Genomic DNA, 46952 nt, shown 5'->3' on the forward strand with positions numbered 1-46952 from the left:
TCCCGAACAGAGTAGTTAAGCCCGCCTGCGCAGATGGTACTGCAGTTATGTGGGAGAGTATGTCGTCGCCTTTCTTTAATCTGAACTCGTTTCAGATTCTATAAATCCTCATCATGAATTTGATGAGGATTTTTTTTGTTGAATAGTTTTTTTATTCCTCACAACTTTTAGAATTGATCCCTTCCCTCTGTAATTAAATTCTAATATTTGTAAACTTACGGTCTTGTATTTTATTGAAATGTTTTATAGGTGTGGCATAAAGAAATACATGATTTCCACGGATAAAAAAATCTTGATGCCTCATCAATAAATTCTTTTAAACCTTAATTTCGGGTTTTTAAATTCTTCTTTGGGGATAGAATTGATGTCTTTTAGTAAAGAGATAAAACATATAATTCTTTTGGGAGAAGTTAATTCAAAACTATTATCTCGGATAATGATAATCTGGTAAACATGCTATTATAATCTTGTAGTTTTACACTAATTGAGAATGTACAGATCTTTTTTAAGTTGTTTCAAAAATTTTAGTTTTGATATTATTTACAACTTTGGTTTTATTATTATTATTATTATTATTATATGAAGATTGTTAATTATTTATTAATTTATTATTTGCTTAACCAAAATAAAGCTATACTTTTATTATTCTTTATTAAGTCTGGGAATCAATATTATTAACTACAAAATTTATTCTATGAAAAATAAATTACTTTTGTTTTTATTGCTTCATCTATTATTGGGTCATAAATTAATTGCAGGAAATTTTGTGGATATTTTAAAAGTTCCTAAAATGAATTTGGAGTTGTTAATAAGGAATAATATTACTGATACAATAAAAAAGCATAAAAAGACATCAAGGCTTGCGAGGTCTATAGCTATTTTACCTCCTCCATCAACAACCGCAGGCAGTTCTTGCGGGGATGGTATTAATCCTGTACAGGTTAATGTTTATGCATATGGTGCTAATGGCTCTGATATTATTCAGTGGTTTTCAAGTCAAACATCAATTTCTCCAATATTTACTGGTTCTGTTTTCAGTCCTAGCATAAGTACTACTAAAACGTATTATGTTCAAAGTAAATCGGGTAATGACATTAGTATCCGTATTCCTGTCGTTGCATCAGTTTATTTAGCGCCACCAGCGGTTACTTTAATAGCCACACCAGCAAATGATGTAACTAACCCGCTATGTTTAGGTACGTCAGTTACCTTTACTGCTGCAGGTGGAGCCGATTTATTTGAATTTTCGGTTGATGGTGTTGTGCAACAAGCCATGTCTGTTAGTAAAACTTATACAACGAATGCCCTGACAAACGGTCAGACAGTAAGTGTACGTACAAGGTATGCTGTAAGTCTTGATGGTGCAATTAGCGAATCTGCTTGGGGAACTGCGGCAATGGAAGATAACTTTCTTTCAGCCCCCTTATCAGGAAATGCTACAACGGGATATATAAACTCTTTAAAGATAAGTCCTATAGAAGATAAGTTGGTTTTTGGTATCGCTGGAAAATTACTTAATTATAGAAAGGTTTTGTTATTTCTTGATACAAAACCTGGGGGATTCAATGTTTCAAATTATGGGGACGAAATAGGTTCTCTTCCCGCAGTAAATGGATTTAATTTTTTCAACAATAATCCTAGTATATTTGATTCCTATTTTCAAGCAGATTATTGTCTTACTATCTCGACCGATGTTGGAGAGACAGACTATTATGCTGATGTTATTGAATTGAAAACGGGAAACTCTATTAAAACCTCTTTGGGGAGTGCGGCTACTGGATCTCCTTCTGCTGTTATGGGAATCAATAAAAACAATATAGGAATCAGTGATTACAATCTAGGTTTTGAAATAGAAGTTTTAAAATCTCTTATTGGTTACACAACGGGTGATATTAAATTTTTTGCATTGACTATGCAGGACAACGATATCAGTAATTATAATGTTACCAATTCCTTTTTAAGTCCAGAAAGAAGCAGCGGTTTAGATTACGGTAGTGGTGCTATTGATTATAATTTAAAAGACCCAAATCCAGTCGTGGTTGCTGCATCGGCATTAACTCCTTGTTATTCACAAGCTAATATTACAATGGACTTTGTTTCTATTCCAACTATGGTGAGTGTGGTTCAACCAACATGCGCATTACAATCAGGAGCGATTACAATTGCTACGCAAAGTGGTGTGGAATACAGTGTTAATGGCACAATCTACCAAGCTTCAAATTCATTTACAGGCTTAGCCCCTAATGATTATACGTTGTATGTTAGAAAAATAGCGGATAACTCCTGTGTTACTTTATCATCAACAGCCATAACAATAAACTCGATTCCAACTCCACCAGTTGATCCAACAGCTTCAAGTGTGGTTCAGCCAACATGTGCAATACCTTCAGGAACTATCACGATTGCTGCACAAAGTGGTGTGGAATATAGTGTTAATGGCACAATTTACCAAACTTCGAATACATTTACTGGATTAGCCCCTAATAATTATACGTTATATGTCAGAAATATAGCAGATAACACCTGTACCTCTTCATCATCGACAGCCATAACAATAAACGCGATTCCAACGGCACCAGTTGTTCCAACCATGGCTAGTGTAGTGCAACCAACATGTGCAATCCCTTCAGGAACTATCACGATTGCCATACAAAGTGGTGTGGAATACAGTGTTAATGGCACAATTTACCAAGCTTCAAATACATTTGCAGGATTAGCTCCCAATAGTTATACGTTATATGTTAGAAACACAGCCAATATTACATGTGTTACTTCATCATCATCAGCGATAACAATAAATACTATTCCAAATCAACCAGCAGTTCCAACCACTACAAGTGTGGTTCAACCAACATGCACATTGCAATCAGGAACGATTGCGATTGCTACACAAAGTGGTGTGGAATACAGTGTCAATGGCACAATTTACCAAGCTTCAAATACATTTACTGGATTAGCTCCCAATAATTATACGTTGTATGTTAGAAACATAGCGGATAACTCCTGTGTTACTTTATCATCAACAGCCATAACAATAAACGCGATTCCAACGGCACCAGTTATTCCAACCATGGCTAGTGTAATACAACCAACATGTGCAATACCTTCAGGAACTATAACGATTGCTGTACAAAGTGGTGTGGAATACAGTGTTAATGGCACAATTTACCAAACTTCAAATGCATTTACAGGATTAGCTCCTAATAATTATATATTGTATGTTAGAAACATTGCAGATAACACCTGCGTCACTTCATCATCGGCAGCCATAACAATAAATGCGATTCCAACGGCACCAGTTGTTCCAACAGCGACTAGTGTAATCCAGCCTACATGCGGAACCCCATCGGGAAGCATTGTTATTACTACACAATCTGGAGTTGAATACAGTTTGAATGGAACAACCTATCAGTCATCGAATACCTTTACAGGATTAGCAAGGGCAGATTATACATTGTATGTAAGAAATATTGCTGACAATACATGTATTACTCCATCGGCATCAACCATAACGATTAATGCGATACCAAATCCACCTATTACTCCAACAGCGACTAGTGTAATCCAGCCTACATGCGGAACCCCATCGGGAAGCATTGTTATTACTACACAATCTGGAGTTGAATACAGTTTGAATGGAACAACCTATCAGTCATCGAATACTTTTACAGGATTAGCAACATCAGATTACACATTGTATATAAGAAATATTGCTGACAATACATGTATTACTCTATCGGCCTCAGCGATAACAATTAATCCAATACCGACTCCACCTATAATTCCAACAATGGTGAGTGCGGATCAGCCAACATGTGCTGTGCCATCCGGAACCATCGTAGTGGCTGCACAATCTGGTGTGGAGTATAGTTTGAATGGCGCAACGTATCAAACTTCAAATACATTTTCTGGCTTAGCTCCAAATAATTATATCTTATACGTAAGAAATATAGCTGACAATACTTGTTCAGCGCAAAGTGTTGCAAGTGTAACAATCGATCCACTTCCTCCATTGCCGTCAATACCAACTTTGGCACAAATTACACAGCCAACTTGTCTACAACCTATGGGTAGAATTCAGATTACTGCACAAGCGAATGTTCAATATAGTTTAGGAAATGGATATCAAGATAATCCAGAGTTTTTAAATTTAGCTCCTGGAAAATATACAATGAGTGTGCGATTTACAAATAGTATTGCGTGTATTAGTACTGGTTCTCAAATAACCATTAATCCTATTCCTCCAGAAATTCAATTCGAAATCTCAGGAGACTGTGAGTCTAGAGATTATGTTTTAACAGTTATTCCAATAGCATCCTCGTATGATTCCAGCAATGTTGATTATCAATGGAAAGATAGTACAGGTGCTCCTGTTGGGACAAACTCTAATGTTTTAAATGTATCCGATGTGATTGCATCTACCCCAGGGCAGGAGGTATTTCCTATTAAGTATAGCTTAACTGTAAAATCGATTGCTACAGGTTGTGAAACAACAGATAATGTTACAATTGAATCTATTTATTGTAATATACAAAAAGGAATATCTCCTGATGGGAATGGTTCAAATGACTATTTTGATTTAAGATTAATGGATGTAAAAAACTTGGAGATATTTGACAGATATGGTATTAAAGTTTATAGTCAGACTAATTATACAGATCAATGGAAGGGTCAGTCCGACAAAGGAGATGAACTTCCGAGTGCAACCTATTATTATGTTATAGAATTCAATAACGGACAAACAAAAACAGGTTGGATCTATCTAATCAGAGAAAAATAATAGATTAATGTATTTATGCAGGGCTTCAATAATTATGGGTCTGCAAAATAAATAAAATAAATAGATATGAATAAAATATTTTTGACTTCTCTTTTAGTTCTTATTGCCTATATGGATATGAAGGCGCAACAAGATCCACATTATACGCAATACATGTATAATATGAATGTTATAAATCCAGCTTACGCAGGATCCAAAGAGAGTATTTCTTTTGGTCTCTTATACAGAAAGCAATGGGTGAATATTCAAGATGCACCAACCTCTTTTACTTTTTCTGGTCATACTCCAACAGGTAATAATGTAGGTCTGGGTTTGTCCTTTATTTCAGATAAAATAGGGCCAGTCACAGAACAAAATGTATATGGAGATTTTTCATACACATTAAAATTAAATGATACACATAGGCTAGCATTGGGTTTAAAAGCCGGTGTGTCATTTCATAAGGTAGGGCTTAGGGATATTCAATCTAGTTTGCCGGATCCTTCAGAAGGAATTTTTGGAGAAGATATAAATGATTCATCATTAAATATGGGAGTAGGGGCTTTTTACTATACAGATAAATATTATGTTTCCTTATCAGTACCCAACATGCTAAAATCAGCGCATTTAGATTATAATGGAAGAGAATATGGTTCAGATGTATCCCACTATTTTTTAACAGCAGGATATGTATTTGATATCAATTATGAATTGAAATTCAAACCCTCCTTTATGTTGAAATCAGCATTTAATGTTTCTCCTTCTTTAGATGTTTCCGCAAACTTTTTGTATATGGAAAAATTCGAATTGGGTGCAACCTATAGATTAGAAGACAGTTTCGGAGCAATGATGAATTTTGCAATAACACCTGAATTGAGAATAGGTTATGCTTATGACCATGTTGTTTCAGATTTGAAAGTAACAGCGCCATCTTCCCATGAATTCATATTATTATATGATTTATTTGTTCCAAAAAAAGTTTCTCGTTCCCCAAGATTTTTCTAATATTTAATTTTATAATTAATGAAAAAATATACTATACTATTGTTTTTTGTTCTTGTTAGTATTTCGCTATCAGCACAAAATAAAGATACTAAGAATGCAGATAAATTATTTGACAGTTACGAATATGTTCAAGCTGTTAAGGAATATTTGTCTTTAGTTGAAAAAGGAAAAGCAGATACTTATGTGTATAAACAACTTGGAGACAGTTATTATAACATGTATAATACTATTGAATCCGAAAAATGGTATGCACAAGCTGTAAAATCTAAACAAGATGGAGAAACGTATTATCGATATGCTCAGATGCTTAAATCTAACGGTAAATATGCAGAATCTAATGCGCAAATGAAAGTATTTTCGGCTATGTTGCCTAATGATGAAAGAGCTAAGGGATTCAATGAAAATCCTGATTATCTTTCCAAACTAGTACAAAAAGAAAAACTATTTGGCTTAAAAAAAATAAATGTTAATTCTGAAAAATCTGATTTTGGAGCAATACTTTATGATAATGTACTCTATTTTGCAAGTGCAAGAAATGAAAATGGTAAAATTTATGGATGGAATAATGAACCTTTTTTGGATCTTTATCAATCGGACTATAGAGAGGAGGACGGAACTTATTCTGAGTCAACTCCTATTTCAGAATTAAATACAGTTTTCCATGAAGGTCCTTTGACGATGACTAAAGATGGAAATACAATTTACTTTTCCAGTGAAAGTTTTAATAGTAAATTATTCGAAAAAGATAAAGCCAAAAAATTAAAATACGGTCAGGTAAGTTTGTACAAAGCTGTTAAAGAAAACGGAAAATGGACTGCAATTACGCCGCTTCCATTCAATAGTAAAAATTATTCTACTGGAAATCCATCCATTGATAAAGATGGAAAGTTTCTTTACTTTGCCTCAAATATGCCTGGTTCAATTGGAGGAACTGACCTATGGAAAGTAGCCGTAAATTCAGACGGAACTTTTGGTACTCCAGAAAACTTAGGTAGTAAAATAAATACATCAGGAGATGAGAATTTTCCTTACGTAACTGATGATGCTGTTTTATATTTTTCTTCGAATGGTCTGACGGGATTTGGCGGTTTAGATGTTTTTTCTATAGATTTAAATAAAAACGATTTGCCGAATAACATTGGAAATCCAGTTAATGCAGAAAAAGATGATTTTGCTTTTACGTTTAACAAAGAAAAAAACATCGGGTATTTATCCAGTAACAGATCTGGGGTAGACCATATTTATAGTGCTGTTCCAGTTTGTAAAGGACAGATTCAAACGATAGTAAAAAATGCTAAAAATGGTAATATTTTAGCTGATTCTAGAGTAATTATTTTAGATGTAAAGAATAACATTTTAGATACTAAAATGTCTAATGAAAAAGGGGAAGTGTCATATGAAGTTGATTGTCAAAAACCATATGTTTTAGAAGTTCACAAAGATGGATTTGTTACTAAATTATTTCCTGTTTCTAAAATTGAAAAAGGAGTTGTGAGTATAGATGCTGCTATAGATCCGATTGAAGTTATAGTAACGGAAAAAGAAATTATATTGAATCCAATTTATTTCGAATACAATAAAAGCGATATAACTAAACAAGGAGCTGTAGAACTTGATAAATTAGTTTATGTGATGTCACAAAATGATAAACTGGTTATTTATGTTAAGTCTCATACTGATTCAAGAGGGAGCGATGAATATAATTTAAATCTTTCCGATAGAAGAACTAAGTCTACTATTCAATATATTATTTCAAAAGGAATTAATACCGATAAAATATCAGGAAAAGGTTTTGGAGAATCAGAACCAAAAGTTGCTTGTGGAGATATATGCACAGATGATGAACATGCCTTGAACAGACGTTCTGAGTTTATGATTATTAAATAAAAATCAATTAGAATTATAACAAAAAGAGGATGTCCTACTGAACATCCTCTTTTTGTTTATTGGAAAAAATTAGTTAATTTTTATAGTTCATTAACCATGAATGGTTTCATTTTTGCCATAATTGGTAATGATGGAAGTTTCAAATTCGATCCATGCTGCCCAGCGTTTATCCACATCAATATTGTCAGCATATTTTCTCGCAAAGCCCAAGAAAGTAGTATAATGTCCAGCTTCTGAAATCATAAGGTCTCTATAAAATGTTGCCAGTTCGGGATCTTTTATGTTTTCGGATAGTACTTTAAAGCGTTCGCAACTTCTGGCTTCAATCATGGCAGAAAATAACAATCGATCACAGAGTGCGTCTTTTCGGCTTCCGTCTTTTTTCATAAATTTAAAAAGTTCATTTACGTAATGGTCTTTTCTTTCACGTCCTAAAGTTAACCCTTTGCTTTTTATTAAATTATGAACCAATTGGAGGTGATCTAATTCTTCTTTAGCTATAATTAACATTTCAGTTACTAGTTCTTCTAATTCAGAATTGTAAGTAACTAAACTTATCGCATTTGAGGCTGCTTTTTGTTCGCACCAAGCGTGATCGGTCAAAATTTCTTCGATGTTTGATTCGACTATGTTTACCCAACGTGGGTCTGTGGCTAATTTTAATCCTAACATGATTTGGAATTTATTTAATGCAAAATTAGTCTTTTCTTACTGATTTTTCTTCGAAATGATGGGATTGCCATCAAAATAGCATTATTTTGCAAATGAAATTATAACAATTATGAATCAAGTTCAAAAGCTTTTAATTATTGGTTTTGTTTGGCCCGAACCCAATTCATCGGCAGCAGGAGGAAGGATGATGCAATTGATTTCACTTTTCAAAGAGCAAGGTTTTAGCATTACGTTTGTGAGTCCAGCTCAAGATAGTGATTTCATGGTTGATTTAGAAAAATGCGGAGTTGATAAAAAATCAATTGAGTTAAATAATTCCAGTTTTGATGTCTTTATAAAAGAACTAAATCCAACTGTAGTTTTGTTTGATCGGTTTATGATGGAAGAACAATTTGGATGGCGTGTTGCCGAAAATTGCCCTGATGCATTACGATTGTTAGATACTGAAGATTTACATTGTTTGCGGTTAGCACGCCAGAAAGCATTCAAGGAAAAGCGTCCATTTAATACAACTGATTTGTTTCTTGAAGATGTTGCCAAACGGGAAATCGCAAGTATTTTACGCTGTGATCTTTCTTTGATGATTTCTGAATTTGAAATGGAATTATTAGAATCTGTATTTAAAATCGATAAAAATTTATTATATTATTTGCCCTTTTTATTGGAGCCAATCGATATTGTTGAGATTCACGAATTACCTTCTTTTGAAGAACGAAAAAACTTTATTTTTATCGGGAATTTTCTTCATGAACCCAATTGGAATGCAGTTCAATATTTAAAAGAAACGATTTGGGCTTTAATTAAAAAACAATTACCGGAAGCTATTTTACATATTTACGGAGCTTATCCGTCGCAAAAAGTATTACAATTACATAATAACAAAGAAGGTTTTTTAATTATGGGTCGAGCGATTGATGCACAAGACGTTGTAAAAAACTCCCGTGTTGTTTTAGCTCCTTTGCGTTTTGGTGCGGGTATAAAAGGAAAATTATTGGAAGCAATGCAATGTGGTACACCAAGTGTAACAACTTTTATTGGTAGTGAATCAATGCATGATGATTTACCTTGGAATGGGTTTGTTGTTGATAGTGTTGCAGATTTTACTGATGCGGCAGTACGATTGTGTCAAGACAAAACTATTTGGCTAAAAGCCCAACAAAATGGAATAACAATTATCAATCAACGGTATTTGAAAGAATTATTCAAGGATGATTTTGCAAAAAAAGTTAAGATGTTGCAATCCGATTTACAAAAACATCGTTTGACTAACTTTATGGGAGCTATGTTGCAACATCATACGTTGAACAGTACAAAGTATATGTCGCGTTGGATAGAAGTAAAGAATAAATAAAAAATCCCGTCAAGTTATAAACCAAGACGGGATTTGTATTTTAAAGACCAAGTTATTACGCAAGCATCGTAACTGGGTTTTCTATGAATTGTTTCAAGGTTTGCAAGAACTGTGCTCCGGTTGCACCGTCAATTGTTCTGTGATCGCAAGCTAAAGATAGCATCATGGTGTTTCCTACTACAATTTGACCATTTTTCACTACCGGTTTTTCTACAATAGCACCTACTGAAAGGATTGCAGAGTTCGGTTGGTTAATGATGGAGTTGAATTCGGTGATGCCAAACATTCCAAGATTAGAAACAGTAAAAGTACTTCCTTCCATTTCTGTAGGTAATAATTTTTTGTTTTTAGCTCTTCCTGCAAGATCTCTTACGTTTCCGCCAATCTGAGATAAACTCATAGCATCTGTAAATCGTAATACCGGAACCACTAGTCCGTCTTCAACAGCTACGGCAACTCCAATATTCACATGATGGTTGATGATGATAGCATCTTCTCTCCATTGAGAATTTATTTTTGGATGTTTTTTCAAAGCTAATGCGCAGGCTTTTATCACCATGTCGTTAAAAGATACTTTTGTATCTGGAACGCTGTTAATGATAGCTCTTGATTTCATTGCGTCATCCATAGTTACTTCTATTACTAAGTTGTAATGTGGCGCTGTAAATAAAGATTCTGCTAAACGTTTAGCAATGATTTTTCGCATTTGCGAATTCTTGATTTCTTCTGTAAAAACTTCTCCTGCTGGAACAAATGGTTTTGCTGCAGCAACAGTTTCTGTTTTTGCTGGTGCAGAAGTTGGAGCTGATACAATTTGCGGTGTAAAATTTTCAATATCGCTTTTTACAATACGTCCGTTTTCACCTGAACCTTTTACTTGTGTCAATTGAATTCCTTTATCACTTGCAATTTTCTTTGCTAATGGAGATGCTAAAATTCGTTGCCCGTCAGTTGATGCTTCTTGTACAATTGGTTCTGCTGTTTTTTCAGCTGGTACTGATTTTGCTTCTTCAGTTGCAACAGGATCTTGTGGAGTTCCTCCAGTTTTATAATTTTCAGCGATACCGCTAATGTCAGTTCCTTCAGGTCCAATGATGGCTAAAAGACTGTCAACAGGTGCAGTATTTCCTTCTTGAATTCCTATGTATAATAAAGTTCCTTCGTTGAAAGATTCAAATTCCATTGTTGCTTTGTCAGTTTCGATTTCAGCAAGAATGTCCCCTTCGGAAACTTTATCGCCTACTTTTTTTAACCAAGTCGCTACAGTTCCTTCCGTCATCGTATCACTCAAACGAGGCATAGTAACTACAATCACTCCTTTTGGTAAAGAAGCTGCAATTGCAGGAGTTGTAGTTGTTTCTTCTTTTTTAACTTCGGGAGCAGTTGCTGTTTCTGCAACGGCAGGTTTAGCCTCTTCAGTAGCAGCAGTTTTTCCTGCTATTAAAGCTGAAACATCTTCGCCTTCATTTCCTATGATTGCCAGTAAAGAATCTACTGGTGCAGTTTCTCCTTCTGGGATACCTATATATAAAAGAGTTCCTTCATTGAAAGACTCAAATTCCATCGTTGCTTTGTCAGTTTCAATTTCTGCAAGGATATCACCTTCACTGATTTTGTCACCTACTTTTTTTAGCCAAGTCGCTACTGTTCCTTCCGTCATCGTATCGCTCAAACGAGGCATTGTTATTATTGTTGCCATAATTGGTTTATAGTTTATGAGGTAAAAATGGATAGTTTTCTTGATCGTACACTACGTCGTATAATTGTTGAATTTCAGGATAAGGGGATTCTTCTGAGAATTTTACGCATTCTTCCACTAAATCTTTTACTCTTTGATCAATCACTTCAATCTCTTCTTCAGTAGCATATTTTTGATCTTTAATTACATCTAAAACTTGTGTAATTGGATCAATTTTTTTGTATTCTTCTACTTCTTCTTTCGAACGGTATAACTGTGCATCAGACATGGAGTGTCCTCTGTAACGATATGTTTTCATTTCAAGGAAAGTTGGTCCGTCACCACGACGTGCTCTGTCAATGGCTTCTGTCATTGCTTCAGCAACTTTTACCGGATTCATTCCATCAACTGGTCCGCAAGGCATTTCATATCCTAAACCTAGTTTCCAAATATCAGGATGATTTGCAGTTCTTTCTACAGAAGTTCCCATAGCGTAGCCGTTGTTTTCAACGATAAATACTACTGGAAGTTTCCATAACATGGCCATGTTAAAAGATTCGTGTAGAGAGCCTTGACGAGCGGCACCGTCACCAAAATAGGTCATAGTAACACCACCGGTTTCAAAATATTTATCTGCAAAAGCCAATCCGGCTCCCACTGGAATTTGTCCACCTACAATTCCGTGACCACCATAAAAACGGTGTTCTTTTGAGAAAATGTGCATAGAACCACCCATTCCTTTGGATGTTCCGGTAACTTTTCCCATTAGCTCAGCCATTACGCGTCTTGGATCAACACCCATTCCTATTGGTTGAACGTGATTTCTATAAGCGGTAATCATTTTGTCTTTTGTCAAGTCCATGGCGTGTAATGCACCTGCCAGAACGGCTTCTTGACCATTATATAAGTGTAGAAATCCTCTAACTTTTTGTTGTATGTATAATGCTGCAAGTTTGTCCTCAAACTTTCTCCAAAGTAGCATGTCTTCATACCACTTTAAATAAACTTCTTTTGTAACTTCTTTCATCTGAATTAATTCTTTTGCTAAAGTGTTATTGTATTATCAATTGGTACCATAACGCAAAATAGTTTCCTCCCACAAATTTGCGAATCGCAAAAATAAGACATTCCAGCTAAGAAGTAAAATTTATACGCTAGTTTTTGGCTTTTTTTTACAAGAAGTTTTTATCAAATAGGAAAGGAAGCAAGTTTTTTAGGGATGCCGATTTATAAATTGCACCTGTTTCTCCCATAAAATAGATTTCAATGGGGGTATCTTGTTTTATTTCATATTCTGCTATTGATTGTCTGCAGGAACCGCAAGGAGGAATAGGGGTAGTTGTTTTGTTCGTATCTGAAGCTGCCGTTATGGCCATTTTTAAAATTTTAGCATCAGGATAAATTGCTCCTGCTTGAAAAATAGCAACACGTTCAGCACAAAGACCGGAGGGATAAGCTGCATTTTCTTGGTTTGAACCCAATACAATCTTTCCGTTATCTAAAAGAATGGCAGTGCCTACCCGAAATTTTGAGTAGGGAGCATACGCTTTTTTCCTAATAGCTACGGCTTGCTCCATTAAGCTGTATATGTCATTTGGCAAATCTTCAAGGGAATCAAAAACAGAGAATTGTGTTGTAATGGTAATTTCTTTCATTCTTTTTACAGGAAAAAAAATCCAAATTTCAACGATATGAAATTTGGATTTGTAGTTTATATTTAAAAATTTACTTTAACTAATATTCGTCATACTTGTCACCAAAATTAAAAGTAAGTGAAAATCTAAGTGTATTTTCTAAAGGGTTTTTTACTTTCGATGCCGAGAATAAATAGGATACATCCACTTTTACGATATTATATTTAAATCCTGCTCCAAGCGAGAAAAATTCTCTGGCCCCTTTTTCTGGACTTTCATGAAAATATCCTAAACGCATAGCAAATGAATCTTGGTATAAATATTCAGCACCTACTGCATAAGTAAATTCTTTTAATTCTTCACTGAAACCATCAGGGGCATCTCCAAACGATTTAAACACGCCTGAAACCCATCCGATAGAGCGATAATCCTGTTGATTTTGTGCTCTTTCTTCGCTGGTTACCGTTCCGTCTCCATTTAAATCTGGGTTTTGTGGAGTTGGTACTAATAATTTATTGAATTCCAGATTTAAGGCTACTTTATTGAAATCATCTAATATGAAATCAAATCCAGTTCCTACTTTTAAATTGGCTGGTAGAAAATTGTTGCTAAATTCATCATTATCATAACTTATTTTTGGTCCTAAATTTTGAATATTAAATCCCGCTCTCCATCTTCCGTTAAAGTCGGTATAAGCTATTTCTTCTGATTGATAGAATCCTGCTATATCCACCGCAAATGAACTTGCGGGCGATGCATCGCCATTATCAGTTGCTACTTTTAGGCTGGAGTGAATATAGCGTCCCGCAACTGCCATTGAGAATCTTTCGCTTAATTTTAAGGAATAGGAGCCGTCTAAAGTAAATTCATTTGGAGAAACTATTCTTGGTACTTCATCAGGGTTTCCAGTTTCACGTAATTCAATTTCACCCAAACCAAAATAGCGTAAGCTTCCACCAAATGCACTTCGTTCGTTAAGCTTGTTGTAATAGGTCAATTGTCCTAATGAAATGTCATTTACCAAATCAGTAAGATAAGGAGTGTAACTCACTGAAAAGCCTTGTTTATCTATTGCAAAAGCATATTTTGCCGGGTTCCATTGTTGCGAAAAAGCATCTGCAGATGATGCAACACCTATATCAGCCATACCTGCAGCTCTCGCATCGGCAGATACTAATAAAAACGGAACTCCTGTAGTTATAACTCTATCTTGCGCCTTGGCAAGTGAAATAATAAATAAACAGATAAAAACCGATGTAATTTTTTTCATTATTGTAAGAATATTGATTAAACAAATATAGTATAATATTAAAGTATTACAAGTTTTTCAAACTTTTCAGTTTTTTTATTTGTCAAGTTTGATTTTACCGTAAGTTTATAAACATAAACACCTTTTCCTATTTTACTGCCAAAATCATCTTTGCCATCCCAAGTGATTTCTTTTGATAAAAATCCTTCGGTTAAAACAATTTGGTTTTTCGTCCAAACCACTTTACCGGTTATTGTCATAACTTGAACCTGAACGTCTAATGCTTCGTAAGGTCTGTTATGTGTAAACCAAAATTCAGTATAATTAACAAATGGGTTAGGGTAGTTCAATACGTGTGTTAATGTTAACGTTTCATCACCAACTACTATAAACTGAATCTCGGTACTAATGGGATTGTTATATACGTCCCAAGCTTTGAATGAAATAGTATGTAATCCTACCGATAAATTACGCAGCGGAAACCGAAGCGTTCCATTTGTGTAATCGTCTAATTTTGTTTGGTAATAATCATTTAAAATGTAAGGATTATTCACATCGCCATCTACTATTGCAACAATGTCATGACCAATTCCACTGGCTGTATTTATACCATTTTCATCTTCAAGAAAAGCAAGCAGGAAAGGCGATTCATTGGTTGTGCCTCCCGAAACAAAAGTTTCGTCATTCATATATAACTTAACTCTTGGACTAATATTGTCTGCAACTGCATTTTCATTAATTCCGCCCACTTTTATAGTAGTATTGTAGCCCGTTTGGTTTTCTAATATTTGATTTTTTTTTGCATAAAAACTGATTCTTCCATTGGCTAATGGAATTCTAATATCTCTTGGAACAACAAAGCTAAATTCAAATTTACCATTAGTAACTGATGCATTTCCTCTAAAAATTGTTTCGCCTAAAACATTGAAATTTATTGGTGTGCTAGTTCCATCATTATTAAATGTAGTTCTTGAAATGATTTTGTCAAAAATGGTTGTGGAGACTTCTCCATTATAATTTGTAAGCGGATTGTTGTTTTCGTCCGTAATTTCTCCGGTCAATTTAATCTTAGCTAATGATTTGAAATCATCAATAGGTTGAGAAATTGAAACGTCATTTACTTTGGTAAGACTTATTTTTGGTTTTGGTATGTCTAGCATTAATGCAGGGTCACCAATATAAAAAACTACATTAGTTGCTGAGTTTGGGTTGCTGTTTTTGGAAATTCTTAGTGCTTCCGCAATAGAAGTGTATGGGTTAGACCCAAAGGATAATAAGTTTTTAGAAAGTATGTCGTTGAAATTTTCGGCACTATATTGTCCTATTGATCGTGTTGTAGTAATCATTGCAATAGCTCCTCCCTTTGGATTCCAGTAGGTATATTCGCCTGCAGTTGGTCTGGAAGGATTGTCAAAACGGGAGAACTCGCAAGTGATAGTTATGAATAATGGATATTTGTATTGATTGCTTACCTTTTGACCATCTGATTTTTCCCAAATGCGTTCGCTGGATAGTCCATCTTCTCCACCATGCCCCAAATAATTAAATACTAAAGCTCCTTTTTCGAAAGCATTAAAAAAATCTGTTCCAGCCTTAGGGTACCTAAAGCCTCCTGCTGAAGCTTCTTGAACGTAGGAATCTAATATTATTTTATTGACATTCAAAAATGGTTTCTCAGAAGCTATGATATCAGCTAAATTATTTTGTCTGGTTTGCAGACTTGCGTCAGAAGATTTATCTGAATCATCAGAAATCAAGACGAAATTATTTCTCCAACTTCCATATGATTTTAAATCATGGTATTCTATAATTTTATTGGCCATTTCATCCGCTTGCTTCGTGTCGTTTACCAGCATTCTTCCCACTGCAATATCGATTCCTCCAAAATAAGAAATAATATTTCCTTCATTAGAATCCATTAATCCATAAAAATCATCAGAAGCAAAGGAAGCTTCACCTGATGTATTGCTCCTTAAAGAATGATAGATAGGAACAATGTTGCTGTTGTTGACTATTCGGTTTTTAAAATCATAAGAGGCATCCCCAAAAAGGTTGACATATTTTATTCTTTTCTCAGGTGTTGATGCGTTTTCATAGATGTATTTGACACAATTTCTTATGGCAGAGATGTCCTGTTTTCCTGATGAGAATTCTTGGTAAATAGATTCAAGAGAAATTACTTTTACATTCAGATTAGAATTTATACGATGAAAACCGGCTAATTTCTCCGCTTGTGTAGTTAAAAAATTCGGGGCTATAATTACATAATCAACATCTTGAAACTGACTTTGAGCATTTTTAAAAAGGGTTCCTTTTAAATTCTGATTGACAATTTTTGTTTTGCTGTCTTTTAAAGGAGTAAAATAGTCTGCTGGATCAATGGCAATGTATTTTCTGAGTTCGCCCAGATTTGCTTTAAAAGTGAATGAGCTTTGGTTTGAATTTTCGATTTTGGTTACATTATACAAATCGGTTACATCCCAAACTTGAGAAATGCCATTTGCATTAGAAATGGAATAACTTACAATACCTAGACTTGAATTTGATAAATCGTATTGAAAATGAAATTGCTTTCCGTAGCCTTGAAGTTTTCTTTTGGCGATAAGCCGAATATTATCTAAATATCCTTTTGAGCCCGGAACGCCATTGTTATTGTAGGTTAATTTTATTTTTACATTTTCAGAACCGTTAAAAGAGGTGTTGCTTGGTAAAAAACCCAAATTGAATTCAATGTCAGAATTGGAATTCAATGGCTGAAAAGAAATGTTCCCTATCTCCTGACCATTTGCCGCCACTTTGAAAGAAGTTGGTGTAAAAGCGGCGGAAGCAGTTGTTGTCATAATTTTTATTGGCGTTGTTGAATCGTAGTTTGGAAAATTAAACTCAAATTCCTGTTCCTGATTGATGTCAAATGATTCTCCAAACCATTGACGGCCAAGATGAGCGATATTTACAAGATCTAATTCATGGTATTGGTGGTCATCAAATGTATTTAATGTTACCGAGCTGTTTCCGCTAGGCTGCGTCATTTCTGGAATTCTTTTTCCGTCATCTCCATGAACTGTTATGTAATAATAGGATTTTGTATCGTATAGATTATTGAAGGTTTGACTTTCTTCGTTCCAAATATCAAGCCCTTCGGCATAAAATAAAATAGCATCGTCATTGTCGAAAACACCATCGCTTTCTCCAATAATTTGTATGGGGTTTTCGGTTATATCTTGAGGATAGTAAATGCTGTTTGATAACGGCAACATTTTACCGCCGTTGCCATAAATTTTTATTTTTTTTGGGTCGATACTACTCATGTTGAGGCCTAATTGCTGCAGAAAATTTTTAGAAATTTTATAGACGCCGGATTTTTCAATGTAAAATTGATACCAATCCCCGGAAGCTAAAATAGAATTATAAACAACGTTTGTGCTTTTATTGGATTGTGAGATTTTTGAAGAGCTACTTTTTATGTTATAAGAAAATGATTTGATTCGTTTGTATCCGAAGTCATCTTTTACAATTGGTGATAAGGAAAGAAAAGCTTGTCTGATATCTCTGGAGTTTGTAATTTTTAAGGAGGCATTCGGGGTTTTTGGTATGTTTTCCAAAGCTAATTCGCCAAGTTGAGAAGTTAGAATTGATTCGTATACAATATTCGAAATTTGTAAGTCATTTTCGTTAAAAGAAGCCGATTCTGATATGCTAAGCGTGTAGAATAGTGCTTTTTTTGAAACATCGTAATAATAGTTATTCCCAGAAAATTGTGGAACATTAATTTTGAAATCACCAAAAGATATTTCTTTCTTTTCTAACCATTCAAGGAGCATATCTCCTTTAATTTGAGCAAAAGAAACAAAAGGGATTAGGGATAAATAAACCAGAAGTATTTTTCTCATTATTTTTTTAAACGGGATAGATAGTGAATTATTATTAATAAGTAAAAATAAATCATTTAGTGTGATAGTAAATAATAAATATTATAAATTTGCGTTTTTATTGTATGATTTTCTGATAAAATTTAACTGATAAAATTTATTAAAAAAGGATGTTGCAGGTTAATGGTTAATTATTTATATTGCGGAACCTAAATTATTACCTACTAAAGAGTATGAAAGTAAACAAAATTATGACCTTACGATTGATGATATCTATGATATTGATTGTGGGTTTAGCGAGTTGTAGCAAAAAGTCTAGCTCAAAAAATGCATCGCGGGCTACTGGCTGGAATGTTGATGGTAAAAAAGCTTCAGGAGCCAAAAAGCAAATAGCTGGACCAGGTTTAGTTTTTGTTGAAGGCGGAACATTTACTATGGGTAAAGTTGAAGATGATGTTATGCATGATTGGAATAATACCCCAACACAGCAACATGTTCAGTCTTTTTATATGGACGAAACCGAAGTTACGAACTTTATGTATTTAGAGTATTTGGATTATTTGAAAAAAGTGTTTCCTCCAACTGAAGAAAATTACAAAAACATATATGAAGGTGCTTCGCCTGATACCTTGGTTTGGAGAAACAGATTGGGTTATAATGAAACAATGACCAATAATTATTTAAGACATCCGTCTTATGCAAATTATCCTGTTGTTGGGGTAAATTGGATTCAAGCGGTAGAGTTTAGCAAATGGAGAACTGACCGTGTTAATGAAGCCCTTTTAGAAAAAAATGGTTACCTTAAGAAAAATGCTAAAACTGAAGACGTAACAGCCGAAAGTTCTTTTAGTACTGAAACCTATTTGAATAGTCCAACATTAACTTATGGAGGTAATGAGGAGATTGTTTTAAAAGGAGGAAAAGGTGGTAAAAAAGCACCAAAAGCTGGAAAAGACGGTAAGGTTACGGAACCAAAAAATGTATATGCACAACGTTCTTCTGGAATTATACTTCCGGAATACAGACTTCCTACCGAAGCGGAATGGGAGTATGCAGCAGCAGCTGATGTTGGTCAAAGAGAATACAACATTTATAAAGGTCAGAAAAAATATCCTTGGTCAGGTAGTTATACTCGTTCAGGAAAAAGACAAAGCAAAGGGGATCAATTGGCCAATTTCAAACAAGGAAATGGAGATTATGGTGGGATAGCAGGTTGGTCTGATGATGGGGCTGATATTACCAATGAGGTTAAAAAATATCCTGCAAACGATTTTGGACTATATGATATGGCTGGAAATGTAGCCGAGTGGGTACAAGATGTTTACAGACCAATTATTGATAATGAATCGAATGATTTTAATTATTTTAGAGGAAATCAATATACTAAAAATAAAATTGGAGCAGACGGTAAAGTTGAAATCGTTACAAAGGAGAACATGAAATATGACACTTTAAGTAATGGTAGAATAATTGCCAGAAACTTTCCAGGTCAGATTGCTCAAGTTCCAGTTGATGAACAAGAGACTTATTTGAGACAAAATTTTGATAAAAGTGATAATATCAATTATAGAGATGGTGATAAACAATCTACCAGATATTATAACTTCGGATCTTCTGAATCAGATGGTGAAAAAGATAAAGAGGAAAAAATCATGTACAATTCACCTAAACACAATGTTACTACAGACAGTTTAGGAAAAATGGTAAGAAAGTACGATAAATCAAATAAAAGAACCACTTTGATAAATGATGAGGTAAGAGTTTATAAAGGTGGATCTTGGAGAGATAGAGCGTATTGGTTAGATCCAGCACAAAGAAGATATTTTCCTCAAGATATGGCTACTGATTATATTGGATTCAGATGTGCCATGTCAAGAGTTGGTCCAAAAGCAGATAAGGGAAAATCAGCCAGAAATTAATTTTATATAAAATAGCAATAAAAGCCCTTTGATTAGGGCTTTTATTTTTTAAATCATTTTTAAATGGATATCAATTACATTCATAGTTTATTTTTAAAATGTAAATCGGTTTCAATAGATACTCGTAAAATTGAACCAAACTCATTGTTTGTTGCCATAAAAGGAGAACGTTTTGATGCGAATGCATTTGCTCAAGAAGCATTAGAGAAAGGTGCTGCTTATGTTATTATTGATAATGGGGACTATTTTATTGATCAAAGAACCATTTTAGTTGAAGATAGTTTAGTAACGCTGCAAGAATTAGCAAAGTTCCATAGAGCGTATCTAAAATTGCCCATAATTGCGCTTACCGGAAGCAATGGGAAGACAACTACAAAAGAACTGATTAATGTTGTTCTTTCAAAAAAATATAGTACTAAAGCAACAATTGGTAATTTAAACAACCACATCGGAGTACCATTAACTTTACTTTCCTTTAATTCAGAAACTGAAATTGGAATTGTAGAAATGGGAGCAAATCATAAAAAAGAAATAGATTTTCTATGTGAATTAGCCAAACCGGATTATGGTTATATAACCAATTTTGGCAAAGCGCATTTAGAAGGTTTTGGCGGTGTAGCAGGTGTTATTGAAGCAAAAAGTGAAATGTATCAGTATCTTTCTGAAAATGATAAACTGGCTTTTATAAACTTAGAAGATCCTATTCAGGTTGAAAAAGCAAAAACATTGAAATCTTATTCTTTTGGTGTAAATAAAGAAAATGCAAATGTGAATATAACGGCTGTAAAGGCGAATCCATTTGTTGAAATAAATTATTCTAATCTTACTATAAAATCGCATTTAATTGGATTATACAACGCCAATAATATAAATGCGGCTCTTACTATAGGGAAATATTTTGGTGTGGATGACATTGCGATTAAAGAAGCATTAGAGAGTTATATTCCTGAAAATAATAGGTCACAACTTTTGTCAAAAGGAACAAATCAAATTATTCTGGATGCCTATAATGCTAATCCTAGCAGCATGACGGTTGCTATTGCCAATTTTATACAATTGGACAATACAAATAAGATTATGATATTGGGTGATATGTTTGAATTGGGTCAGGAAAGTCAACAAGAGCATAAAGCAATAGTAACAATGCTTTTAATGGAAGAAAAAGTGACTTGTAACTTTATTGGAACAGCATTTTATGCCAATAGAGTTGACAAAGACAATTTTTATTTTTATGATACATTTGAGGCTTTTGCAAGTCGTTTAAAAGAAACAAAAATTGAAAATAGTACTATTTTAATAAAGGGTTCAAGAGGAATGGCTTTGGAACGGACTTTAGATTTCTTGTAATAAGAACTTCTGTTTTTTTAAATTTAAAAGCCATCATTTTAATTTATGATGGCTTTTTTAGTTCAATTAAATACTCATTAAAAAGCCAATAAGATTTTCTTTTTTATTAAGTTCTAATTTTTTTCTTAACCGATAACGTGCTAGTTCAACTCCTCCACTTGAAATATTCATGATTTCGGCAATTTCTTTCGTTGACATATTCATCAGTAAATAGGTAGATAAATCCAATTCTCGGGGGGAAATTGTAGGGTACTTTTCTTTTAATCTTTTTAGAAAATCAAAATGGACATTTTTGATGTGTTTCTCTAAATCTTTCCAGCTTTTATCGGCACTTACTTCCTTTGTAATGCTTCTGTTTAGTTTTGTAAATTGAAATTTGGTCGATTCATCGAAGGATTCTACATTGATGTCTTTTAGTTTGTATATAATGCCGTTCAGAATTTTGTTTTTCTTTACTACTTGCAAAGAATTATTAACTAGCTCCTTGTCTTTTGCTAAAATCTTAATTTGAAGTTTGTCATTTTTTAACTTTTCAATCTCTTTTTCCAGTTCATATTGTTCCTGTCTGATTTTCGATTCTTTCTCCAGATAAAGCCTTCTTTGTTCAACGGTTTCGTAGTATTTGTTTTTTCTTATTTTTATTTTTATCCTGTTCCGGATAAAAAATATTGATACAACAGCAAGTAAAATATAAAATAAATACGCTAAAAAATGTCTGTACCATGGGGGGGAAACTGTAAATGGAACAAAAGCTTCTTCTGACTGAATTCCATAGCTGTTTCTCACTTTTAATTTCATTTTATAGTTGCCTTCTCTTAAATAGGTATATTCTTTAATTGAAATTGTTGACCAATTACTCCATCGATCATCAAAGCCTTCTAATTTATACGAGAATTCAACATTTTCAAGATTTTCATATGTTGGGGATGAAAATGTAAATTTTACATGATTTGCAGTATACGGAATTAAATATTTTTCAGCGATTTTTTTCTCATTTCCAAAGATTATTGTGTCGCCGGGAAACGAAAAACTTCGAATAAAAACTTTTGGTTTAGTTACGATGTTGTTTAGTAATTGGGAATCATAATGTGCTAATCCGTCTGTTAGTCCTATAAATATGTTTTGCGGGTTAATCGTATTGACAGAAAGATAATTGGTAACTAAATTACCCGTCAAGTTTGAAAATGGGGCAACAATGTTTGTATAACTGCCATCGCTATTTTTTATCAATTCGCCTAATGATTCATTAAAAACATACCAGAGATTTCCATTGGCATCTTCGGTTAGTGTGTTGATTTTGGGAATGTTTTTAAATACAGAACTCATTTTTATATCTTCATAAAATAAGTCTTGCTCTTTTGAATATTTGTAAAAATGATTGTTTGTTTGAAAGTAAATATTGTTATTTATTTTTTGAATGCTTCCAAACCCTTTTTCGGTAGCTGATAAGTTCTGTATAATTTTTATGGATTTAAATTTTTTTAAATCATCAAATAATACCATTTGATACAAGAATTCGTCTTTTTTTAGCCATAAATAGTCGTTGTCTAGTTCGATAAATATTGAGGATTTATCAAAACCCGCAATTTGATTTTTGAATTCTAAACCATTAGATGTCTTTTCGAATATTGCAAACCCATTGTAATTTGATCCTATAACAAAATTGGGGTGGTTGGGGATTGTTTTGAATCCAAAATAGCCGTTTTTATCTAATACTTTTATTGTCTTGCCTCCTTTGATCACTAATGCTCCTATGTTATTTGCGCAAATCAATTCGTTGTTAATTACTTGGATATTCCATGCTTGGGCAGTTGTGCCTTCAACAAGAGCAAAGGCGTCTTCTTTAAATGTTCCGTTCCATGAATGATAAAATACACCTTGATTTGTAGCAACATATAAATTGCCGTCATGTATTACTGATGCATATACAGTACTAATGTCATAACTGAATCCAAAATAGGTAAATGGAGAGCTTTCGTTAATAAATGCGATTCCGTTATCTAGGCCAAGCCAAAGATTGTTTTTATTGTCAACAAAAGAGGCAAGTACAGTATTGTTTTGGAGCCCTTTTTTTCGGTTGATGTGTTGGGTTATTTTACCATTAAGGTCTGAAATAATGATGCCATTTAAAACAGAGTTTAGTACTATAAATTTGTCTTTAATAACAACACCCCCAAGCGAACTGTTTTTTTTAATGAAAATATCGGCTTCGGTATTCCAAGGCGTTATTTTTTCATTACTATATATAAAAAGGCCTTTTTCTAAAGTTGCTATAAGAAGTTTATCGTTAGGCATTTTAAACATCGCCCAAACTTCGGTGTTGTTTAATGCAGTTGTGCCTTTTAAAGGGTACAGTCGTCCGTTTTTGAATTCTAATAACCCAGCTTCGGTATCCTGAAAATAAAGAGTGTTGTTTATTTGAAATGAAAATTGAAATCGTTTTGGGGCTTGGAGTATTTTAAGTTTATTGTTTTTAAATATATATGCTCTGGCAAAAGATTGAAAAATTACTTCGCCTTTAATAATATGAATCTTCCAAACAAAATCTAGCTCTTTGTTGTTTTTTGATTTAATTAATCTAGATAAGGAAGTGTATTTCAGCTTGCCTTTTGAATCGGCTTTGAAATAGCCTAATTCTTTATAACCTCCAACATATATTTTACCAGATTCATCAACCTTTACACAACGAGCTGATGTGTAATTAGGAAGGGCGTACTTAGTCCATGAGGAGCCGTCAAATTGATAAAGACCATTGTTGTTCGCAAAGTATAGATTTCCATTTTTATCCTGATCAATACTCCAGTTTTGAGTTCCTCCTTTATAATCAGTTCTTTTGTAATTTCGGATGTCAGGGACTCCAATATTTTTTACCTGTCCAAACAGTATTGTTGATAACAAAAACAAAAAAACTAGAATATGGAATTTTGTAGTTCTCATAATTAAATTTTAAATGTAATGACTTGGTTGTTATTTGAAAGAGCCTTTTCTTCTATAAAACAAGCGTTTAACGGTATGTTGTTTTGGGCTAAATCCATATTAATAGCTAAAATAACCGTTTTTTAATAAATGTAGTGTTAGTTTTTTAATTTAACTTTTTAATAACAATTAAAATTAATAATTAAAATATTGATATACAATTATTTAAATAATTTTTGATGTGTTTTTGTTTGGTTATAAAAAAGCATTTGATGTGTTTTTGTAATGAAAAATTAATACGGATATAGAAAAAATAGCTATAATATTGCGGGAAATTACTAATTAATTAACCAAAATTTTTAGAAATATGAAATTTACAAAATTGTTTATTTTTTGTTTTTTATCTATTCTATTCTCAGTTTACGGGCAAGCGCAAGATGTTACTGTAAGCGGAAAAGTTTATGACGAAAACGGACTGCCCATTCCAGGAGTATCCATTTTAATTAAAGGAACTTCCAAAGCCACGGCTTCGGATTTTGATGGGAATTATCAAATAAAGGCCACGCCAAAAGGGACTTTAGAGTTTAGTTATTTAGGTTACAATACTACTCAGGAATCTATTAACGGAAGAAATCGAATTGATGTAAAACTGAATCCTTCAACTGAATCCTTACAGGAAGTTGTTGTGGTAGGTTATGGTACTCAAAAGAAAAGTGTTGTTACCGGAGCAATATCCAGTGTAAGGGCTAAAGATCTTGAAAAAGTTCCTAATGGTCGGATCGAGCAAGCCTTACAGGGTAGGGTTTCTGGTGTTACCATTGCTGCCAGTTCTGGTCAGCCTGGTGCTTCATCAACAATACGTATAAGAGGGGTGACTACTTTTGGCGAAGGGGGTAATGATCCTCTTTGGGTTGTAGATGGTGTTGTTGTCGATGCAGGGGGAATAGGATTTCTTAATCAGTCTGATATTGAATCAATCGAAGTGCTGAAAGATGCCGCATCTGCTGCGATTTACGGAACACGTGCTGCTACAGGTGTTATTTTGGTTACAACCAAAAAAGGAAAATCCGGAAAGATTTCTGTAAACTACAATGGGTTTACAGGAATTTCATCACCAGAGAAGACTTTAAATCTACTAAACGCTACGCAATATGGTGCTTTATTAAATGAAAAATCAGTTGCTGCCGGCGGACCTGTCATCTTTCCTAATTTATCTGCTTTGGGTGTTGGGACTGATTGGCAAAAAGCAATTTTTAATACGAGTGCTTTTCGTTATTCTCATGAGTTAAGTATCAGTGGAGGCAGCGATGTTTCTAATTTTTATGCTTCTTTTGGGATTCAGGATCAGGAAGGAATTGTTTCTACTGAAATTTCAAACTATACTAAAAAGAATTTTCGTTTAAACTCTACGCACAAATTATCTAAAGTATTCACTTTCGGACAAACTTTTGGATTTTCCAGACAAAAAACAATTGGTATCGGTAATACGAACAGTGAATTTGGCGGGCCATTGAGCTCTGCAATCAACTTGGATCCAACTACTCCTTTGATAGAAACAGATCCAGTAAAAGCTAATAGTGCTCCATATAGTACAAATCCTGTGATCCGAGATGCAAATGGAAGTCCTTATGGAATTTCCAGCTTAGTTGGTCAGGAGATGACTAATCCTTTGGCGTATGCCAAAACAAGACTAGGGGGGTATGGTACTTCTGACGATTTAGTTGGGAATGCCTATTTGGAAGCGGCAATAACTAAACATATCAAAGTGAGATCAACTCTTGGAGCAAAATTATCTTCTTGGGGAGGTCAGGGTTTTACCCCTGTTTTTTATTTAAGTGCCACTTCAAATGTGCTTAAAAATAGTTACAGTAAAAGTGAAAACAAAAGTTTTGCATGGAATATTGAAAATATTGTAACCTATGCGAATCAATTTGGAAACCATAACTTAACGGTGTTATTAGGTCAAGGTTCCTACGTGGATAATATAGGCGGAGGTTCTGGATCTACCATGTTTGGATTGCCTATTACAGATTATCGTGATGCCTCTTTCAATTTTGATATTCCACAATCAGACAGAAGCAGCAGTACATACGATTTGACAGAACATAAATTGACTTCGTTATTTGCACGTGTGAATTACGATTTTAAAGAAAAGTATCTGTTTACAGGAATTATTCGTCGTGATGGTTCAAGTCGTTTTGGAGCCAATAATAAATTTGGTGTATTTCCATCGTTTAATTTAGGATGGGTACTAACCAAAGAAGATTTTTGGAAAGAAAGCAATGTACTTAATACTTTGAAAATCAGAGGAGGATATGGAGTTGTAGGAAATGATGCAATTCCAAATTTCAGATACCTTTCCTTAGTTGAAGGAGGTTACAATTATTCTTTTGGAAACACAGGAGCAATAACTACCGGCTATGCTAACCTTACACTTGATAATCCCGATTTGCAATGGGAGGAAACATCTCAGACGAATATTGGTTTTGAATCAAAATTTTTCAACGCGATAAACCTTACGGTAGATTTATACAAGAAATCAACCTCTGGTATCTTGCGTTCCATAAATATACCGGGTTATGTTGGTGTTGCTTCAAATCCTACAGGAAACGTAGCGGATATGGATAATAAAGGTATTGAGGTTGAATTAGGGTATAAAAAGAAATTTGGGGAAGTAAATTTCTCTGTTAATGGAAACGTTGCTTATTTAGAAAACAAAGTTACTTATGTAGCTTCTGATTCAAATTATATTGCAGGGGATGCTTCTTTTCAGTCGATGGGGCCAGTGACAAGAACACAAGTTGGACAGTCCTATAACTCATTCTACGGATTTAAAACAGCAGGAATTTTTCAAAATGAGGCCGAAATAGCTGCTTACACGAATGCTTCAGGCGGGTTAATCCAACCAAGTGCTCGTCCGGGAGATTTCCGTTGGGTTGATACTGATGGAAATGGTTCAATAGGAGATGATGACAAACAATTCTTGGGAAGTAATATTCCAAAATACACTTTTGGACTGACTTTGAATTTCGACTATAAAAACTTCGATTTTATGGCATTTGCTCAAGGTGCGGCAGGAAATAAAATTTTCCAAGGTTTGCGCAGGTTAGATGTTGGAAATGCTAACTATCAAACTATTGCTTTAAGCCGTTGGACAGGTGAAGGAACTTCAAATGATTATCCGAGACTTACAAATAACGATGCCAATGGTAACTTTGGTAAGATGTCAGATTTTTATCTTGAAGACGGGAATTATCTTAGACTAAAATTAGTTCAATTTGGATATTCATTGCCAAGTGATGCGATTAGTAAAATTGGAGCCAGTAAAGTGCGTTTTTATATAACGGCTGAGAATTTATTGACTCTTACTAAATATACAGGATATGACCCTGAAATTGGTGGAGGTGTATTTGGGATAGACAAAGGGATTTACCCACAAGCAAGAACATTTATGTTTGGAGCCAATTTACAATTTTAATAAAATCAAGAATTATGAAAACGATGAAATTTAAATATTTATTTATAGCAGTAGCACTGGTTTCCTTAGGTTCTTGTTCTGAGGAGTTTGTTAATGTTACACCAAAAGGTTCTTTTCTTTCAGATAACTATTATGCTAACGAAGAACAAGCAACGGCAGCTCTGGTTGGAGTATATGATCCAATTAGAAAAAATTCAGGCGGTTTTGAAAATATAATCTCCATGATGAACGCAGGTTCGGATGACTTCTATGCTGGTGGTGGTGGTTCTACAGATGGAGCAGGAATTCAAGCTTTCTCTACACACACACTTACTTCAACAAATGTAGCGGGAAGTTTTTGGAACGATCATTACCAAGGAATTTTCAGAGCAAATACTTTGTTGTTAAAATTACCGGATGTTGCTATGCCGGATAATCTAAAAGCCAGATTTGCTGCAGAGTCAAAAGCGTTACGTGCTATATATTATTTCAATTTGGTACGAATGTTTAAAAACGTTCCATTGCTATTGGATCCTTTAACAGCGACTAATATGTATGATGTTGAGCAGGCAGCTCCTGAAGCAGTTTACGCTCAAATTGAAAAAGATTTATTAGAAGCAATAAATGTTTTGCCAACAACCGTTCCAGCTGCCACAGAATCTGGGCGTCTTACAAGAGGTGCCGCTCAAGCAATGCTCGGGAAAGTATATTTGTATGAAGGCAAAAAAACGGAAGCTGCTGCTGTTTTGGCTCAGGTAAATGGTACACCAGGCGCAACAAATCAATACGGCAATAAATTGTTGTCTAACTTTAATGATTTATGGGTTGTTGCCAATAAATTTAATACAGAGTCAATTATAGAAGTGTCACACACAAGTGCTGGTAATTCTGATTGGTGGTTTTGGGGTTCAGGTAGAGACGAAGGAAATTCATTAAATGTTATGGTAGGTCCTAGAAGTTATTCGAGACCATCAGGCTCTACCGCTCCGGACTTACCTTCAGGATGGAGTTTCAATGTTATTACACAAGATTTATATGATGCCATTAAATTAGATCCAAGATTTGGAGCAACAGTATTTGACCTTAAAGCCTTAAAAGCGGCAGGTCAGGCAGATTATATTGGTGGATATCAAGATACAGGATATTTCTTGAATAAATTTCTTCCAAGAAAAACGGATGTTCGAACTGGTGGTGGAGCAGCAGAGTTAAATTACAAACAGAATACGTATGTGATTAGGCTTGCTGACACCTATTTAATGGAAGCTGAAGCATTAGGTTCAGGAGCAAGAGCGCAAGCATTGCTTGATGCGGTAAGAGCAAGAGTTGGTTTGCCATCTGTCCCGGTTACACTTGCAGCTATTAAAAACGAAAGAAGAATGGAACTTGCTGGCGAAGGACATAGATTCTTTGATTTAGTAAGATGGGGTGATGCCGCTACTAAATTAGCAAACAGAGGTTTTGTAGCAGGTAAAGATGAAGTTTTTCCTATACCAACCAGAGAGCTTCAAGGGACCAAATTGAAACAAAACCCAGGGTATAATTAATAAAAGATAAAATTATGAAAAAGATAAATAGGGGATTTTTAGATAAAATTGCAATAATAGTAATTTCACTAATTCTATTTTCAGGTTGTCAAACTGAAGACATAGGTGATGGGAATGGTCTTAGTACAGATGGGTTAAATTCTGAGTTCACAATAACTCAAGGGTCTAATGCGAATACTTTTAATTTAACGTCTAACCCAAATCCAACGGATTTTGTGTTTCATTATTGGAATGTTGATGATGGTGCTGGTTCGGCTGCGGGAACTGCTAATGAATCTTTGTTCTTGCCAGATGTTGGGACCTATACTATTACACATAATGTTTTTGGTAAGGGCGGCAGTGGACCAGCTCCAGCAGTTAAGACTATTACTGTTACCACACCAGATCTTATTTCAGGAAATTTAGTTCAAGGGGGTAAATTAGACACGGCTTCAGATATAAGCAAATGGACAGTTTTAAACATAAGTGCATCAGGAACCTCTTGGGCTTTTGCAAATGGTAAAACAACAGTTACAGGTGGCGGTTGGAATCAGCAAGGATTCTATCAGGCTATTAGTGTAGTTTCTGGTAGAACATATAAAGTTGATATGGTGTGCTCTTCTACAAGTGGTGTGTCAAACACATGGTTTGAAGTTTTTGTATCTCCAATAATTCCAACACAAAACAGCGATTATTCTGCCGGAGGAAAAATACGTTCGATAAATACTTGGGCAGGTTGTGGTGCATCTGCATTTTCTGGAAAAATATCAAGCGTTGGATGTGGTGGTGCAGATAATGTTGGGACTTATACCGCTACTGCTACAGGAACAGTTTATTTGGTTATTAAATGTGGTGGTGAAAATCTTAAAGATGGAATCTCCGTTGATAATATTGAGTTAAGAGGAATATAAATAAGCTTAATTTAAGCTTCTATAATTTTATAGAAGCTTAAATTTTTTAAATCTTGACATGAAAAATAACCATGAAAGTATTCATAAATTTTACTGCTTTGGTTGGGATTTTTTTATTGCTTTCTTGCAGTAGTATTGATCGCAATAGCGGGGAGGGGACAGTGACAAAACCTTCGAATTTTTTGATTTCAGCAGCGATTGTTGGTGGAAACGCACAAAACCCAAACGGCAATGGGAGCGGAACAGTAAATTTTAGCATCAGTGCAACTAATGCGACTTCCTATAAAATTTTACTTGGTAACGGTGAAACCAAAGAGCTGACAAATGGAAATTTTACTTACACCTATACAACATCGGGTACAAACACCTATGTTATATATGTGTCTGCATACAATTCAGGACAGTTTGTTTCTTCGACTCTTTCATTAACAGTTTTCGTAGGGTCTTCTTTAGTTTGGTCAGATGAATTTAACGTTGACGGAGCACCTGATAGTGCAAAATGGGGTTGTGATTTAGGTTCTGGAGGTTGGGGAAATAACGAATCCCAATATTACACGAACAGGCCAGAAAATGTAATTGTTCAAGATGGTTTGTTAAAAATTAAAACGCTAAAAGAAAGTTTTAGTGGAAGCAATTATACTTCGGCTAGAATTCTTACAAAAGATAAATTTTCTTTCAAATACGGAAGAGTAGAAATTAACGCAAAACTGCCTGCTGGTGGTGGAACATGGCCTGCTTTATGGATGTTAGGAAGTAATATAAGTTCTGCCGGTTGGCCTGCTTGTGGAGAAATTGATATTATGGAACACGTTGGTAACAGCCTTAATAAAGTTCATGGTTCCTTACATTCTCCGGGGCGCTCAGGAAATACACCAGACACCAGTACTGTTATGGTTCCTGATGCTACAACAGAGTTTCATATTTATGCCGTAGATTGGTCAGCTACGTCAATTAAGTTTTACGTTGATAATCAGTTATTTTATACTTTTACAAATACAGCTAGTTTTCCTTTTAATCAGGATTTTTTCCTGATTATAAACTGTGCGATGGGTGGTAATTTTGGAGGAACGATCAATCCTGGTTTTACTTCTTCGACTTTTGAGATAGATTATGTTAGAGTTTATAATTAATGTGTTTTTGTTTAGTTAGGTCTTCATTAAGGGCTTCTATTTGTAAGTTGGATAGAAGCTCTAATGAAGAATATTAATTTAAAAATAAAATAATGAAGCAGTCAAAAAAAATAATTAGTTCGATAATTTTAATCCTAATGGCCATGTTTTCTAATGCTCAGTCATTAAAAGTGATGACTTATAATATTCGCTTAGATGTTGCAAGTGATGGAGAAAATGATTGGAGCCACCGCAAAGATTATTTCGCCTCTCAAGTTCAATTTTACGAACCAGATATTTTTGGAGTACAAGAAGCAAGGCCCAATCAGGTTATTGATATTGTAACTTCACTTTTGCAATATAATAATGTAGGCATTGGAAGAGACGGAATAGGACAAGGGGAATCGTCTACTATTTTTTATAAAAAAGAAAGATTTAGAGTGAAAGAAAGCAATACGTTCTGGCTTTCTGAAACTCCATATATCATTTCCAAAGGATGGGATGCTGCTTACAACAGAGTTTGTACCTATGCACTTTTCAGAGATTTGAAAACAAAAAAAATGTTTTGGGTTTTTAATACACATTTGGATCACATTGGTGTCGAAGCCAGAACCAAAGGGATACAGCTTATTCTTTCGAAAATAAAGGAACTAAATACTAAAAATTATCCCGTAATTTTCATGGGAGATTTAAATTCAGAACCCGATGAAGAAAGAATAATTGCACTTAAAAAAGTGATGGATGATACGAGAGAAGTTTCACAAGAGAAGGCTTTTGGGCCTTCAGGAACTTTCAACAATTTTAAACACAACGAACCCGTAACCAAATTGATAGATTATATTTTTATTTCGAAGAATAGTATTTTTAAAGTAAAAAAATATGCCATTTTGAGTGATTCAAAAGATTTGAGATACCCATCAGATCACTTGCCGGTCTATGTTGAAATAAACTTTAAATAAAAATTTGAATTATATAAAATATACCATGAAAATTTTCATCTTACTAACCTTGTCAGTCATGCTGTCAAAATGTTCTCCGTCTGGCGATACGGTTAATCCAACCCCAACTCCAGTTCCGCCGGTAGTTACAAATGAAATGGATTTTTGGTTGACAAAAGGGAATCAGAGTGTAACACTTCAAAAACAAACATCAATTTTAGCATTTGGTACTGCCTATAATAATTACTCCAATATTGAGGTTGATGATTCCAAAACATTTCAAACTATTGATGGTTTTGGATATACCTTAACGGGAGGAAGTACGCAGGTTATTAATCAATTAAATGCCAAAAAGAGACAAGAATTATTAAAAGAATTGTTTGGTGCCAATGATAATTCAATTGCTATCAGTTATCTAAGAATAAGTATTGGTGCTTCAGATTTGAATGCAACGCTATTTACTTATAATGATTTGCCCAGCGGTCAAACAGACGTGAATCTGGACAATTTTAGTTTAGCTCCTGATAAAAATGATTTGATTCCAATGCTAAAAGAGATCGTGGCCATCAATCCAAATATTAAAATCATGGCAACTCCATGGTCACCACCAGTTTGGATGAAAGACAATAATGGTTTCGTAGGAGGAAGTTTGAAACCGGAGTATTACGGAGTTTATGCTCAATATTTTGTGAAATACATCCAGACAATGAAAGCCGAAGGGATTACTATTGATGCCATTACGCCTCAAAATGAACCTTTACATCCGGGTAATAATCCAAGTATGTTGATGATTGCATTGCATCAGGCCGATTTTATAAAAAATCATTTAGGTCCCGCTTTCAAAGCTGCAAATTTGACAACAAAAATTGTGGCGTACGACCATAATTGCAACAAACCGGAATATCCTATTGCAGTGCTGAATGATCCTGCAGCGAATCCTTATGTTGACGGTTCTGCATTTCATTTGTATGAAGGGGATATAAGCGCTTTATCTACAGTTCACAATGCTTTCCCAAATAAAAACATCTATTTTACGGAGCAATACACGTCTTCTACAGGAACTTTTGATGGCGATTTGAAATGGCATGTCAAAAATATAATTATTGGTTCCATGAGAAATTGGAGTAAAACAGCATTGGAATGGAACTTAGCAAATAATGCTTTTTTTGGACCAAACACTCCAGGCGGTTGTACTACTTGCAAAGGAGCACTAACCATAAATAGCAGTGATAGTTTTACCAGAAATGTAGGGTATTATATCATTGCGCATGCCTCTAAATTTGTTCCTGCAGGTTCAGTTAGAATTGCGAGTAACCATAGTGGCAATTTAAACAATGTGGCTTTTAAAACGCCTAGTGGGAAAAAAGTTTTAATTGTTGAAAATGATGGAAACACATCCGAAATTTTTAACATTAAATACAATGGGAATTGGGTTACAACTTCATTAGAGGCGGGTTCGGTAGGAACCTATATCTGGTAAAATAATATCTATACATAATACTTACATCATGAAAAAAATAACAACAATAGCCCTTTTAGCAGTGACTTTTTTGGCTTTTTCGCAGCAAAAAAATAAAACGAAACTACTGTCTTTTTCTACAAAAGACAAAACAGTTACCGTTTACACTACAGCAGAAAATACTAAATTAAGATTAACACAAACGGATAAATTGGGTTTTGGAACTTCAAAACAACCGTTGGAAACGGAGATTTCTGTTTTTGTAGAACCTAAAAAAACGTTCCAAACCTTTATGGGAATTGGCGGAGCAATAACAGATGCCAGTGCTGAGGTTTTTGCAAAATTGACAAAAGACAAGCAACAAGAACTTATTAATGCCTACTATGATAAAGAAAAAGGAATAGGCTATTCATTGCTAAGAACAACCATTCATAGTTCTGATTTTAGTAGTGGAAGTTATACCTATATCGAAGAAGGGGATAAAAATTTGAAGACTTTCAACATTGACCACGACAGGCAATATCGCATTCCAATGCTCAAAGAAGCCATAAAAACAGCTGGCGGGAAATTATTACTTTATGTTTCGCCATGGAGTCCTCCCGCTTTCATGAAAAGCAATGGCAGCATGCTAAAAGGAGGAACTTTACTTCCGGAATATTACCAAACGTGGGCGAATTATTACACGAAATTTATCAAAGCCTATGAAAAAGAGGGAATGCCAATTTGGGGATTGACTGTTCAAAACGAACCTATGGCAACTCAAACTTGGGAATCTTGCGTTTTTACCGCTGAAGCCGAGAGAGATTTCTTGAAAAAATTCCTTGGACCAACAATGAAAAAAGAAGGTTTGGGAGATAAAAAAATTGTGGTTTGGGATCACAATCGTGATTTGATGAATCAGAGAGCAAATGTTATCTTCTCAGATCCGGAAGCTTCAAAATATGCTTGGGGAATGGGATTTCATTGGTACGAAACTTGGGCAGGTGGAACACAAATGTTTGATAATGTTCGAAAAGTTCACGAGGCTTATCCATCTAAAAACTTATTGTTTACCGAAGGATGTATAGAAAAATTTGATACTAAAAAATACCAATTCTGGGCAAACGGCGAACGATATGGAATTTCTATGATTAATGATTTCAATAATGGAACGGTGGGTTGGACGGATTGGAACATCCTTTTAGACCAAAACGGAGGCCCGAATCACGTAGGGAATTTTTGTTTCGCACCAATCCATGCAGATACCAATTCGGGAGAATTAATCTATACACCGAGCTATTATTATATTGGACATTTCTCGAAATTTATTCGTCCTGATGCCAAAAGAGTCAGTACAGCTGTGAGCAGAAGTAGTTTGTTAAGTACTTCATTCCTGAATACAGACGGGAAAATGGTCACTGTGGTGATGAACCAGTCTGATAAGGAGGTAACGTATAATTTAATCATTGCTTCAGAGAAAACGGTTGTTGTAATTCCGGCTCACGGGATCCAATCTTTGGTTTATTAAATTATAAACGGGTTGGTTTTAAAAATATAAAGTATGAAAAAAATAGTTTTAATAGTCTTTATTTCTTTTTCAGTTGCCTCGTTCGGACAAGGTTTTTTACATAGAAATGGACAAGAAATTGTCGATGGAAATGGAAAAAACATTGTATTACGCGGTTTGGGGTTGGGTGGATGGATGGATGGTTCAGGAAGGCTATATGCTTCAAACAAGTGAATTTGCAGGTTCCCAACATGTAATTAAGCAGAAGATAACGGATTTAATTGGTGCTAAAAACACAGAAGAATTTTATGATGCTTATAAAGCAAACGGAATAACAAAGAGAGATGTCGATTCATTGGCGGCTTGGGGTTTTAACTCCGTTCGACTGCCGATGCATTACAACTTGTATACACTGCCCATTGAGCAAGAAACAGTTTCAGGCCAGAATACTTGGTTGGAAGAAGGTTTCAAAATGACAGATGATTTATTGAAATGGTGTGCTGCCAATAAAATATACCTGATTTTAGATTTACATGCAGCTCCCGGAGGTCAGGGAAAAGATGCCAATATATCCGATTATGATGCTACAAAACTATCGCTTTGGGAAAGTACCGCAAATCAGGATAAAATGGTCGCGCTTTGGGAAAAGTTGGCTTTGCGTTACAAAGATAATCCTTGGATTGGAGCCTATGATATCATCAATGAGCCCAATTGGAATTTTACGGGAACGAATCAAAATGGTTGTGACGAAACTTCGAATGCGCCTTTAAGAGCTTTACAAGTTAGAGTTACAAAAGCAATAAGAGCTATCGATACGAATCACTTAATTTTTATCGAAGGCAATTGTTGGGGGAATAATTACAATGGCATGTTTCCGCTTTGGGATGAAAATATGGCGTTGAGTTTTCACAAATACTGGAACGATAATGATGTGGCTTCCATACAAAACATGTTGAATTTCAGAACCCAATATAATGTGCCGATTTGGCTGGGTGAAAGTGGTGAAAATTCTAATGTATGGTTTAAGGAAGCAATCTCTTTGGTAGAATCCAATACTATAGGTTGGGCTTTTTGGCCAATGAAAAAAATTGAAAATTTAGCTGGAGTTACTTCGGTTACAAAAACACCGGAATACGAGCAATTATTAGAGTATTGGAAAAACGGAGGGAAAAAGCCAACAGTAGCTTTTGCAAAAAAAGCGTTAATACAAATTGCCCGAAACTTCAAAATGGAAAAGCTAACCATCAGATACGATGTTATTGATGCCATGTTCCGACAAATCCAGACAACTGATGCTAAAAAATACAAAAACCATCCACTGCCAGGGAAAGTATTCGCAACAGAATATGATTTAGGACAAAATGGATATGCTTATTTTGATAAAGATGTCGCCAATTATGATGGGACTAAATTTACCAAGTGGAACAAAGGGGGAGTCATGAGAAATGACGGCGTCGACATTGAATCTTGTAATGATAAAAGTACTAATGGTTTTCATGTTGCGTTTATTGGAGATGGCGAATGGTTGCAATACACATTTGATTTAAATACAGAGCACACATTTGATGTTGCTATTCGGTATTCCAGTGATGTAGCTGGAGGGAAGCTTTTCCTTAAAGATGAAAACGGGCAACTTTCTGAAACCATTACAATTCCTTCTTCTGGAGGAATAAATAATTGGCAAACGGTGACTTTGAAAAATGTGGTTTTAAAAAGAGGAACCAATACAATCAAAGTCTATTTCGAAAAAGGGAATTTCAATTTGAACTTTTTAGAATTTAAAAAACCAAGCGGGTTAAAAAAATAAAAGAATGTTTCCTAATTTTTCGATTATGAAATAAATGAATTTGATTTAAAAAAAACAGTATTTAGAAATGAAAAAAATAGTAACTACAGCACTTTTATTGACCTGCTTTATTGGGTTTTCTCAACAAAAAACGATTGACCAAAAAGTGGATGCTTTGCTAAAGCAAATGACACTCGAAGAGAAAATTGGTCAACTCAATCAATATACTGGAGATAATGCTGCGACTGGACCAATAACCATAAATCCGAATAAACAATCTGAGATTAAAGCAGGTTTAATCGGTTCTATGTTGAATGTTTTGGGAACACAACACACGAGACAATACCAAGAATTAGCCATGCAATCCCGATTAAAAATCCCTCTGTTATTTGGTCAGGATGTCATTCATGGATACAAAACTACTTTTCCAATTCCATTGGCGGAAGCCGCAAGTTGGGATTTAGATGCTATGGAGCTTTCGGCAAGAATTGCCGCAACAGAAGCGGCCGCCAGTGGAATCCATTGGACCTTTGCGCCAATGGTCGATATTGCGCGTGATCCGCGTTGGGGAAGAGTGATGGAAGGCGCAGGAGAAGATACGTATTTAGGTTCAAAAATCGCTTACGCCAGAGTGAAAGGTTTTCAAGGGAAATTGGGTGATGTCAATTCCGTAATGGCTTGCGTGAAACATTTTGCTGCTTATGGAGCTGCAATTGGCGGGAGAGATTATAACTCGGTTGATATGAGCGAAAGAATGCTTTGGGAAACCTATTTGCCACCTTTCAAAGCAGCTTTGGATGCGGGAGCCGCAACGTTTATGAATTCGTTTAATGACCTTAACGGAATTCCGGCAACAGGGAATAAATATTTGCAAAGAGACATTCTAAAAGGAAAATGGAATTTTCAAGGTTTTGTCGTTTCCGATTGGGGTTCAATAGGGGAAATGATCAATCACGGATATGTAAAAGACAGTAAAGAAGCTGCATTAGCTGCTATAACCGCAGGAAGTGATATGGACATGGAAAGCAATGCGTACAGATATAATTTGGCACAATTAGTAAAAGAGAAAAGGGTTCCAATTGCGCTAATTGATGATGCCGTAAAAAGAATTTTACGCAAGAAATTTGAATTGGGATTATTCGAAGATCCATATAAATACTCAAATCCAGAAAGAGAACAAAAAGAATTGAACAATCCGGAACATAGAAAGGTAGCAAGAGAAATTACGGCAAAAAGTATCGTATTGTTGAAGAATGAAAAAAATATTTTACCGCTTTCAAAACAAACGAAGACAATTGCTTTTATAGGTCCTTTGGTTAAAGAACGCAAGCAAAATATGGGTTTTTGGTCAGTGGAATTGCCAGAAGTAGATTATGACAAACAAGTTATTTCACAATGGGAAGGTTTACAGAATAAAGTAGGGAATACAGCCAAATTGCTTTACGCCAAAGGGTGCGAAATTGAAGGGGATAACAAAGATGGTTTTGCCGAAGCAATAGCTGTTGCCAATCAGGCTGATGTTGTGATTTTAAGTATCGGCGAAAGAAGAGATATGAGCGGTGAAGCTAAAAGTCGCAGTAATCTTCGTTTACCGGGAGTTCAGGAAGAACTGATAAAAGCGATTCAAGCGACTGGAAAGCCGGTTGTGGTTTTGATTAACGCAGGAAGACCTCTTATTTTTAATTGGACTGCTGACAATGTCCCTGCAATTTTGTATACCTGGTGGTTGGGAAGCGAGGCAGGAAATGCTATTGCCGATGTTTTGTTTGGCGATTACAATCCTTCAGGGAAATTGCCACTATCTTTCCCAAGGGAAGAAGGTCAGATTCCTATTTACTACAATCATTTTAATACGGGAAGACCAGCTAAAAATGAGACGGAATCCAATTATGTTTCGGCTTATACAGATTTAAAAAACAGTCCTAAATTTCCTTTTGGATACGGTTTAAGTTATACGACTTTCGAATATTCAAATTTGAAATTATCTAATAATAAAATTAAAAGTACTGAAACGGTTGCCGTTTCATTAAATATAACCAATTCAGGAAAAGTGGCTGGAGAAGAAGTGGTTCAGTTGTACTTAAGAGATAAAGTTGGATCAGTAGTCAGACCAATTATTGAACTAAAAGATTTTCAAAAAATAAAATTGAATGCAGGGGAAACTAAAACGGTCAAATTCACTATAGACAAAGAAAAATTGTCTTTTTATAACGCAGCATTACAATGGATTGCAGAACCTGGTGATTTTGATTTAATGATTGGTTCGTCTTCTGCGGATATTCGTTTGAAAGACACTTTTGAATTGGTCAAATAATAATTGTAGGGTAGAGAATAGCTGTTTAAACAGTTTTTGAAATAGACTTTAATCTATTTTTTATTTTAAAGTCTTTGATTTTTATGTAAATAGAAAGAATACCTTTTGTGTTTTAACAAATGTATGAGCTTATTAACTCAAAATTAATATATTTGATGCGGTATTTTTTTAATATAGTATGCTCACTAGTATGTTGAAATTGATGTAAGTATAAATGAAAAAGTATTGACTCTAAATCAATTTTCCTTAAGAACTTGTAGTTATAGTATTAAATTTAGGAAAACAAATTTGAAAAAGAGGGAATTTAAATGAGAGGTTACCTTATAAAAGGCAACCTCTTTTAAATTCTGTTTCAATACTTTTTTAACAACAATTAATTAACAATTTTTAAAATGGTTTTTTAATTATGATTTGCAGCTTTTAAAATATCTTGCAAATTTTCTTCAGTAAATTTCCCTCCTGATAATAAAAGAAATTTATTTATTGGCATATCTGCTAACATGGCTTCTAAGAATGAAGCTGCTTTTTTCTCGTCTTCAGTTTCTGCTTTTTTATTATCTCCTGTGAAACTTTGAACAAGTTGTGCATATATTACAGCACTGTTTGGTGCGTTTTTGAATTCTTTGAATAATGATTCATGCGTAAGAACAACTTTTGCAGTTTTTGTAGACTGAATATCAATAGTTTGTTGTAAAGGTAAATTACGAGAAGAACCTCCAACACGGATGTCAAATTTTCCTGATTTTATAGCCCAATCATGAGATTTTGAATTGAAATAAGCAAAATCACGTGAGGTTAAATGGAAAGTAACTGTTTTTTCTTCTCCTGGTAATAAAGCCACTTTTTCAAAATGTTTCAGTTCATTTTCTGGTCTTGCCACTTCACTTTCTTGTTCGTGAACATATAATTCTGCAACTTCTTTACCAGCTACTTTACCAGTATTTTTTACTTTTACTGAGATTGCAATGTCATCAGAATCTTTTGCTGCCGTAGTATTGGCTTTAATATCAGAATAAGAAAAAGTCGTGTAACTCAAACCGAATCCAAAAGGAAAGTTAGGTTCGATTTTCTTTTTGTCATAATAACGGTATCCAATAAAAATACCTTCGCCATAATTTGCATTTCCGTCTTTTGAAGGAAAATCCATAGCTGTTGGAGTATCCTCTAAGCGCATTGGAAAAGTTTCAGATAGTTTTCCGGAAGGATTTACTTTTCCAGTCAATACATCAGCAATTGCACCACCACCGGCTTGACCACCAAGATAGGCTTCAACAATGGCAGTAACGTCATTTTTCCAAGGCATCGATACAGGCGCACCATTCAACAATACTACTATTATGTTTTTGTTTACTTCGGATACTGCCGAAATCAACTTGTTGTGACCAGCAGGCAGGTCCATATTATTTCTGTCGTAACCTTCGGATTCATAACTGTCTGGCAATCCTGCGAAAACAATTACCAATTCTGAATTTTTTGCATTTTGTACTGCTTCAGCAATTTTAACTTCATCAGTTTCTCCTTCTGTATTATAACCTGTTGAGAAACTAAATTGGGTTCCTTTTGCTATTTTTTTCAATTCATCAAGTGAATTTAGAATTTGTGTAGGACGTACTTGTGAACTTCCTGCTCCTTGATAGCGAGGTGTTTTTGCAAAATTACCAACGATAGCTATTTTTTTCAATGAAGATTTCAGCGGTAAAATTGCATTGTCATTTTTTAATAAAACAATACATTCACCACTCACTTGTCTTGCAAGGTCATTGTGTTTTTGTTTGTCAACAATAACTCCCTTTTTATGGCTGTCTTTTGCTTTTAAGGTTACTGCAAGTAAATCCGTTACGATTTGATCTAATCTGGCTTCTGATAAAGTTCCTTTTTTTACTGCTTCAACAATTTTTTTATCATTAAAACCACCACTAGCTGGCATTTCTAAATGCAATCCGGCATCTACTCCTAAAGCTCTTTCGTTTACCGCACCCCAATCAGAAACAACAAATCCTTTGAAACCCCATTTTTCTTTTAGAATTTGATTTAACAAATAAGGGTTTTCAGAAGCATATACTCCGTTTACTTTATTATAAGAACACATCACGGTCCATGGTTGCGCCTCTTTTACTGCCATTTCGAATGCAGGAAAATAGATTTCATTTAAGGTACGTTCGTTTACATTTGAACTATTGGACATACGTTCCGCTTCCTGGCTGTTTGCAGCAAAGTGTTTCATTGAAGTTCCTACACCTTGGCTTTGAACTCCATTAATAAAACTTGTTGCAATTTTTCCCGCTAAAATAGGATCTTCAGAAAAATATTCGAAATTTCTTCCGCCAAGAGGAGAGCGTTTCATATTTACTCCCGGTCCTAACAATATTTGAACATCGTTAGCTTGAGATTCGATTCCTAATGCTTCACCCATTTTTTGAGCTAGTGCAGGATTCCAAGAAGAGGCAAGCGCTGATGCGGTTGGAAAGCAAGTAGCAGGAACACTGTTGGTAAAATCAAAACCTTCCGCTTTACGTAAACCATGAGGTCCGTCGGTCATAAAAATGGAAGGGATTCCAAGTTTTGCAATGGCTTTTGTTGACCATGCTGTTTCTCCTGAACACAGAGAAGCTTTTTCTTCCAATGTCATTTTTGCAACTAATTTTGTTGCTTTTTCTCTATAATCTACGTTTTGGGCATAGGATTGAGCTGACAGAGTAACCCCAATTAGTAGTAAAATAAATTTTTTCATAAATCTTTAATTTGGTTGTTTTTTGGTAATTATATTTTTGTTTAAAACAAATGTGTTATTTTGACGCAATGTACATGTTTTTTTTATATGGTATACATTTAGTAAAAAAATATAACATTATTTTTTAGGGATGTGTTTTTTTTACTGTTTATAAATAAGAATATTTAATTTTTTTGTGATTAACAGGATGTTTTGTTTTTCTATGGATAAGAAAATTTTTTTAAAAAAAATATTGTCAAGTAGAGAAGACATAATTAATTTTGTATCTTGAATTTTCGGTTCATTTCCTTGAAAAAATAGAGTAAATTGCAAGGAAATAATTTTAGTAACTTATCTTAATACAAGTATAGAAATCGTATGTTAAAAAACGTTTTAGATAACAAGGAAGACTATCAGCCAAGTTTATCAATAGATTGTGTGATTTTCGGATTTCATGATAATCAGCTCAAAGTATTATTAATAAAAACAAAACACAGCCATGAATGGGCTTTGCCAGGCGGTTTTGTGCCTGTTGATGAAGATATCGATGATGCAGCGGTTAGCGTGTTGTATGGCAGAACAGGGTTAAAGGGAATTTTCCTGAGACAATTTGCTACATTTGGAGCCGTTAAAAGAAATAGCATTGATTTTAGTAACAGAGTTTTAAACTTTTACGGAATACCTTTAGATGAAGGTAAGTGGTATACGAATCGTTTTGTAACGGTTGGTTACTATGCTTTAGTCGATTTTTTACAAGCAGTTCCTCAACCGGAAGGTAAAAATGAAATTGTGGAGTGGATTGACCATCATGCAGTGCCGGATTTGATTTTAGACCACAAGAAAATTTTGGACAAAGCATTAGAAACACTTCGTATGGAATTGAATTTAATGCCGGTAGGATATAGTTTACTCCCTGAAAAATTTACCATTCCTGAACTACAAAAACTATATGAAACTATTTTGGGCAGAAAACTAGATCGCAGAAATTTTCTTCGCAAAATAACTGCCATTGGAATACTTACAAAACTCGATGAAAAGAAAAGTAATGTCGCCCATAAAGCACCTAACTTATATAGTTTCGATAAAGAGAAATATGAAGAAGTCGTAAGGAATGGATTGACGCAGGGTTGGTAATTTTTTCGCATTCCATGATTGATTGCGTAAGAACTATATAAAGGGGAACGAAAAGTATTCGTAAAGCCAATTTTAAAGAATAATAAAAGCATAAAGGCTATCTGAAAAGATAGCCTTTATGCTAAAAATAATAATGGAATAACGCATCTGTTATTTTTGTAATAAATTAGGTTCTTAATGTAATTTTTTTTCGGGATACATTTTTTTATTATATTTAAAATCATTTTATCTTTGGAAGTGGGACTCTATATTATTTTAAGATAAATAATGATAAATAAGTAAATTTTTATAAAAATATGCAACAGGCTGAAAAGTTATCAAAATTAAATATCTTCTTGGAAGATGTGAAAATTAAAGACAAGAATTTCCATTTAAGATTGGGGGCAAATTTTCCAATTATCAGTGACTTATTTCAAAAATTATATTCCGATAGTCCTTATAAGGAGGAGACGTTTGAATTATTGTTGAAGTCTTTGGTTAAGAATTTTGAAGAACGTTCTCCTTTGCAAAAGAAGCGAGATATGACACGTGTTTCTAATCCAAACTGGTATTGCAGCGAGAAAATCGTAGGGATGATGTTGTATGTGGATCTTTTTAATACTGATTTTAATGGGCTGAAAGAGAAAATTCCTTACTTCAGAGATTTGGGAATTAATACAGTGCATTTGATGCCTTTTTTGGATGTGCCGGAATTTGAAAACGATGGAGGTTATGCGGTCCGCAATTATCGTGAAGTGAATCCTAAATTTGGAACGATGAAGGATTTTGAAGCTTTGGTACATGAGTTTCAAAAAAACGACATGAATTTGATTATGGATTTTGTCCTCAATCATTGTGCTGATCAGCATCAATGGGCTGTTGAGGCTCGTAAAGGACATCCTAAATACAAAGATTTTTTCTATTTTTTTCCAGACAGGAATTTGCCGAATGCTTATGAACGGACAATGATCGAGATTTTCCCGGATACTTCGCCTGGAAATTTCACTTATTTGCCAGAGAGCGATCAATGGGTGATGACTTTGTTTTATGGCTATCAATGGGATTTGAATTATAAAAACCCAATGGTTTTAGTGGAAATGATAGACACCATGTTATTCTGGTCCAATAAAGGAATAGATATTTTTCGTTTAGATGCTGTAGCTTTCATGTGGAAGGAAATAGGAAAGTTTAATCAAAATCTGCCTGAAGTTCATCTTTTATTACAACTTTTTAAATTATGTGGTCAAATTGTAGCTCCGGGTGTGGCCTATATTGCTGAAGCGATTGTGGCTCCTGAAGAAATTATAAAATATTTTGGTGAAGGATTGTTTCAAGGAGATGAATGCGACATTGCTTATAATGCCAGTTTTATGGCGTTGAGTTGGGAAGCTTTGGCTACACGGAATACCAATTTGCTTAAAAAATCAATCAAAGCAGTTCCTAAGAAACCAAGAAATACAACATGGATAAATTATGCTCGTTGTCATGATGACATAGGATTGGGATTTGATGACAAATTAGTTGCTGAACTTGGATTAGATAGTTTGCAGCATCGCTTGTATATTTTAAAACATTATTGTGACGGTTTTAATGGCAGTTTTGCACTTGGACAGCGTTTTATGATTGAACATGAAACGGGTAATGCCCGCCTTTCAGGTTCTATGGCGGCATTGTGTGGGTTGGAAAAAGCATTGAAGGAAAACAACGAGAGAGAAATTAAACTGGGTATAAAACAAATCAATTTACAGCATGCTATCATTTTGTCTTTAGGGGGTTTGCCAATGATTTATAGCGGAGATGAGGTTGCCTTGCCAAATAATTATGAGTACTTAAATGATGAAAGTAAAAAGTATGATAACCGTTGGTTGCATCGTTCAAAAATGAATTGGAGTTTGGTTGAAAACATAGAAAATTCTCCATCAGCACAAGCTCAGGTCTATAAACAATTAAAAAAATTAATAAAAATTCGGAAACAAACACCTGCTTTTGCGGATAATAATGATTTAGAATTTATTGATTATGAAAATACTCATTTGTTAGTATATAAAAAAACAAATAACAAGGATACCATTTATGTTATTGTAAATTTCTCAGAATTTGATACTGTTTTTGAAAGAAGTTTGTTCGCTGATTTTAGTGGAGATAAATTATATAATTTACTAACGGAAACGGACATTATCATTCACGAAAAAAACTTTATAAGTGCTTATGATGTATTATGGCTTAGAAAATAATAGTAATGTGAAAAAGTTGTCCGTTTTCATGAAATTTGAAAATTAAATAAAGATTAAAATATATAAATTAGTTCCTTATGGATGATAATAAAACCTTTAGCTCGAGTGCTATTTCAACAGAACAAAATAATGTTCCAATACACCATTCGGTTATTTTTATATTTAAAGACGGAATGACAGCGCTTGAAAAACAAGATTTTTTTGATGCTGTCAGTAAATTAACCACAATTAATGGAGTTGAAAAATTTGAAATACTAAAGCAGACGAGTGTCAAAAACAAATTTGAGTACGGTATATTGATGGAGTTTAAAAACAATGAGGCATATCAATATTATAACAACCATCCTGATCATGTTGCTTTTGTTCAAAATATTTGGTTAAAACAGGTGGAAGACTTTTTAGAAATAGATTATGAAGCAATGGGCTAATCAGGAATCGATCCTAAAAGGAAAACTATAAAGCATAAAAAAACTCCATTATTTCTAATGGAGTTTTTTGTGGGCGATGAGGGGTTCGAACCCCCGACCCCCTCGGTGTAAACGAGGTGCTCTGAACCAGCTGAGCTAATCGCCCTAATACAATTTAGATTTTTTTCATTTCCTTATTGCGAGTGCAAATATAAGCTTGTTTTTCGCTTATCCAAAATATTTTTAAATAAATTTCAATATTTTTTAAGAGTAAAATTATATTTGATTGGTATTTAATTTATTAGGTTTAATAAAATTCTCAAATAAACTCCGTTTGCTCGTGATAAGACAGAGTTTATTTGAGAAATCAGAATTTATTTGGATAAAGAAGGAACATTGGTGTAGATGAAGTCACCATGCATGCCAGTAAACGTCTTGTTGAATCCATCAAAAAACACTTTTCGGTCTTCTTCTTTTGGCCAAGCTGTTTTTATTAATTCATTTTGTTTATCGCTAGATTTTTCTAAATCGGCCAATGAATCATAATAATAGGCTTCAAGGAAATCCCTGCTGTCAGCTCCCCATGCATGGCGGTGAGGGTAATGTCCTTTTATATAAGGATTATTCATGGTAATTTTTTCATTGAATTCTTTTAGGCCTTTGCCTTGACCATTCATTGACATTTGTGATTTTCGCACATAAACGACCATAGGTTCTTTAGTAGTAGGCTTGAATTCTTTGGTGCCGGTAACAGAGGAGTAAATTTCGTCGGAATGTACAGGAGAATAATAACTGTTGTATTTTTCAAAAAAAGCAGTTCTGGCTTTTTCATCAGGCCAGCCTTTTTTAACTGGTTCATTAGTAGCTTCGCCTGATTTTTCTATGTCTTCCCAGGTTTTAAAAGCTGAAACGAGTAAAATTTCGGAACTGTTTTCTGTGTAATAATGATTAAGAATTTCGGAACCAATTATTAAATCATTCTTACTGGTAACTTTGTCAAAGTATTCTTGTTCAGTTTGCTTCCAGTCTTTTCCGTCGGAATCTAAATTCCTATGCATAATCGTCACTGTAATAAATATAGGTTTCGGGGCTTCTTGAGCAAAAATGCCAATGCTTAACAAGAATGTTAAAATTAACATTCTTTGAGGTAGGTATTTAATTTCATATCTTTAAAGTCTTATAAAACATAGGAAAAATGGAAATATTCAAAGGTCAAAAC

Annotated in this window: 27 protein-coding genes, 1 tRNA gene and 1 rRNA gene; 19 read left to right on the forward strand and 10 right to left on the reverse strand. The window is 34.4% G+C overall.

Annotated elements, in window-relative coordinates; genetic code table 11:
- The 4 genes from rrf to FNW38_RS14415 form a co-directional block, all read left to right on the forward strand.
- Positions 1–74, forward strand: a 5S ribosomal RNA gene (gene rrf / locus FNW38_RS18050); the annotation flags it as partial.
- A gap of 620 nt (positions 75–694) precedes the next feature.
- Positions 695–4780 (forward strand): gliding motility-associated C-terminal domain-containing protein, encoded by a 4086-nt coding sequence (locus FNW38_RS14405; protein ID WP_143388475.1) that lies wholly within the window; start codon positions 695–697, stop codon positions 4778–4780.
- Positions 4781–4846: 66 nt separating this feature from the next.
- Positions 4847–5764, forward strand: a complete 918-nt coding sequence (locus FNW38_RS14410; RefSeq protein WP_143388476.1) for a PorP/SprF family type IX secretion system membrane protein — start codon at positions 4847–4849, stop codon at positions 5762–5764.
- A gap of 18 nt (positions 5765–5782) precedes the next feature.
- Positions 5783–7651 (forward strand): OmpA family protein, encoded by a 1869-nt coding sequence (locus FNW38_RS14415; protein WP_143388477.1) that lies wholly within the window; start codon positions 5783–5785, stop codon positions 7649–7651.
- A gap of 90 nt (positions 7652–7741) precedes the next feature.
- Here FNW38_RS14415 and miaE read toward each other — a convergent pair whose 3' ends face one another.
- The gene (gene miaE / locus FNW38_RS14420) at positions 7742–8323 is read right to left on the reverse strand and encodes a tRNA-(ms[2]io[6]A)-hydroxylase (protein ID WP_143388478.1); all 582 of its coding nucleotides are present in this window, start codon (positions 8321–8323) and stop codon (positions 7742–7744) included.
- A gap of 109 nt (positions 8324–8432) precedes the next feature.
- Between miaE and FNW38_RS14425 the strand changes: the two genes are divergently transcribed.
- A complete protein-coding gene (locus FNW38_RS14425; protein WP_143388479.1) occupies positions 8433–9674 on the forward strand; it encodes a glycosyltransferase family 4 protein in 1242 nt (413 codons plus the stop codon).
- Between the two features lie 55 nt (positions 9675–9729).
- On the opposite strand, the gene FNW38_RS14430 is transcribed toward FNW38_RS14425, so the two are convergent.
- The 5 genes from FNW38_RS14430 to porU form a co-directional block, all read right to left on the reverse strand.
- A complete protein-coding gene (locus FNW38_RS14430) occupies positions 9730–11373 on the reverse strand; it encodes a pyruvate dehydrogenase complex dihydrolipoamide acetyltransferase (RefSeq protein ID WP_143388480.1) in 1644 nt (547 codons plus the stop codon).
- Positions 11374–11380: 7 nt separating this feature from the next.
- Positions 11381–12379: a pyruvate dehydrogenase (acetyl-transferring) E1 component subunit alpha gene (gene pdhA, locus FNW38_RS14435; RefSeq protein ID WP_143388481.1), complete on the reverse strand. Its 999-nt coding sequence runs from the start codon at positions 12377–12379 to the stop codon at positions 11381–11383.
- A gap of 145 nt (positions 12380–12524) precedes the next feature.
- The gene (gene cdd, locus FNW38_RS14440; protein WP_143388482.1) at positions 12525–13007 is read right to left on the reverse strand and encodes a cytidine deaminase; all 483 of its coding nucleotides are present in this window, start codon (positions 13005–13007) and stop codon (positions 12525–12527) included.
- 79 nt (positions 13008–13086) lie between these two features.
- A complete protein-coding gene (porV, locus tag FNW38_RS14445) occupies positions 13087–14256 on the reverse strand; it encodes a type IX secretion system outer membrane channel protein PorV (protein WP_143388483.1) in 1170 nt (389 codons plus the stop codon).
- A gap of 38 nt (positions 14257–14294) precedes the next feature.
- Entirely contained in the window at positions 14295–18125 is a 3831-nt protein-coding gene (porU, locus tag FNW38_RS14450) for a type IX secretion system sortase PorU (RefSeq protein WP_143388484.1), read from the reverse strand.
- 212 nt (positions 18126–18337) lie between these two features.
- Between porU and gldJ the strand changes: the two genes are divergently transcribed.
- Positions 18338–20023 (forward strand): gliding motility lipoprotein GldJ, encoded by a 1686-nt coding sequence (gene gldJ, locus FNW38_RS14455; protein WP_143388485.1) that lies wholly within the window; start codon positions 18338–18340, stop codon positions 20021–20023.
- 63 nt (positions 20024–20086) lie between these two features.
- Entirely contained in the window at positions 20087–21370 is a 1284-nt protein-coding gene (locus FNW38_RS14460) for a UDP-N-acetylmuramoyl-tripeptide--D-alanyl-D-alanine ligase (protein ID WP_143388486.1), read from the forward strand.
- A 66-nt stretch (positions 21371–21436) separates the two neighbouring features.
- On the opposite strand, the gene FNW38_RS14465 is transcribed toward FNW38_RS14460, so the two are convergent.
- Complete coding sequence (locus FNW38_RS14465) at positions 21437–24307, reverse strand: triple tyrosine motif-containing protein (RefSeq protein WP_143388487.1); 2871 nt, start codon at positions 24305–24307, stop codon at positions 21437–21439.
- A 346-nt stretch (positions 24308–24653) separates the two neighbouring features.
- Here FNW38_RS14465 and FNW38_RS14470 point away from each other — a divergent pair, with 346 nt between their 5' ends.
- The 9 genes from FNW38_RS14470 (at position 24654) to FNW38_RS14510 (ending at position 39269) form a co-directional block, all read left to right on the forward strand.
- Positions 24654–27764, forward strand: a complete 3111-nt coding sequence (locus FNW38_RS14470) for a SusC/RagA family TonB-linked outer membrane protein (RefSeq protein WP_143388488.1) — start codon at positions 24654–24656, stop codon at positions 27762–27764.
- Positions 27765–27778: 14 nt separating this feature from the next.
- The gene (locus tag FNW38_RS14475; protein ID WP_143388489.1) at positions 27779–29287 is read left to right on the forward strand and encodes a RagB/SusD family nutrient uptake outer membrane protein; all 1509 of its coding nucleotides are present in this window, start codon (positions 27779–27781) and stop codon (positions 29285–29287) included.
- 14 nt (positions 29288–29301) lie between these two features.
- On the forward strand, positions 29302–30177 hold the full coding sequence (locus FNW38_RS14480) for a hypothetical protein (RefSeq protein WP_143388490.1): 876 nt from the start codon (positions 29302–29304) through the stop codon (positions 30175–30177).
- Between the two features lie 71 nt (positions 30178–30248).
- Entirely contained in the window at positions 30249–31307 is a 1059-nt protein-coding gene (locus FNW38_RS14485; protein WP_143388491.1) for a glycoside hydrolase family 16 protein, read from the forward strand.
- A 92-nt stretch (positions 31308–31399) separates the two neighbouring features.
- Complete coding sequence (locus tag FNW38_RS14490; RefSeq protein ID WP_143388492.1) at positions 31400–32245, forward strand: endonuclease/exonuclease/phosphatase family protein; 846 nt, start codon at positions 31400–31402, stop codon at positions 32243–32245.
- Positions 32246–32270: 25 nt separating this feature from the next.
- A complete protein-coding gene (locus FNW38_RS14495; RefSeq protein WP_143388493.1) occupies positions 32271–33704 on the forward strand; it encodes a glycoside hydrolase family 30 protein in 1434 nt (477 codons plus the stop codon).
- Between the two features lie 28 nt (positions 33705–33732).
- Positions 33733–35190, forward strand: a complete 1458-nt coding sequence (locus FNW38_RS14500) for a glycoside hydrolase family 30 protein (RefSeq protein WP_143388494.1) — start codon at positions 33733–33735, stop codon at positions 35188–35190.
- A gap of 106 nt (positions 35191–35296) precedes the next feature.
- The gene (locus tag FNW38_RS14505; RefSeq protein ID WP_235890211.1) at positions 35297–36976 is read left to right on the forward strand and encodes a cellulase family glycosylhydrolase; all 1680 of its coding nucleotides are present in this window, start codon (positions 35297–35299) and stop codon (positions 36974–36976) included.
- 67 nt (positions 36977–37043) lie between these two features.
- Positions 37044–39269: a glycoside hydrolase family 3 N-terminal domain-containing protein gene (locus FNW38_RS14510; RefSeq protein WP_143388495.1), complete on the forward strand. Its 2226-nt coding sequence runs from the start codon at positions 37044–37046 to the stop codon at positions 39267–39269.
- 400 nt (positions 39270–39669) lie between these two features.
- On the opposite strand, the gene FNW38_RS14515 is transcribed toward FNW38_RS14510, so the two are convergent.
- Positions 39670–42000: a glycoside hydrolase family 3 C-terminal domain-containing protein gene (locus FNW38_RS14515; RefSeq protein ID WP_218043731.1), complete on the reverse strand. Its 2331-nt coding sequence runs from the start codon at positions 41998–42000 to the stop codon at positions 39670–39672.
- Positions 42001–42357: 357 nt separating this feature from the next.
- Between FNW38_RS14515 and FNW38_RS14520 the strand changes: the two genes are divergently transcribed.
- The 3 genes from FNW38_RS14520 (at position 42358) to FNW38_RS14530 (ending at position 45754) form a co-directional block, all read left to right on the forward strand.
- Positions 42358–43113 (forward strand): NUDIX hydrolase, encoded by a 756-nt coding sequence (locus FNW38_RS14520; RefSeq protein ID WP_143388496.1) that lies wholly within the window; start codon positions 42358–42360, stop codon positions 43111–43113.
- 296 nt (positions 43114–43409) lie between these two features.
- Positions 43410–45326: an amylosucrase gene (locus FNW38_RS14525; RefSeq protein ID WP_143388497.1), complete on the forward strand. Its 1917-nt coding sequence runs from the start codon at positions 43410–43412 to the stop codon at positions 45324–45326.
- Positions 45327–45403: 77 nt separating this feature from the next.
- Positions 45404–45754: a Dabb family protein gene (locus FNW38_RS14530; protein ID WP_143388498.1), complete on the forward strand. Its 351-nt coding sequence runs from the start codon at positions 45404–45406 to the stop codon at positions 45752–45754.
- Positions 45755–45824: 70 nt separating this feature from the next.
- Here FNW38_RS14530 and FNW38_RS14535 read toward each other — a convergent pair.
- Both FNW38_RS14535 and FNW38_RS14540 read right to left on the reverse strand, forming a co-directional pair.
- A tRNA-Val gene (locus FNW38_RS14535) sits at positions 45825–45899 on the reverse strand.
- A gap of 208 nt (positions 45900–46107) precedes the next feature.
- Entirely contained in the window at positions 46108–46872 is a 765-nt protein-coding gene (locus FNW38_RS14540; RefSeq protein WP_143388499.1) for a hypothetical protein, read from the reverse strand.
- Positions 46873–46952 lie beyond the last annotated feature (80 nt).

The organism is Flavobacterium gawalongense (assembly GCF_007097265.1).
GTDB lineage: Bacteria > Bacteroidota > Bacteroidia > Flavobacteriales > Flavobacteriaceae > Flavobacterium > Flavobacterium gawalongense.

Excerpts from the sequence above, each read along its gene's own strand:
- FNW38_RS14405 (WP_143388475.1), top strand. The coding sequence starts at position 695 with ATGAAAAATAAATTACTTTTGTTTTTATTGCTTCATCTATTATTGGGT.
- FNW38_RS14410 (WP_143388476.1), top strand. The coding sequence starts at position 4,847 with ATGAATAAAATATTTTTGACTTCTCTTTTAGTTCTTATTGCCTATATG.
- FNW38_RS14415 (WP_143388477.1), top strand. The coding sequence starts at position 5,783 with ATGAAAAAATATACTATACTATTGTTTTTTGTTCTTGTTAGTATTTCG.
- miaE (WP_143388478.1), bottom strand. The coding sequence starts at position 8,323 with ATGTTAGGATTAAAATTAGCCACAGACCCACGTTGGGTAAACATAGTC.
- FNW38_RS14425 (WP_143388479.1), top strand. The coding sequence starts at position 8,433 with ATGAATCAAGTTCAAAAGCTTTTAATTATTGGTTTTGTTTGGCCCGAA.
- FNW38_RS14430 (WP_143388480.1), bottom strand. The coding sequence starts at position 11,373 with ATGGCAACAATAATAACAATGCCTCGTTTGAGCGATACGATGACGGAA.
- pdhA (WP_143388481.1), bottom strand. The coding sequence starts at position 12,379 with ATGAAAGAAGTTACAAAAGAAGTTTATTTAAAGTGGTATGAAGACATG.
- cdd (WP_143388482.1), bottom strand. The coding sequence starts at position 13,007 with ATGAAAGAAATTACCATTACAACACAATTCTCTGTTTTTGATTCCCTT.
- porV (WP_143388483.1), bottom strand. The coding sequence starts at position 14,256 with ATGAAAAAAATTACATCGGTTTTTATCTGTTTATTTATTATTTCACTT.
- porU (WP_143388484.1), bottom strand. The coding sequence starts at position 18,125 with ATGAGAAAAATACTTCTGGTTTATTTATCCCTAATCCCTTTTGTTTCT.
- gldJ (WP_143388485.1), top strand. The coding sequence starts at position 18,338 with ATGAAAGTAAACAAAATTATGACCTTACGATTGATGATATCTATGATA.
- FNW38_RS14460 (WP_143388486.1), top strand. The coding sequence starts at position 20,087 with ATGGATATCAATTACATTCATAGTTTATTTTTAAAATGTAAATCGGTT.
- FNW38_RS14465 (WP_143388487.1), bottom strand. The coding sequence starts at position 24,307 with ATGAGAACTACAAAATTCCATATTCTAGTTTTTTTGTTTTTGTTATCA.
- FNW38_RS14470 (WP_143388488.1), top strand. The coding sequence starts at position 24,654 with ATGAAATTTACAAAATTGTTTATTTTTTGTTTTTTATCTATTCTATTC.
- FNW38_RS14475 (WP_143388489.1), top strand. The coding sequence starts at position 27,779 with ATGAAAACGATGAAATTTAAATATTTATTTATAGCAGTAGCACTGGTT.
- FNW38_RS14480 (WP_143388490.1), top strand. The coding sequence starts at position 29,302 with ATGAAAAAGATAAATAGGGGATTTTTAGATAAAATTGCAATAATAGTA.
- FNW38_RS14485 (WP_143388491.1), top strand. The coding sequence starts at position 30,249 with ATGAAAGTATTCATAAATTTTACTGCTTTGGTTGGGATTTTTTTATTG.
- FNW38_RS14490 (WP_143388492.1), top strand. The coding sequence starts at position 31,400 with ATGAAGCAGTCAAAAAAAATAATTAGTTCGATAATTTTAATCCTAATG.
- FNW38_RS14495 (WP_143388493.1), top strand. The coding sequence starts at position 32,271 with ATGAAAATTTTCATCTTACTAACCTTGTCAGTCATGCTGTCAAAATGT.
- FNW38_RS14500 (WP_143388494.1), top strand. The coding sequence starts at position 33,733 with ATGAAAAAAATAACAACAATAGCCCTTTTAGCAGTGACTTTTTTGGCT.
- FNW38_RS14505 (WP_235890211.1), top strand. The coding sequence starts at position 35,297 with ATGGACAAGAAATTGTCGATGGAAATGGAAAAAACATTGTATTACGCG.
- FNW38_RS14510 (WP_143388495.1), top strand. The coding sequence starts at position 37,044 with ATGAAAAAAATAGTAACTACAGCACTTTTATTGACCTGCTTTATTGGG.
- FNW38_RS14515 (WP_218043731.1), bottom strand. The coding sequence starts at position 42,000 with ATGAAAAAATTTATTTTACTACTAATTGGGGTTACTCTGTCAGCTCAA.
- FNW38_RS14520 (WP_143388496.1), top strand. The coding sequence starts at position 42,358 with ATGTTAAAAAACGTTTTAGATAACAAGGAAGACTATCAGCCAAGTTTA.
- FNW38_RS14525 (WP_143388497.1), top strand. The coding sequence starts at position 43,410 with ATGCAACAGGCTGAAAAGTTATCAAAATTAAATATCTTCTTGGAAGAT.
- FNW38_RS14530 (WP_143388498.1), top strand. The coding sequence starts at position 45,404 with ATGGATGATAATAAAACCTTTAGCTCGAGTGCTATTTCAACAGAACAA.
- FNW38_RS14540 (WP_143388499.1), bottom strand. The coding sequence starts at position 46,872 with ATGTTAATTTTAACATTCTTGTTAAGCATTGGCATTTTTGCTCAAGAA.